The following is a 56436-nucleotide window of genomic DNA, read 5'->3' on the forward strand; positions in this document are numbered from 1 at the left end:
GACATCCTCTGTCGGGTATTTTCGAGGTGTGCGCGCCGACCGATTGGTCTCGCTGGTCCTGCTGCTGCGCAGCCGCGGCCGGATGACGGCGCCCGCGCTCGCCCGCGAGCTGGAGGTCTCCACCCGGACCGTGCTGCGCGATATCGAGGCGCTCTCCACCGCCGGGGTCCCGGTCTATGCCGAGCGCGGGCGGCACGGTGGGTTCGCACTGCTCCCCGGCTTCCGGACCGAGCTCACCGGGCTGAATCACGACGAGACGCTGGCCCTGCTCACCTCCGGAGCGGGAACTTTCGGGTTGGGGCCCGCGCTCGCGTCGGCGCTGCGGAAAGTGGCCGATGCGCTGCCGGAGAGCCATGCGGCCGCTGCGGGCGAGAGAGCCAGGCGACTCCTGCACGAACCGGAGACGGACCTGCTCGAGCGCAGGCGCACTCGCGACGACATCCCGGCTCAGGTCATGGCGGAAATCCGCCGCGCGGTCGTCGCCGGGCACCGGTTGCGCATCCACTACGCCGCGGCCGGCGTTGAGCCGCAGTGGCGCACGGTGGACCCGATCGGCCTGGTCACCGCTCGCGACCAGCGCTACCTGCTCGCCCTCAGGGAGGGCGAGGACCGCACCTACAAGCTGTCCAGGGTGCACGCGGCCGAGGCGCTGGACGAACCGGCGCAGCGCCCGGAAGGTGTCGATCTCGAACAGATCTGGCGCGAGCGCGGCGCCCGGTTCCGCACCGGCGGCGACCAGCTGAGCGTTGCGGTCCGGGTCCGCCCGGCCCGGCGGGCGGAGCTGACCGACACCGCGTTGACGGTCCACGCCGAGCACCTCGACGCGGACGGCCTGCTCGTCCTGGAACTCACCTTCCAGGACCTCCGGCACGCCGAATGGGCACTGTGGCAGCTCGCCGCCGACGCGGAAGTGCTCACGCCACACGCACTGCGTACCGCGCTCGGGAAGCGAGCCGCCGCGATGGCCGCCCGCTACCGCGACTAGACCAGCGCGGGCAGCACTTCCTTCTCGAAGAGCTCGATCCCGCTGGTGTCGTACGCCGACTCCGGGAAGTTGAAGATGGCGTACCCGAGCCCCAGCTTCTGCAGAGCCGTCAGCCGCTCGATGATCTGCTCCGGCGTGCCGACCCCGGCCCCGCCCGCCGACAGGTTCTGGATGTACCCGGCCCCCTTCTCCGCGCCGAGCGCGGGCGTGAGCCGGTCGGCGATCGCCTTCTTGCGCTCCGCGACCTCGGCCTCGTTCGCGCCGACCACGACGTTGAAGTTCGAGCTGCGCACGATGGCCTCGTAGTCGGTGCCGACATCGGTGCAGTGCCCGCGCAGGATCTCGGACTTGTGGGTGAACTCCGCCGGGTCGTTGCCGGCGAAGTTGGTGTACTGCGCGTACTTGGCGGCGATCTTCAGCGTCTTCTTCTCGCCGCCGCCCGCGATCCACAGCGGGATCCCGCCCTCCTGCAGCGGCAGCGGGTACACCCTGGCCCCGTCTACCTGGTAGTACTTGCCGTCCAGGGTGGCGCTGCCCGTGGTCCAGGCCTGCCGGAAGATCTGCACGCCCTCGTCCAGCCTGCCGAGCCGCTCACCGGCGGTGGGGAAGCCGTACCCGTAGGCGCGCCACTCGTGCTCGTACCAGCCGCCGCCGATGCCCATCTCGGTGCGGCCGCCGGAGATGGCGTCCACGGTGGCGGCGACCTTCGCCAGGTAGGCGGGGTTGCGGTAGCTGATCGCGGTACACATCTGACCCAGCCGGATCCGCGAGGTGGTCGCCGCGAAGGCCGACATGAGCGTCCACGCCTCGTGCGTGGCCTCCTCGGTCGGCTCCGGCACCGTGTGGAAGTGGTCGTAGACCCACAGCGACTCCCAGACCGGGTTCGCGTCCGCGCGCGCGGCGAGATCCCGCAGCACCCCCCACTGCGCGGCGGTGTCGATGCCGACCAGATCCAGCCGCCACCCCTGCGGGACGAAGATTCCGAAGCGCACAGCACTCTCCTCGTGTGTCGTCGCGTGTCGGGCGCACACGCGCCCATCTTCCACTCTGTCGAGCCGGCGCCGCGCGGGCAACGATTCGGCGCTCCGCGCGCGCAATTCCGATCACGGCCGAAAGCGGGACCGGATCGGTCCACCGATCCGGGAGTTTGCGGCCGTTTCGCGCGGGCAGTACGCGCGCACACGGGGTGTGCGGGTGCGCCCGAAACGAAGGGACCAGCGGAAATGACGCGAGCGCACACGTCGGGTGAGCCGGGGGAACGGTCCGAGTTGGACGCGCTGCTCGCGGCCGTCGCGCACAACGACCGGTCCGCCTTCACCGGCTTCTACCGCGCCACCAGCGCCAGGGCCTACGGCCTCGCGCTGCGGGTGGTGCGGCGCGAGGCGGCGGCGGAGGAGATCACCCAGGAGGTGTACCTCCAGGTGTGGCTGACCGCGGCGCGGTACGACGCCGGGATGTCGAGCCCGCTCGGCTGGCTCCTGATGCTCACCCACCGGCGCGCGGTCGACCGGGTGCGCCGGGAGGCCGCGGCGTCGGCGCGCGACCTGGTCTTCGGGCACGCGCACCGGCCGGTCGACCACGACGTGGTCACCGAATCGGTCACCCGCAGGCTGGAGGCGAGTTCGGTGGCCGACGGCATGCGGGTGCTCACCCCGATTCAACGCGAGGCCATCACACTCGCCTACTACGGCGGCCGCAGCTACCCCGAGGTCGCCGACCAGCTCGGCATTCCGCTCTCCACGGTCAAGAGCCGGATCCGGGACGGGCTGCGCCGACTGCGCACCGAGGTCGCCGACACCGTGGTCGCCGCCGGTTAGAAAATTCGAAGGCGGACCGCGGGAATTCCGGTCATCCTGAATTCCTGATGAACGACAACATTCCGCGGCTCGGCATTGATTTCGGCCGGGTCGTCATGGGCGCGGCGGCCGAATCCGGCGCCGCCGACACCGTCTTCCTGGACGGCAGCCACGCCGACGCCATGCGCACACCCCCCGAACCGCACGCCTTCGAGGTGCTCGCCCGCCTGGTCGCGCGCTTCGAACAGCGCGCCTGGCTGATCTCGAAATGCGGGCCGCGCATCGAGGCCAGGACCCGGGAGTGGTTGGCGCACAACGATTTCCACGCCCGCACCGGGGTGCCGGACGGCAACCTCCGGTTCTGCCGGGCCCGCCCGGAGAAGGCGGTGCACTGCCGCGAACTCGGCATCACGCACATGATCGACGACCGGCTCGACGTGCACCGCGCGCTGCGCGGCCTGGTTCCGCACCTCTACCTCTACGGGCATCGGCGCGAACCCGCGCCGGATTGGGTGACCCACACCCCTACCTGGCCCGATGTCGAAGCCGCGCTCACGCTATGAGCGCCGTCACCGCGCCCGCGCCACGAGGTGAAATCCGCAGCGCGGCGGTGTACTCTCGCCCACGTTGATTCCCGCGGCGGCACTCGCCCCGCACCCGGAACGAGGAGGTGGACTGTCATGTGCAGTGAACCTCCCAGTCGAAGGCCGCGCGGCGCCGCCCCTTCGCTCTGATCATTCCGATCCCCCCGGCTGTCCGTCCGGGTGCGCGCGTTGGGTAGTGCCTCGCGGTGTGACGCAGTCGTAGAACTCGCTCACCCATTGCCTCGTGCCGAGGGGATCTCCCATGTCGCAAACCGATGTCATCGACGTACGCCCGGCGCTCTCGCTGCCGGACACCGTGCAGGAACTCGTGGAGACGCGCCGCGCCGACGCCGCGCTGGACTGGCTCGGCAACCACTCGCCGCACGCCATCGCCGACCAGCTCGCCCGGATGGACGCCGTCCGCGCGGGCATGGCGTTCCGGCTGCTCGACAAGGATCTCGCGCTCGCCGTTTTCGAGGAGCTCGAGCCGGTCGATCAGCAGCAGATCCTGGAGGGGTTGCGGGACAAGAGCTTCCGTGACCTGATCGAGAACATGGCCCCGGACGACCGGGCCCGCATGCTGCGCGAGGCGCCCGCCACCGTCGCCAAGAAGGTGCTCGCCGGGCTGAGTCCGCGCGAACGCCGGATGACCGCCGGGCTGCTCGGCTACCCGGAGGGGTCGGTCGGGCTCTACATGACCCCCGAGGTGGTGGCGCTCCCGCGCGACCTCACCGTGGCCGCGGCGCTGCAGACCGTGCGCGCCAAGGGCGGCCGTGCCGAAACCGTCTACACCCTGCCGGTGGTGGACACCGGGCGCAGGCTCACCGGCGTGGTCGAGCTGCGCGAACTCGTGCTCAGCGGCCCCGAGGACCTGGTCGCCGACCTGGTGCGCACCGAGCCCGCCTTCGTGCGCGCCACCGACTCCGCCGAGCGCGCCGCTCGCGTGATGCGCGAGACCAACGTCATCGACCTGCCGGTCGTGGACAGCGAGGACCGGCTGGTCGGGCTGCTCACCATCGACGACGCGGTCGAGGTGATCGAGGCCGCGGACAGCGAGGACGTCGCCAAGCAGGCGGGCTCCGCGCCGTGGGCCGGGCACTACATGGCGGCCGGGGTCTTCCAGCTGGCGCGCTACCGCGCGCTCTGGCTGCTGCTCCTGCTGGTCGCCGCCACCCTGACCGTGAGCGTCACCGACTTTTTCGAGGGCACCCTCGAGCAGGCGGCGCAGCTCGCGCTGTTCATCCCGCTGCTCATCGGCGCGGGCGGCAATGCCGGAGCCCAGGCGGCGACGGCGTGCGTGCGCGCGGTCGCGGTCGGCGAGGTGCGCGGCGGTGACCTGCTCAAGGTGATCTGGCGGGAGTGCCGGGTCGGGTTCGTGCTCGGCAGCATGCTCGCCGTCGCCGGTGTGTTGATCGGCGGGGTCTTCGTCGGGCCGAAGGTGGCGATCGTCGTCGGGCTCACGCTGGTGCTGATCTGCGCCTGGGCCGCGACCATCGGCGGGATGATGCCGCTGCTCGCCAAGCGGTTGCGCATCGACCCCGCGGTCGTCTCCGCGCCCATGGTGACCACGCTGGTCGACGCCACCGGGCTGATCCTCTACTTCACCATCGCCAAGCTGGTGCTCGGGATCTGAAGTACGGCGCGGCCACGCACCGATCGCGGTGCGTGGCCGTCGGTCCTCGCTGTGGTGCCGTCTACAGCATGCAGCTGACGCAGCCCTCGACCTCGGTCCCCTCGAGCGCCATCTGCCGCAACCGGATGTAGTAGAGCGTCTTGATCCCCTTGCGCCACGCGTAGATCTGCGCCTTGTTGAGATCGCGCGTGCTGGCGGTGTCCTTGAAGAACAGCGTCAGCGAGAGCCCCTGGTCCACGTGCTGGGTGGCGGCGGCGTAGGTGTCGACGATCTTCTCGTAGCCGATTTCGTAGGCGTCCTCGTAGTACTCGAGGTTGTCGTTGTCCATGTAGGGGGCCGGGTAGTAGACGCGGCCGATCTTGCCTTCCTTGCGGATCTCGATCTTCGACGCCACCGGGTGGATGGAGCTGGTGGAGTGGTTGATGTAGGAGATCGAGCCGGTGGGCGGGACGGCCTGCAGGTTCTGGTTGTAGATGCCGTGCTCCATGACGGAGGACTTCAGCTCCAGCCAGTCCTGCTGGGTGGGGATGTGTACGCCCGCGTCGGCGAAGAGCTGCCGGACGCGGTCGGTCTCCGGCTCCCAGGTGCGCTCGGTGTACTTGTCGAAGTACTCGCCGCTGGCGTACTTGGATTCCGGGAAGCCGCCGAAGTACGAGCCGCGCTCGATGGCGATCCGGTTCGAGGCGCGCAGTGCGTGATACACCACCGTGTAGAAGTAGATGTTGGTGAAGTCGATGCCCTCGGGCGAGCCGTAGTGGATGTGCTCGCGGGCCAGGTAGCCGTGCAGGTTCATCTGGCCGAGGCCGATGGCGTGCGAGGCGTTGTTGCCCTGTTCGATGGAGGGCACCGAAAAGATGTGGGTCTGGTCGGAGACGGCGGTGAGCGCGCGGATCGAGACGTCGATGGTGCGCGCGAAGTCGGGCGAGTCCATCGTCTTGGCGATGTTCAGCGAGCCGAGGTTGCAGGAGATGTCCTTGCCGACGTGGTCGTAGGACAGGTCGTCGTGGTAGGTCGACGGCGTCGAGACCTGCAGGATCTCCGAGCACAGGTTGGAGTGCGTGATCTTGCCCGCGATCGGGTTGGCGCGGTTCACGGTGTCCTCGTACATGATGTACGGGTAGCCGGACTCGAACTGCAGCTCGGCGATGGTCTGGAAGAACTCGCGGGCCCGGATCTTGGACTTGCGGATCCGCTTGTCGTCGACCATCTCGTAGTACTTCTCGGTGATGTTCACGTCGGCGAACGGCTTGCCGTAGATGCGCTCGACGTCGTACGGCGAGAAGAGGTACATGTCCTCGTTGTTCCGCGCCAGCTCGAAGGTGATGTCCGGGATCACCACGCCGAGCGAGAGGGTCTTGATCCGGATCTTCTCGTCCGCGTTCTCCCGCTTGGTGTCGAGGAAGCGATAGATGTCCGGGTGGTGCGCGTGCAGGTACACCGCTCCCGCGCCCTGCCGCGCGCCGAGCTGGTTGGCGTAGGAGAAGGAATCCTCCAGCAGCTTCATGATCGGGATGACGCCGGAGCTCTGGTTCTCGATCTTCTTGATCGGGGCGCCGTGCTCGCGGATATTGCTGAGCAGCAGCGCGACTCCGCCGCCGCGCTTGGAGAGCTGCAGCGCGGAGTTGATCGAGCGCCCGATGGACTCCATGTTGTCCTCGATGCGCAGCAGGAAGCAGCTCACCGGCTCGCCGCGCTGCTTCTTGCCCGAGTTCAGGAAGGTCGGGGTGGCCGGCTGGAAGCGGCCGGTGATGATCTCCTCGACCAGCTCGGCGGCGAGCTTCTCGTCGCCGTCGGCGAGGGTGAGCGCGACCATGCAGACCCGGTCCTCGAAGCGCTCCAGGTACCGCTTCCCGTCGAAGGTCTTGAGCGTGTACGAGGTGTAGTACTTGAACGCGCCGAGGAAGGTCGGGAACCGGAACTTCTTCGCGTAGGCCTGCTCGAACAGCCCCTTCACGAAGGAGCGGCCGTACTTCTCCAGCACCTCGCCCTCGTAGTAGTTCTCCTCCACCAGGTAGTCGAGCTTCTCGTCGAGGTTGTGGAAGAAGACGGTGTTCTGGTTGACGTGCTGCAGGAAGTACTGCCGCGCGGCCTCCCGATCGCGGTCGAACTGGATGCGTCCGTCCGCGCCGTAGAGGTTCAGCATCGCGTTCAGGGCGTGGTAATCGAGGCCCTCTCCGGCGTCTCCGCCGCGGACCGGGGGCTGCTCCAGGCGGGCTGACTTTCCGGCCGGTGCTGTCGTTGCTGTTGCCAAAACAATCCCAATCCTTCGCGGACGCGGTCCACGTCCTCTGCGGTTCCCATCAATTCGAAGCGGTAGAGGTACGGAACCGCGCACTTGCGCGAGATCACCTCGCCCGCAAAGCAAAACGTCTCGCCGAAGTTGGTGTTACCAGCGGCGACGACCCCGCGCAGCAGGGCGCGGTTGTGCGGATCGTTGAGGAACTTGGCCACCTGCCTTGGCACGAATTCCTTGTCGGAGCGGCGGCCGTCGAGGTGCTTGCCGCCGCCGTAGGTGGGGCAGATCAGCACGAACGGCTCGTCCACGCGCAGCGTCTCGGAGAGGTGCAGCGGGATACGCCGGGCGGGCAGCGCCAGTTTGGTCACGAAGCGGTGGGTGTTCTCCGACGCGCTGGAGAAGTAGACGAGTCCGGTCACGACACCCTCCTGGAAATGGGCCGCCTGGCGGCCCTGCGGCTCAGGCCGCGACGGTGGCGAGCGCCTTGATCCGGTCCGGCCGGAAGCCGGACCAGTGCTCCTCGCCCGCCACGACGACGGGCGCCTGCAGGTAGCCGAGCGCCATCACGAAATCACGGGCGTCGTCGTTCTGCGAGATGTCGACGATGCTGTAATCCACCCCGGCCTTGTCGAGCGCCTTGTAGGTGGCATTGCACTGGACGCACGCGGGCTTGGTGTACACGGTGATGGTCATTGATGTCCCTCTCATCCACGGCCGAATGTCCCTGCGCAAACTTTTGGATCCCGGCCCGAACATCCCCTTGACAGTTCCCGCCGGGGGCGGTGGACGGGGTGTGCGATTCGGTACGGCAGACACTACACCTAGTGGCCGACAGAACCGAGCAGCACTAGACCTGGTGAGTCACATCCGTGGAATTAACTCCCAGGACACGCCGAGGACGCTTCCCAAAACATGTGATCCAGATCACAAAACACGCCCTCGGCGGCACCTCAGCAAACTCTCGCCCCTCGCACATCGCCAGTCACAGCGGACACAGCGCGGCGCCCCGCCCACCGGGGTGGACGGGGCGCAGGGACGGAGTGGAATCAGGCGTCGACGCGCTCGCCGGCGGCACTCACCAGCTCGTGCAGGGTGGCGCCGAGCTGGGTCAGCGCCTCGGCGTCCTCGCGCGGGTGCGCGGCGCCGAAGCGCTCGCCGATCCCGCCGAACCGCGCGTGCGCGGCCTCGACCACGGTGCCGCCCGCGACGCCGACCGCCTTGACGGTGTCGCCGTGCGCCCACGCCGCGGCGTTGGGGCTGATCGAGGCGCTCACGATGGCGACCGGCTTGCCCTTGACGGCGCCGGAGCCGTACGGGCGGGAGGCCCAGTCGATGGCGTTCTTGAGCACGGCGGTGATGGTGCCGTTGTACTCGGGGGTGACCAGCAGCAGCGCGTCGGCGGCGGCGACGGCGTCGCGCAGCGACTGCGCGGCGGCGGGCACGGAGCCGGGGACGTCGATGTCCTCGTTGTAGAACGGGACGTCGCCGAGCCCCTCGTACAGCGACACCGATACGCCCTCGGGAGCGGCGTGCACCGCGGCCTCGGCGAGCTGCCGGTTGACCGAGGCGGCGCGCAGGCTGCCGACGAGGACGAGAACGCTGGTCTGGCTCATGACGACTCCTGATGTACTGGGATAGATTCCGTCTGTCCGCAGTAGTAACCGGACCACGGTCCGATTACTTCCCCCGACCCGGAGCCTGGCCTGTGAGCTATGACACACCGAAAGATCGGGCGCCGCTCCCGTTGCTCGGCGCGGTGCCCGAGGTTCCGGTCGAGCGGGCGGATGCCGCGCGCAACCGCAAGCTGCTGCTCGACACCGCGCAGCGGCTGGTGCGCGACGAGGGCGTGCGCAGCCTGACCATGGACGAGCTGGCGCGCCGCGCCGGAGTCGGCAAGGGCACCGTCTTCCGCCGCTTCGGCAACCGCTCCGGGCTGCTCATCGCGCTGCTCGACCACTCCGAGCAGAAGTTCCAGGGCGCTTTCCTCTTCGGGCCGCCGCCGCTCGGCCCCGGCGCGCCGCCGGTGCAGCGGCTGGTCGCGTTCGGCCGGGCCCGGCTGCTCGACATCGAGGTGGAGGGCGAGCTGCACCGCGCCGCCGAGCTGGGCGAGGCCGAGCAGCGGTACCGCAACCCGCCCTACAACGTGAGCCGGGTGCACCTCACCACGCTGCTGCGCGCGGCGGGCGCGCCCGGCGATCCGCGGCTGCTGGCCGACGCGCTGCTCGCCCCGCTGGCCGCGGCGCTGGTCATGCACCAGCTGCACGACCTCGGATACACCCGCGGCGAGATCGCGGACAACTGGGAGACGCTCGCCCGCCGGGCGAGCGGACCGGAATGAGGAGCGATATGGCAGGGCTGCGCGAACGGATCATCGCCGAGCTCGGGGTCCGGCCCCGGATCGACCCGGAGGCGGAGATCCGCAGGCGGGTGGAGTTCCTGAAGGACTACCTGAAGTCGACGCCGGCGAAGGGGTACGTGCTCGGCATCAGCGGCGGGCAGGACAGCACGCTCGCCGGGCGGCTGGCCGCGCTGGCCGCGGCGGAGCTGCGCGACGAGGGGGCCGAGGCGACGTTCGTCGCGGTGCGGCTGCCGTACGGGGTGCAGGCGGACGAGGCGGACGCGAAGATCGCGCTCGACTTCATCCGGCCGGACCGCTCGGTGGTGGTGAACGCGAAGCCGGGGGTCGATGCGCTCGCCACCGAGACCGCGGGCGGGCTCGGCATCGACGGGCTGCGCGACTTCGTGCGCGGGAACGTGAAGGCACGGGAGCGGATGGTGATCCAGTACGCCATCGCCGGGCAGGAGAACCTGCTGGTCGTCGGGACCGACCACGCGGCGGAGGCGGTCACCGGCTTCTTCACCAAGTACGGCGACGGCGGCGCGGACGTCACGCCGCTCACCGGGCTCACCAAGCGGCAGGGCGCGGCGCTGCTGCGCGCGCTCGGGGCGCCGGAGAGCACCTGGGCCAAGGTGCCGACCGCCGATCTCGAGGACGATCGGCCCGCGCTGCCCGACGAGGAGGCGCTGGGGGTTCGGTACAGCGAGATCGACGACTACCTGGAGGGGGTGGAGGTGAGCGATGCGGTCGCCGAGCGGCTGGAATCGCTCTTCACCGCCACCAGGCACAAGCGGAACCTGCCCGTGGCGCCGCTGGACACCTGGTGGCGGTGAACCGCTCCACCTCGGCGAGGCGGCTGCGGAGGAAGGCACGGACCGGTTCGGCGGGCGCGGTAGATCGCGTCGAACCGGCCGGCCCGCCCGGTCATCCGAAGGTCAGGACCGGGCGCAGCTCGGTGGCCCCGGTCGGTCCGAGCGGGATCCTCTCCCCCAGCTCGACGGCGGCGGCGCGGTCGGGCGCGGTGAAGAGGTAGAGCTTGTCGAGCACCTCCGCCGCCTCGGCGAACGGCCCGTCGGTGCGCAGTAGCTCGCCCGCGGGGGCGCGCAGCGTGGTAGCGGTACCCGGCGGGTGCAGCGCGACCCCGCCGGTCAGCGCCGCGCCCGCGGCCTCGGCGAAGGCGCCGTGCTCGGTGGCAGCGCGGTCCCACTCCCGGGTGTCCGGCGCGATCACCGCCTCCGGCCGCTCCCAGAGCAGTGCGGCCCACCACTGCGCGCCGGGCTCGGGGTGCGGGAAGTACTGCGCGACGGGCCGCAGCTCGACGGCCCCGGCCGTCACGGCGGGCAACTTTCCGGCCACGTCGATCGCCGCGTCCAGATCGGCCACGTCGAGGACGTAGAAACCGCCGACCACCCCCGCGGACTCCGCGAACGGGCCGTCGGTGGCGAGAACCCGCTCACCCTGCCTGGTCAGCCGCACCGCCTCGGTGGTATCGGCCAGCGCCGCGCCCCCGGCGACCGCCCGACCGGCCGCAGCGTCGAAGGCCGCGTACCGCTCCACCTCGGCGTCGAACTCCGGCGTTCCCGGCGTGGCGTCCGGCCCGCCCTCGGCCCCGAGCAACACTGCCAAGTAGTACATATCGGTCATCCTTCCCGGTTTCGGAGGAGCACGGAACCCCTCTTACCAGGACGACGAAGACACTCGCCGAACCTCGGCAATGTGATCCGCGTCACCCACCGGCGAAGGGCGGGAGGACGTCGACGGTGGGGCTGAGCACGGCGGCGCGATCCCGGGTGAGCTCGTCGCCGACCAGGTAGGCGCAGGCGTTGAGCATGGCGTCCAGCTCGGTGCCGTAGGCGGCGGAGAGCGCGCCGCGCAGGTCGGCGACGGTGGCGCCTGCGGGCAGCGCGAGCGTCTCGCTGTGCTTGCCGACCGCATCGGCGATCGCGGCGAAGTAGCGGACCTCAACCACCGATGGCTCCCATCGTGCGTTCCGGGGGGACGAAATCGGCGGCGTCGATGCCGTGCCCGGCCCACTTGTTCCACATGGCCCCGCGCCAGATCTCGGCGAGCCCGGCGTCGTCGACGCCGGTGCGCAGCGCCCGGCGCAGGTCGAACTCCTGGTCGCTGAACAGGCAGGAGCGCAGCATGCCGTCGGCGGTGAGCCGGGTGCGGTCGCAGCTGTCGCAGAACTTGCGGGTCACCGAGGCGATGATGCCGACGGTGGCGGGGCCGCCGTCGACGCTCCAGGTCTCGGCCGGGGCGGCGGGGTCGGTGCGGCCGACCGGGACCAGGTCGAAGCGGGCGCCGAGCACGTCGAGCAGTTCGGCGGCGGTGACCATGTTGGCGCGGGCCCACTCGTGGTCCGCGTCCAGTGGCATCTGCTCGATGAAGCGCAGCTCGCAGCCCTGGTCGAGGCACCAGCGCAGCAGGTCGGGCGCACCGGCCAGGGTGGCGCGCATGAGCACGGCGTTCACCTTGACCGGGGTGAGCCCGGCGGCGTGCGCGGCCCGGATGCCGGCGAAGACCGAATCCAGGCGGTCCCGGCGGGTGAGGCGGTGGAAGTCGCGCGCGTCGACGGTGTCCAGCGAGATGTTCACCCGGTGCAGGCCGGCGGCGGCCAGCCCGGCCGCGCGGTGCGCCAGCCCGACCCCGTTGCTGGTGATCGCCAGCGGCACCTCGGGGACGGCGGCGTGGCACCCGGCCACGATCTGCTCCAGATCGCGGCGCATGAGCGGCTCGCCGCCGGTGAACCGCACCTCGCGGATGCCGAGCTCGCGCACCGCGAGCGTCACCAGCCGCACGATCTCGGCCGGGGTCAGCAGCTCCTCCCGCGGGATGGGCGGCAGCCCCTCCTCGGGCATGCAGTAGGTACACCGCAGCGAACACTTCTCGGTGATGGAGACGCGCAGGTCGCGCGCGGTGCGGCCGTACCTGTCCAGCAGCACCGGGGTATCCGGGCGGCCGGCCAGCGAGGGATGCCCGGACCGCACGGCTGGGATCCCCATCTCGACCAACGTCACCCCTCCATTATGACGACGGCCGCCATCAGGCGACCGACTAGGCTGAAACCCATGAATTCCCGGCCCGCTCTCGCCCCGGCCCGGTCGGTCGACGACTACCGGGCCACCGTCGCGGAGCTGCTGCGGCCGGCCGGGCCGCGGCCGGTGCGGCAGGTCGCGCCCGTCGCGGCGCTGCACGCGCTGCTCGCCGCCGATGTGCACAGCCCGCTCGAGCTGCCGGTGTTCCGCAACTCGGCCATGGACGGGTACGCGCTGCGCGCGGAGTCGGTGCTGGTGACGCCGGTGACGCTGCCGCTCGCCGGGGTGCTCGCGGCGGGCGCCGACGGACTCGCGCCGCTGCCCGCGGGCGCCGCGGTGAAGGTCATGACCGGTGCGCCGGTGCCGCCGGGCGCGGACTGCGTCGTCCCGGTCGAGGACACCGGCTCGGACGGCGAGACGGTCACCGTCTCGCGCGGGCGGAGCGCGGGCGAGTTCGTCCGCGAGGCAGGCACCGACGTGCGGCGCGGGGATCTGCTCGTGCCCGCCGGGACCAGGCTGGCGCCGCGGCACGTCGCCGCGCTGGCCGCGGTCGGGCTGGCGACCGTTCCCGTCGTCGCGCCGGTGCGGGCGGCGGTGCTGACCACCGGCGACGAGCTGCTGCCCGCCGGGGTGCCGCTGCGGCCGGGCACGATCTACAACTCCAACGGCGCCGCGCTGGCCGCCGCGCTCGCCGACAACGGCGCCGAGGTGGTGTCGGTGGCGCACAGCACCGACGACCACGGCGAGTTCCGCGCGCTGCTCGGCGCCGCCGTGGCCGCGGCGGATGTGGTGTTCACCAGCGGCGGGGTCTCGCAGGGCGACTTCGAGGTGGTCAAGGAGGTGCTCGGGCCGCTCGGCGGGGTGTTCGGCGCGGTCGCGGTGCAGCCGGGCGGGCCGCAGGGGTACACCGTGCTGGACGGGGTGCCGGTGCTCAGCTTCCCGGGCAACCCGGTGAGCACCGCGGTCTCCTTCGAGGTGTTCGCGCGGCCGGTGCTGCGCGAGCTGGCCGGGCTGCCGCCGGTGCCCGAGCAGTGGCTGGCGCTGCGCGATCCGATCCGCTCGCCCGCCGGGAAACGGCAGTACCTGCGCGGTGCGCTGGATGGCGCCGGGGTGCGGGTGGTGGCCGGGCCGGGCTCGCATCTGGTGGCCGGGATGGCAAGGGCCGATGCGCTGGTGGAGATTCCGGAGGCGGTCACCGAGCTGCCCGCCGGTGCGGTTGTGCGAGTCTGGTCACTGTGAGCGATCTGTCGCACATCGATCGAGAGGGCCGCGCGCACATGGTCGATGTGAGCGCCAAGGCCGAGACCACGCGTACCGCCACCGCGGCGGGAGTACTGCGCACCACGCCGGAGGTGGTGGCGCTGGTGCGCGCCGACGACCTGCCGAAAGCGGATGTGCTTGCCACCGCGCGGGTGGCGGGCATCGCCGGGGCCAAGAAGACCTCCGAGCTGATTCCGCTCTGCCATCCGATCGCGCTGACCTCGGTGAAGGTGGCGTTCGAGTTCCTGGCGGACGGGATCGGGATCGAGGCCACGGCCAAGACCACCGGGGTGACCGGGGTCGAGATGGAGGCGTTGACCGCGGTCGCGGTGGCGGGGTTGACGTTGCACGACATGGTGAAGGCGGTGGATCCCGCGGCCGTTCTGGACGGGGTCCGGCTGCTCACCAAGAGCGGTGGGAAGCGCGGGAACTGGACCCGCGATGCGGTGTCCGGCGCGGGTTCGGCCGCGGACAGCTCCGGCGCGTCACCCGCCGCGGCTGGTACGAACGCCTCGGGCGACTCGCCGGCAGGCGTGGCGACGGCCGCGGGTGCGGCCGATACAGCCGCGGCGGATGTATCGGCTGCACCCGCGGCTGATACAGCCGCAGCGGATGTCTCCTATGCCCTGGCGGACGACGTTGCCGCGACCGTGCACGCCGACTCCCCCGCGGGAATCGCGGAACCGCCCGGCGCGCCCGCGCGGAACGCGGTTGTTCTCGTGGCCTCGACCGGCGTCGCGGCGGGGACGCGCGAGGACCGGACCGGACCGGTGCTCGCCGACTGGCTCACCCGGCTCGGCTTCGCGGTGCGCGGCCCGCTGGTCTACGCCGACTCCGAGATCGCGCTCGGCCTCGCCGACGCCCTCCGCTTCGAGCCGGAGCTGGTGCTCAGCACCGGCGGCACCGGCGCCTCCCCGACCGACGCCACCCCCGAGGCCACGCTGGCCCTGCTGAACCGGGAGCTGCCCGGGATCGGCGAGGCCATCCGGCGGCACGGCGCCGCCAAGTTCCCGCTGGCCTCGCTCAGCCGGGGCGTCGCCGGGCTGGTCGGCCGCTCGGTGGTGGTGAACCTGCCCGGCTCCCCCGGCGGCGTCCGGGACGGCATCACCGTGCTGGAACCCCTGCTCGACCACCTGCTCGCCCAGGTGGCGGGCGGCGGCGCACACGAGGAGTAACCCGATGTCGACGACCGAGCCACAGCACTCCGGCGATGTCCGGCTGGCCCGGATCAGCGAGCAGCCGCTCGACCCGGCCGCGGTCGAGGCCGCCGTGCTCGGCCCCGAGCACGGCGCCGTCGTGGTCTTCACCGGCGCGGTGCGCAACCACGACCACGGTCAGGCGGTCTCCGCGCTGGAGTACTCGGCGCATCCGAAGGCGGAGAGCTTTCTCGCCAGGTGCTGCGCGGAGGTCGCGGCGGCGTCCGGGCTGCCGGTGGCGGCGGAGCACCGGGTCGGCGCGCTGACGATCGGGGATCGCGCGATCGTGGTGGCGGTGGCGGCGCCGCACCGCGCGGAGGCCTTCGCCACCTGCGCGGAGCTGGTGGACCGGATCAAGCTCGAGGTGCCGATCTGGAAGCGGCAGATGTTCGCCGACGGGCTCTCCGAGTGGGTCAACGCCTGCGGGTGAACGTGGCCCGACGGCTCGGCTCGACGGTGGGCCGATGTCTCCGGTCGAGCGGGCGGATTCCGCCACTCGGGGCGGATCAGGTCGCCGCTCGGCAACGAAAAGGGGTATCCCCGGCGTTCTACGGGCGGGATCGGACAGGATGGGGCTGACCGGGTGTCCACCCGGCCGGTGTCGGCGACGAGGAGCAGGGGTGAGCACGGATCAGGTTCTGCTGCACAGGTTCGTCATCGAGCAGCTCGCGGCGGCAGGCGTCGACCCGCGCAGGCTGGCCCGCGAGGCCGGGCTCCCCGAGTGGGCGCTGACCGGCGACTCCGGCCACCTGCCGAGCCCCACCTTCTCCCGGCTGTGGGAGGTGGCCGCGCACGCGCTCGGCGACCCGGACGTCGCGCTGCGGGTCGGCGGCAACTTCCAGCTCAGCAGCCTCGGGCTGTACGACTACCTGTTCTCCACGGCGCCCACGCTCGGCGCCGGGCTCGCCACCTCGGACCCGTACGTCACCGCGGTCACCACCAACCACCGGTTCCACCTGCTCGCCGACAACGAGCGCGAGGTCACGCTCTACCTGGACATGCTCGACGGCGAGGGCCCCGGCCGGGACCTGACCCAGCTGTGGGGGCTGATCGCCTCGCTCACCAGGGCGCGGCGCGCGGTGCGCGGGCCGATCGTGCCGCTCAAGGTTGGGCTGCGGCAGCAGGCGCCGAGCAGGCAGGGCGTGTACCGGGAGGCGTTCGGCACCGGCGCGGTGGAGTTCGGCGCCGCCTACGACGGCATCACCTTCCGCGCGACGGACATGGACCTTCCGCTGGTCACCGCCGATCCGGCGCTGGCCGCGGTCCTGCGCCCGCTGGCCGACGCGCTACCGCCGCCACCGCCGCTGCGCGCGGTCTGGCCGCGCCGGGTGGCGGCGGCGCTGGAGCGCGCGATGGACGAGGGCGACGTCTCGCTGGAGCGGGTGGCCCGCGCGCTGGCGCTCAGCCCGCGGACGCTGCAGCGCAGGCTGGCCGAGGCGGGCACCACGTGGCGCCGGGAGCTGGACCGGGCCCGCGACGCGCGGCTGCGCCGGGCGGTCGCGGTGGGCCCGATGAACCGGTCGCGGCAGGCGGAGCTGCTCGGCTACTCGGACGCGGCGTCCATGCGCCGGGCGGCGCGGCGCTGGTCGGCGGCGCGCCGGGAGCCGACCTCGCTCACACCCTGAGGTAGCTCGCCGCGATCCGCCAGAAGGTCTGCGGCTCCAGGATCTCGAAATCCCAGCTGTCGATCACGCTCTGCACCGAGGTCACGATGGCCGTCACGTCGAAGTCCTCGCGGGTGGCTGACCCCTTGGCCTCCAGCGCGGCGATCACGTAGGCGGTGGCGCTCTCGCAAGTCTGCACGAAGCTCTCCCATCGGTCGCACGACACGGCGCCCACAGCATTGGACGCCGAATCGACCGCCGCGAAACGAGCCGGAGACGCGCGGGTCCGGCGCGGCGGTCCCAGGGACGAGTCTCGTCGGCGTGTCGCCGGGCCACCAGCACCGAACGCGACAGCCGCCGACCGAACACGCCAAGATCAGGCGGGTTCCGGGGTGTAGCGCCAGAGCCCGAGCAGGGCGTCGGCGCCCAGCGGCTCGGCGGCGGTGTGCTCGGCGGCGGCGAGCCGGGCGCGCAGCGCCGCCTCGTCCAGGCCGGTGCCGATCAGCACGATGTCGGTGGCGCGGCGCTCGCCGCGAGCCCACGCCACCGGCTCGACGGCGACATGCCTGCCGACCAGGTGGAAGGTCCACTTGCGGCGCTCCCCCGCCACCGCGACGGCGGCGACGCCCTTGGCGCGGAAGAGCCCGTCCGGCGGGTCCTCCAGGAAGGCGACGAGGGCGCGCGGGTCCAGCGGGCGCTCGGTGTGGAAGGCGATGCTGCGGTATTCGTCGTGCAGGTGGGTGTGCGGCTCGGCGGCGCAGGGCTCGGCGAGCAGCGCGTCGAAGCTGAGTTGCTCGGGGCCGTCGACGGCGCGGCGCACCGGCTCGTCGAAGAGGAGCCCCGGCGCCACGCGGCCGTGCGTGGTGGCGTGGATCGGCACCTGGCCGACGGTTTCGGCGATCCGGGCGCGCACCGCGTCGGCCTCCCGCGCGCGGTCGATCTTGTTGAGTACCACCAGGTCCGCGAGCCGGAGGTGGGTCAGGAGCTCGGGGTGCCTTGCGCTGGTCTCCGGGAACTGCTCGGCGTCGACCACCTCGACCAGCCCGCCGTAGCGGATGCGCGGGTTGGCGCTGCCGATCACCATGCGCACCAGGTTGCGCGGCTCGGCCAGGCCGCTCGCCTCGACCACGATGACGTCGACGGCGTGCCTGGATTCGGTGAGCCGGGTGAACATCTCGTCCAGCTCGCCCAGGTCGACGGCGCAGCACACGCAGCCGTTGCCGAGCGAGACCATGGCGTCGACCTGGCCCGCGACCAGCATGGCGTCGATGTTCACGGCGCCGAAGTCGTTGACCACCACGCCGATCCTGGTGTCGCCCGCCGCGCGCAGCAGGTGGTTCAGCAGGGTGGTCTTCCCCGATCCGAGGAAGCCGGCCACGATCAGCACGGGAATCCGCTCCGCCATTCCGTCCACCCTAGTGAACGCGGGCGGGCCGTTCAGTTCGCGGGTTTGGTGAGGGCGCCCGCGAGGCGGTAGGCGAGATCGACGAGCCCCGTGGTGAGGTCGCGCTCGTCCAGGCCGAGCGCCTTCGCCAGCGGGCGGAGCAGCTCGAGGATCTGGGTGATCGGGCCCTCCGCCGGGCCGGGGGGTGCGGAGTCCCACGGGTCGACGCCGCGGGCGCGCGGGAGGGACGGGGTTCTGGCCGTTCCGGTCGGGGGCACCGTCGTGGTCGGGGTGGAGGTCCCGCCGGGTGCCGCCTTCGGCGCGGTGCCGTCCGGCGCGAGATTCGGCGCCGCGCTGTCCGGCGCGAGACTCGGCGCCGCGCCGTCGGGCGCGGGACTCGGCGCCGCGCCGTCCGGCGCGAGATTCGGCGCGGTGCCGTCCGGCGCGAGACTCGGCGCCGCGGTGTCGGGCGCTGCGGCGTCCGGGGTCGTCCCGGCGCGGGCGGGGTCGGTGGGCTGACCGTTGCCCGGCGAGAGCCCGAGCAGGTAGCCGGCGATGCCGGTGGTGATGGCGATGGCGTGCTGCAGCTGCCCCTCCGGACTCTCCAGCACGGCGGCGTCCTCGGGATTCGCCCCGTTGCCCATCTCGACGAAGACCGCGGGGACGTGGGTGAGCGCGGGGCCCGCGATATCGGCCCTGGTCTGGATGCCCGCCATGGCGCCGCCGTAGGTGGCGGGCGAGAAGCCCGCGCGCACGTAGGCATCGCGCATGGTGGTGCTGGCGGCGCGCCCGGCACCGGACTGGGCCCGGTCGGCGGCCGGATCCGGGATCGGCAACTGCGGCACGATCAGGTGGAAGCCGCGCTGGTCGGCGGGGGCGCCGTCGGCGTGAATGCTCACCGCGATGGCGGCGCCGGAGCGGTTGGCCGCCGCGGCCCGCTCGTCGACGCAGGCGCCCCAGCCGGTGTCGTCGGCGCGGCTCAGCACCACCCGCGCCCCGAGGCTTTCCAGCGAGGACTTGACCAGCTGGGTGACCTCCCAGTTGACGGTATGCTCGGGCACGCCGTTGATCGTGGTCATCCCGGTGGTCTGGCAGGGCTTGGTGCCGCCGCGCCCGTTGTCGACCTGCCGGGAGAGGTCCTCGGCGTGCTCGGAGCCCTGGTGGCCGGGGTCGAGGAAGACGGTGCGCCCGGCGAGTTCGTTGTTCGCGGGCTGCGCCTGGACGGCGGCGGGGGCCAGCGCGAACGCCGACGCGGTGAGGATCGGCGCCAGGACGACGCGGGTCGTGCTTCGCAGAATGCTCGGCTTCATGTGCGGTCGGCGCTCCTGGGACGGAACGCCCCTCCCTTCCCATACGTCACACCACACCCACAGGTCACTGTCGCAACATCCGCCCCAGCCGAACAAGGCGAGTTATCGAACCGTGACCATCCTACGTAACCCCAACGAGTGTGGCCTGAATCTCGAAAACGGCAATTCATGCCAGAGCGCTCTGGTACATCTGACGGGTATGCGCACCACAGCGGCGCTCGTCGCCGGAGCCCTCCTGTCCGTCGCGAGCCTGGTCGGCGCGGGTACCGCCGCCGCCCAGCCGAGCACCGTGGTCCCGGTCGACGGCCTCTACCTCGTCGGCGCGGAGATCGTGCCCGGCTGGTACGAGGCGCCGGGCACGCCCGACCAGCGCTACGGCTGCGACTGGCGCAGGCTCTGGACCACCGAGGGCGACCTCTTCGACATGAACCACGTGATCGGCAACGACTTCACCAGGAAGACGCCGGTGCGCGCGGAGATCAAGGCGACCGACGTCGCCTTCCTGACGGTGAACTGCGGTCCGTGGCGGCTGATCCCGGCGCCGCCACGGACCGGCTCGGCGGGTTAGGCCTTCGCCGCCACCAGGTTCGCGTCGGTGGCGGCATCCGGCACCTCGGTGCCGCGCAGCGAGGTGCCCGCCGTCTCGCGCAGGAAGAACCAGGCGATCAGCCCGATCACGCTGGCGCCCATCATGTAGGCGGCCGGGAAGAGCGACCAGCCGGTGCCCTCGATCGCGGCCTCGTTCACCAGCGGCGCGGTGCCGCCGAAGAGCGCGGTCGAGACGTTGTAGCCGAAGGCGAAGCCGGCGTAGCGCACGTGCGTCGGGAAGATCGCCGGGAAGGTCGAGCTGATGGTGGCCAGCTGCGGCAGGTAGAGCAGCCCGAGGACGACGAAGCCGACGACCGCCCAGGCGATCCCCTGCCCCATCAGCCAGTACATGGGCAGCGCGAAGACGATCAGCCCGAGCAGCGAGACCAGCCACATGGGGCGCCGCCCGACCCGGTCGGAGAGCGCGCCGAAGAACGGGATGGCCAGCATCATGATCAGCTGGCCGATCAGCATCATGGCGGTGGTGGTCGACTCCGCGACGCCGACGGTGTTCTGCAGGTAGGTCGGCTGGTAGGTGAGCAGCGTGTAGTTGACCACGTTCAGCGCGACGACCAGCCCCATCAGCGTGAGGGTTTCGCGCCGGTAGGTGACGACCACCTCGCGCAGCCCGGTCGGCGGGCGCTTCGCCTTCGACGCGGCGACCTCCTCGAAGATCGGCGACTCGGCGAGCCGCGAGCGCAGGTACCAGCCGATGGCGCCGAGCGGGAGCGCGATCAGGAACGGGAGCCGCCAGCCCCAGTCGTGCATGGCGTCGGTGCCGAGCGCGAGCTGGCAGGCCAGCACCACCGCGGAGCCGCCGACGAAGCCGCCCAGCGTGCCGAACTCGAGGAAGCTGCCGTAGAAGCCGCGTTTGCGGTCGCCCGCGCACTCGGCCATGTAGGTGGCGGCGCCGCCGTACTCGCCGCCGGTGGAGAAGCCCTGCACCACGCGCAGCGTGATGAGCAGGATCGGCGCGAGCACGCCGACTTGGCCGTGCGTCGGCAGGATGCCGATCGCGCCGGTCGCGGCGGCCATCAGCAGGATGGTGGTGGCGAGCACCGCCTTGCGGCCGATCCGGTCGCCGAGCGGGCCCCAGACCATGCCGCCGAGCGGGCGTAGCACGAAGGAGACGGCGAAGCCGAGCATGACGCCGAGCGTCCCGAGGTCACCGGGGAAGAACGCGTCGGCCAGGTAGGTCGCGGTCGCGGCGTAGACGCCGTAGTCGAACCACTCGGTGGCGTTGCCCATGGCCGAGGCCGCGACGGAGCGCCTGAGCGTCACCGGATCCGCCGTCCCCGTTGCCGGTGGCTTGCTGTCGGTCACAATCGTGTCCTTCCCAGCCCGCGGCTCGGGCTTCGCTCCGACTTCGAGTACCCGCAATCGCGCCCGACACTCCGTGATCATTTCCGGACCATCGAAGTCGCGGTCGACAGCAATTACTCAGCTACCATCGGGTACGTGGTGTTTCGACACCGTGGACCGAGCTGGAGGGTCGTCGCGATGGCGGAACCGAACACCTGGCAAGCCCTGCTGGAAGCCTTCACCGAACAGGCGCGGCGCCGCGCCGAGATCGACGGCGCGCCCGCGCCCGGCCCGCCCCCGCGGCCCGGCGCCACCCCGGCCGAGCTGGCCGCCGCCGAACAGCGGCTCGGCAGGTCGCTCGACCCGCGGCACCGCGCGCTGCTCGCCACCGCGGACGGCTGGGACGGCTACGCCGACGGCGCCGCGCTGCTCGGCACCGCGGACCTCGGGGGCCGGCGGCACGGGTCGGCCGTCGCGGTGCTCGCCGACTTCTTCGCCGAGAGCGAGGGCCGCTTCCCGGCCGCGCTCGGTATCGACCCGGACCCCGCCGCACACACCCCGGTCGGCGACAGCGCCGAGGACGGCTACAACCGGAACCTCTACCTCACCCCCGACGGCGCCGCCTTCGAACTGCGCACCCGCCGCCCGGTGCTGCACCCCGGCCTGGACGCGCTGCTCCGGCACCGGCTGCGCGAGTACACCGACCGGGTCGATCGGCTCATGTGGGGGCCGGAGCACGGGCCGTGGGGCCGCGACGTGCACCTGGACCCGCCGCCGGTGGACCGGATCATCGCCGTCATGACCGCGCTCGGCCGGATCGCCGACCCGGAGGCGCCGGTGCAGGCCGGGCCGCCCGCCACCCCGGAGCGGCTGAACCGGCTGGAGCGCGCGCTCGGGGTGTCGCTGCGGCCGGAGCACCGGGCCGTGCTGCTCGCCGCGGACGGGTTGCGCTACCCCGGCGGGCAGGTGCTCTCGGTACCCGAGATCAGGGAGAGCGCGCTGGTCGCGCAGCACACCGCCGCGGGCGACGGGCGCAAGCGGGCCGCGCGGGCGCGGATCAGCCGGGTGCCGACGGTGCCCTTCGCGCTGGCCGGGATCGCGCTGCTCGGCGTCGACGTCCGGGACGGGCGGGTGCACGACCTGCTCGCCGGAGAGCCGGTCGCCGGACCGGAGGGAGAACGGGACGGGACGGTGCTCGGGCACCTGCTCACCGAGTGCGAGGCGCTGTGGCGGGCGGCGGGGCGGCCGCCGCTGCACACGCTCTGCGTGGTGCTCTGACGCGCCGGATGGCTAGGGGCGGGTGAGCGTGAGCACGGTGATGTCGGAGGGGGCGGCGGTGCGGACCGGCGGGCCCCAGGCGCCCGCGCCGCGGGTGACGTAGAGCTGGGTGTCGTCGTAGCGCTCGAGGCCGAACAGGGTGGGGTTTGCCAGCCGGGCCAGCAGGTTGCCCGGGAAGACCTGGCCGCCGTGCGTGTGGCCGGAGATCTGCAGGTCGACGCCGTGCGCCTTGGCCTCGTCGACGAAAGCGGGCTGGTGCGCGAGGAGCACGACCGGGCGCGCGGGGTCGCGGCCGGCCAGGGCCTTCTCCAGGTCGGGGCCGTTGCCCTCGTCCTCGCCCGCGAGGTCGTTCACGCCGGCCAGGTCGAAGCCGGGCAGCGCGACCCGCTCGTTGAGCAGCACCCGCATGCCGAGCTGCGGCAGGTAGTCGACCCACTGCCGGGCCCCGGAGATGTACTCGTGGTTGCCGGTGACGAAGAAGACGCCGTGCGGGGCGCGCAGGTCGGCGAAGGGGGCGACGTCCGGGCGCAGGTCGTCGACGTCGCCGTCGACCAGGTCGCCGACTATGACGATGGCATCCGGGTTCGTGGCGTTCACCGTGTCCACCACGGTCCGGGTGAAGCCCGCGGCCAGCACCGGGCCGATGTGGGTGTCGCTGACCACCGCGAGCCGGAACCCGGCGGCCTCGGGCGGGAGCTTGACCAGCGCGACGTCGACCTCCAGCACGCGCGGGCCGCGCAGCACGCCGTAGGTGCCGATGCCGACCGTCGCCACCGCGGCGACGGCCCCCGCCCCCGCCAGGGCCCGCGCGATCACCCTGCGACGGGTCAGCTCGGTCGCGGTGGGCTCGGCGACGCCGACGATCGGCCCGCTCCCGGTCGCGGCAGGACGACCCTCACCACCCTCCGCCGGAGCGGTGTCGTCGTTACCGCGCCGGGCGGCGATGCGGAGCAGCAGCGGGCGCAGGACCTCGCCGACCAGGACCGCGAGCAGCAGGTAGAGGAAGACGACGGCCCAGAGGTAGCCGGGCCAGGCGATGACGCGGACCAGGCCGATCGGCAGCCCGGCGCGGGCGCCGACGAAGGTCGCGAGGGTGAGCAGCGGCGCCACCACGAAGAGCACCGTGCCGAGGCGGCGCGGCACCGAAGCGGCGTCGGTCGTGTCCCGCACCAGGCGGACCCAGAGATATCGGTGCAGGGCGGCGAGCAGCGCGAGCACCAGCAGCCCGACGACGACGAACACGATGGCCACCGGGCCGACCCTCTTTCCGTTCCGGCCCGTGACCTGCGCACGGACGCCGCCCACCACAGTAGCGACCGCAACGCGGGACGCACCCGCGGCGGTATCATGCGATCCGTGTCGAATCTGCGGATCAGTGAGGCGGCCGAGCTGCTCGGCGTGAGCGACGACACCGTGCGCCGCTGGATCGAGCAGGGCAGGCTGACCGCGGTCCAGCTGCCGAACGGCCGCAAGGGGGTGCAGGGCAGGGAGCTGGCCGAGTTCCTGCGCGCCACCGCCGAGGCGCCGGAGCCGGGCGTCACCGTCGCCGCCTCGGCCCGCAACCGGTTCCGCGGCATCGTCACGCGGATCGTCAAGGACACGGTGATGGCGCAGGTCGAGCTGCAGGCCGGGCCGTTCCGGGTGGTCTCGCTGCTGAGCGCGGAGTCGGTGGACGATCTCGGCCTGGAGGTGGGCAAGGTGGCGGTGGCCTCGGTGAAATCCACGCACGTCGTCGTGGAGGTGCCGGAGCGGTGAGCCGCCGGGTCCCCGCCCGGCGGCCGCTGCTGCTGCTGATCCCGGGCCTCGGCGGGCTGGTCTTCCTGCTCGTCCCGGTGGCCGGGCTGCTGGTGCGGGCGCCGTGGCGGGAGCTGCCCGCCCGGCTGGCGAGCCAGGAGGTGGCGACCGCGCTGCGGCTCTCGCTGGTCAGCGCGACGCTCGCCACCGGGATCTGCCTGGTGCTCGGGGTGCCGCTGGCCTGGCTGCTCGCCCGCGGCGAGCTGCCCGGCCGCGGGCTGCTGCGCGCGCTGGTGACGGTGCCGCTGGTGCTGCCGCCGGTGGTCGGCGGCGTCGCGCTGCTGCTGGTGCTCGGCAGGCGCGGGCTGATCGGGCGGTACCTGGACGAGTGGTTCGGCGTGAGCCTGCCCTTCACCACCGCCGCCGTCGTGCTCGCCGAGGCCTTCGTGGCGCTGCCGTTCCTGGTGATCGCGGTGGAGGGGGCGCTGCGCTCGGCCGACCCGAGGTACGAGGAGGCGGCGGCGACGCTCGGCGCCTCGCGGTGGTACACCTTCCGCCGGGTGACGCTGCCCGCTGTCCTGCCCGGCGTGGTGGCGGGGGCGGTGCTCTGCTGGGCGCGCGCGCTCGGCGAGTTCGGCGCGACGATCACCTTCGCGGGCAACTTCCCCGGGACCACCACGACCATGCCGCTCGCGGTCTACCTGGCGCTGGAGACCGATCCGGCGGCCGCCATCGTGCTCAGCCTGGTACTGCTCGCCGTCTCGGTGACGGTCCTGGTCGCGCTGCGCGAACGCTGGCTCAGGGGGGCGCTGTGACGCTGCGCGCCCGGCTCGGGGTGAGCCGCGGGCGGTTCGCGCTCGACATCGAGTTCGAGGTCGCGCCGGGCGAGGTGGTGGCGCTGCTCGGGCCGAACGGCGCGGGCAAGACGACGGCGCTGCGCGCGCTGGCCGGGCTCACCCCGCTCGACTCCGGCGCGGTCCGGCTCAGGGCGCGGGAGTGGGACGTGCCGCCGAAGGTCTTCGTGCCGCCGGAGCGGCGCGCGGTCGGCGTCGTCTTCCAGGACTACCTGCTCTTCGCGCACCTCAGCGCGCTGGAGAACGTGGCCTTCGGGCCGCGGGCGCGCGGGGTGCGGCGGTCCGAGGCGCGGGCGCGGGCCGCCGCCGGGCTGGCCGCGGTCGGGCTGGCCGAGCTGGCCGGGAGCCGGGTGCGGGCGCTCTCCGGCGGGCAGGCGCAGCGGGTGGCGCTGGCCAGGGCGCTGGCCACCGACCCCGAGGTGCTGCTCCTGGACGAGCCGCTCGCCGCACTCGACGCGGGGACCCGGGTCCGGGTGCGCGCCGACCTGGCCGGGCACCTCGGCGCGTACCGGGGGCACACCGTGCTGGTCACGCACGACCCGCTGGACGCCATGATGCTGGCCGACCGGCTGGTCATCCTGGAGCACGGGCGGGTGGTGCAGGAGGGGCCGCCCGCCGAGGTCGCCCGCCGTCCGCGCTCCGACTACGTCGCCGAACTCGTCGGGCTGAATCTCTACCGCGGGGTCGCCACCGGAACCGAGGTGCTCCTCACCGGCAGCGGCGACCAGTCCTCGACCGGCCCTACCCCGGCTGCCGGATCGCGAGGCGGCACGTCCGCACCAGCGCAAACGCCGGGCAAGAACGCCGTACCAGCGCAAACGCCGGGTGGCAGCGCCGCGGCCGCGAGCGACGGACCGGCCTCCCGCCTTGCCGCGAACGACAGTCCCGCGCCGGGCCGGTTCACCCTCGCCGAACCGGCGCAGGGCACGGTCTTCGTCTCCTTCGCGCCGAGCGCGGTCGCGCTGCACCCGGAGCGCCCGGCGGGCAGCGCGCGCAATACCTGGCCGGTGACGGTCGCGGCCGTCGAGCAGCACGCGCACAGCACGCGGGTGCGGCTGGACGGCGCACCCCCGGTGCTCGCCGACGTCACCGCGGCGGCCGTCGCCGAGCTGCGCATCCGGCCGGGTACCCGGCTCTGGGCGGCGGTCAAGGCGACGGAGATGCAGTGCTACCCGGCCTGACTCAGCTCAGCACCGGCCCGTCCTCGGCCGCCCGGAACAGCGGCAGTGCCGCCGAGTTGCTGCGGAAGACGAAATCCCGCGCGCGGCTGTCCACCTCGCCGTCGGTGGCGAGCGAGACCGGCGGCCCGCTCACCCGCACCGCGATCCGCTGCACCTCGCGCCGCACGTAGGTCGGCGAGTGCTCCAGCGTCCCGGTCAGCGTCGACCACACCAGCCGGGTCCGCGAGAAGGGCACATCCGCGCGGAGATAGCGCACGTCGAGCGTGCCGCGGTACATCTCCGGCCTCGACATCGGCACCTGGTGTGCCGGGTAGTAGCGGCCGTTGCCGACGAAGAGCATCCACAGCGCGTTCGACTCGCCGTCGACCTCGGCGTGCACCGGCCGCGCGCGCAGCAGCACCCGGATCATGGCGAGCGCCGCGGCGGGCCACTTGCCGAGCCCGCGCTCCCACTGCTCGCGGATGCGGACGAAGTCCGGGTACCCGCCCAGGCTGGCGGTATTGACGAAATCGCGGTGCTCGCCGCCGTCCAGGTCGACCCGCGCGGTGTCGGCGAGCACCACCTCACCCGCGTTCAGCGCGGCGACCGTGCGCACGGGGTCCTCCACCCCGGCGTCCCTGGCGAAGTGGTTCAGCGTGCCGCCGGGAAAGACCGCGAGCGGAAGGCCGTGCCGCACCGCCACTCCGGCGACGTAGGAGACGGTCCCGTCGCCGCCGCTCACGCCGAGCGCGGTGACCCCGCCCGCCGCGATCCCGCGCTCCAGATCGGCGACCAGGTCGCGCTCGGGGTCGACCTCGAGCACCGTCGCCTCTGGCACCAGCGCGACCAGCTCGTCCGCGAACTGCGCGCCCGCGCCGCTGCCGGAGTGCGGGTTGACCACGAGCAGCAGCCCGCGCCCGGCGGGCACCGGATCGACGTACTCGGCCGGGCCGAGCATGGCAGGCTCGTCGTCGCGCACCGCCCACCAGCGGTGCGTGGCCCAGGCCAGCCCGACGCCGAGCGCGGCGCCCGCCACCACGTCCGACGGCCAGTGCACCCCGATGTGGACCCGGGAGTAGGCCACCGCCACCGCCACCGGCGCCACCACCGCCGCCGCGGGCGGGCACTCCAGCGCGACCCCCGCGGTGAAGGCCGCCGCCGAGGCCGAGTGCCCGGACGGGAACGACGAGGAGACCGGCGGCTTGACCAGCCTGCGCACGAACGGCACCGACTCGTCCGGCGGCCTGCGCCGCGGGAACAGCGGCTTCGCCACCCCGTTGGCGGTGCCGCTGGCCAGTGCGACGGCGAGCAGCCCGCGGGCGCCCGCCCTGCGCACCGGCCGGTTGCCCGCGAGCAGCATGAGCGTGCCCGCCACCAGCCAGAGCCGGTTGTGGTTCGCGCTGGTCGAGAGGAGCCGCAGCGCGCGGTCGGCCCGGCTCGGCCGCACCTCGGCGCTGCGCTCGACCAGCCACTCGTCCAGACTGCTCGCCATGCCCATCGGCCGCGCGAGACGGCGGGCCCGGTGTAACCCCATGCCGCAGAGCCTAGCGACGAACCGGCGCGGGCGACCGGGCTCGGAAACCTCGCGGCAACACCGTGGACTTCATCCCGATGCACGTGCATTGGAACTTACTGGTGCACAAATGCTTTGGATAAGCGATAAAAGGGCCCTTGCGCAACGTGATCTTTACCCGATTGCCATGCCAACCACCCGAAAAGCGAATATTATTGCATCACTGCCAGTTTCGATTCGTGCGTGCGCCACTGTCTGGGCGCCTTTCGTGAGCTCTGCCCGGCACCGGCGCACCGGCGAGACTCCGGAGGAAAGCTGCCATGATCCGCCCCGGCCCCGCGCCGTTACCCGAGCACCAGCAGACACCCGACGGCGAGGAACCCGCGACCGCGGTCGTCTGGCCGGACCCGAGCCCGCTCACCTCCTGGTGGGCCGATGTGATGGCGCGGGAACCGGTGAACGAGAGCTGACCCCGGTCAGCCGACGGTCGAGCTGGGCTGCGGCAGCAGCCCCGCCTCGCGGAATCGGAGCAGGCACCGGTCGATCACCGCGGCGTCCACCGCCGGGCAGGTGATGCCGGTGCCCGCCAGCGCGCGCCGGGTGGCGGTGTCGTCGAGCACCAGGTCGCCGACCCCGGAGTTCAGGTCGGCGTAGTTGCCGACCAGCAGCGCCGCCCGCGCCAGATCGTCACCGGGCGCGCCGCCCGCGGCCAGCCGCGCCGCGAGCACCTGCTGCGCCTCGTCCGGCGTGACGGTGCGCAGCGCGTACCCGAGCCGCTCCAGGCCGTGCAGGATCTCCTGGACCGGAGTGGGCGCGGTGTTCACCAGGTGGTACCGCTCCCCCGCCGGGATACCGCCGGTGACCAGCGCGGCGAGTGCGCGCGCCACGTAGTCCACCGGCGCCAGCGACACAGCGGCCTCCGGCGGCACCGCGGGTGCGATGCCGAGCAGCGCGGCGGCCCTGACCATGGTCCAGAGCGAGTCGTCGGCCGCGATCAGCCCGGTGCGGGCGGAGGCGCCGACCAGCCCGGGCCGGTATACCGCGACCGGGAGGCCGCGCTCCCCCGCGCGCCGGACCAGCTGCTCGGCCACCCACTTGCTCGCCACGTACCCGTGCCGGTTCACCTCGTCCGCGGCCAGCACGCTCCGCTCGGTGACCACTCCGCTGCGGTCCGCGCCGAGCACCGCGTCAAGGGTGCTCACCAGATGCACCGGCACCATCCGCGCGGTGCTCGCCAGCCGCAGCAGCTCGCGGGTGCCGCCGACGTTCGCGGTGCGCAGTTGCTCGTAGGTCGCCAGGTGGTTGACGAGCGCACCGTTGTGCACGATCGCGGAGAGCCGCGCGGCCAGGTCCGCGAAGACCGGCTCGTCCAGCCCGAGCCGCGGCCGGGCCAGGTCGCCGGGAAGCGCGGTGACCCGGGCCTCCAGGTCGGCGGTGGCCAGCTCGTAGTGCTCGAGCGCCCGGCGCAGCCTGCGCAGCCCGTCCGCCGGGTCGGCGGCCCGGACCAGGCAGTAGATCGGGCGGTCGGTGTGGTCGAGCAGCTCGCGCAGCAGGTGGCTGCCGAGGAAGCCGGTGCCGCCGGTGAGCAGCAGCGGCCCGGCGGGATCCGCCGGTTCCAGCCCGCCGACCTCGATGTCGTCGGCGAGCGCCGCGTCCTCGGCGAGCCGGGCGGCGAAGGCGGCCGGGTCGTCGGCCTCGCTCGCCGCGGCCAGCGCCCGCACGGTGGCCCTGGCGAAGAGCGCGCGCGGCTCCACCCGCAGCCCGAGCCGGTCGGCCAGCGCGGTGCGCAGCGTGAAGACCAGCAGCGAGGTGCCGCCGAGCTCGAAGAAGTCGTCCTCGGGGCCGACATCCTCCAGGTCGAGCACCTCGGCGAAGACCGCGGCGATGGCCTGCTCGCGCGCGGTCATCGGGGCGATCTCGCGGGCCGCGCGGGCGGCGTGCGCGGCGTGCGCGGCCGCCGGGTCGGCGACCGCCTCGCCGCCCGCCGCGGCCAGCACGCCGACCGGGGCGGCCGGGTCGACGAGGGCGGCGGCCAGCACCGCGCGGTACCCCTCGGCGAACCCCTCCACGCTGTCCCGGTCGAAGACCGCGGTGTCGAACCGGAAGACCGCGCGCGGCGGGTTCTCCCTGACGGTGAGGGTGAGGTCGAACTGCGCCGTCGGCTGCGGCACCTCCAGCACCTCGACCCGCAGCCCGGCCAGGGTGAGCGGCGGCGGGGCGGGCAGGTTCTCGTAGGAGAAGACGGTGCGCAGCAGCGGGTGCCCGCCGTCCAGCCGAGGTGCCCGCACGGCCTGCACGATCCGGTCGAAGGGCACGTCGGCCTGCTCGAAGGCGTCCAGCGCGGTGCCGCGGACGGCGGTGACCAGCTCGCCGAAGGTGGCCTCCGGGTCGATCCTGGTGCGCAGCGGGACGGTGTTGACGAACATCCCGACCAGGGCGTCCAGCGCCGGGTGGCCGCGGCCCGCCACCGGCGTGCCGATCACCAGGTCGTCCTTGCCGGAGAGCCGGTGCAGCAGCACCGCGTAGGCGGCGAAGGCGATCATGAACGGGGTGCCGTCGGCGATGCCGCCCGCGGGGACGTCGAGCGGGATCTCCACCGAGTCGCCGTCGCCCGCGCGCTCCTCGGCCACCCGGGTCGGCAGCGGCAGGCTGTCCGGGACGTCGGTCAGCACCGTGCGCCAGTAGTCGAGCTGCTTCGCCGCGCGGGAGTCCGGGTCGGCCTGGTCGCCGAGCCGCGCCAGCTGCCAGAGCGTGTAGTCGGCGTACTGCAGCGGCAGCGCGGGCAGCTCGGCCGCGCCACTGGCGTGCGCCGCGGCGTAGGCGGCGGTCAGGTCGGCGACCAGCGGGCCGAGCGACCAGCCGTCGGCCGCGATGTGGTGCGCGACGAGCGCGAGCACGTGTTGCTCGTGGCCGAGCCGGAACAGCCGCAGCCGGACCGGCGGGTCCACCGCGACATCGAACGGCTCCGACGCCAGCGCGTGCAGCTCGTCCCCGAGCTCGCCTGCCGGTGGCCGGGGTTCGAGGTCGAGCCCGGCCAGCACGGCGGAGACCGGCAGCACCTGCTGCCTGGCCCCCGAGCCGGACTCGGGGTAGACCGTGCGCAGCACCTCGTGCCTGTCCAGCACCGCGCGCACCGCCGCGTGCAGCGCGGGCGGCGCCAGCGGGCCGTCCAGCCGGACCGCGACCGGGAGGTGGTAGGCCGCCGAGTCCGGGAGCAGCTGGTTCAGCAGCCAGAGCCGGAGCTGGGCCGGGGCGGGCGGGATCACGTCGGGGCGCTCGCCCGCCACCGGCTCCGGACCGCCGGAGTCGGTGCCGAGCAGCGGAGCGAGCCCGGCCACGGTCGGGGTGTCGAAGACCGCGCGGACCGGCACCCGCAGCCGGGCGGCGACGCGGGTGGCGGAGAGCGAGGTGCCGCCGAGCGCGAAGAAGTCGTCGTCCGCGCCGATCCGGCCCTCGGTCTCGAATACCTCGGCGAAGACCTCGGCCACCCGCTGCTCGGCCGGGCCGGCGGGCGCGCGGAACTCGGTGCGGCCGAAGGTCGGGGCGGGCAGCCGCCTGGTGTCGAGCTTGCCGTTGGCGGTGAGCGGCAGGGTGTCCAGGATCTCGTAGGCGGCCGGGCGCAGGTAGGCGGGGAGCGCGCGGCCCAGCTCGGCGCGCACCGCGGCGAGCTCGATCCGCTCGCCGTCGGCGGGGACGAGGTAGGCGACCAGGTGGGTGCCGGTGCGCGGGTCGGTGTGCGCGGTGACGGCGGCGCGGGCGATGCCGGGCAGTGCGGTGAGCGCGGTCTCCACCTCGCCCGGCTCGATCCGGTGCCCGCGCACCTTGATCTGGAAGTCGCTGCGGCCGCGGTAGTCGAGCGCGGGCTCGCCGTCGATATCGGTGACGGTGACCAGGTCGCCGGTGCGGTAGAGCCTGCCGCCGGGCGGGCCGTACGGGTCGGCGACGAAGCGGCCCGCGGTGAGCGCGGGGCGGCCGTGGTAGCCGCGGGCCAGCGCCGGGCCGCCGATGTACAGCTCGCCGAGCACGCCGGGCGGCACCGGGCGCAGCGCGGCGTCGAGGACGAGGGCGTGGAAGCCGCGCAGCGGGGCGCCGATCGTCACCGGGCGGCCGGCGACCAGCTCGCCGATGGTGGCGATGTCGGTCGCCTCGGTGGGGCCGTAGCCGTTGCGCATGGCGCGGCCCGGCGCCCAGGCGTTCACCAGGTCGGCGCGGATGGCCTCGCCGCCGACGCCGAGCACCTTCAGCTCCGGCAGCTCGGCGGGGTCGAGGGTGGCCAGCACGGCCGGGGTGATGATCGCGTTGCTGACCCGCTCGCGGCGCAGCAGCGCGGCCAGATCCGGGCCTGCCACGGTGAAGCGGGAGGCGATGACCAGGGTGGCGCCGCCTGCCAGGGCGCAGAGCTGCTCGCCGACGGCCATGTCGAAGCCGGGCGAGGCGTGGTGCAGGGTGATCGCGCCGGGGCGCAGCGCGTAGCGGTCGTGCCGCTCCGCGGCCAGGTTGGCCAGGCCGCCGTGCGTGACCACGACGCCCTTGGGGCGGCCGGTCGAGCCGGACGTGTAGATGAGGTAGGCCGGGTGCTCCGGGCGGAGCGGGACGATGCGCTCGGCATCGGTGATCGGCCGCCGTCCGATCGAACCGGAACCGGCGAGCGCGTCATCCAGCAGGAGGCGCGGCATCTCGGCGGGCAACCGGTCCGCGTACTCCGCGGTCGTGAGCGCGAGCGCGGCGGCGCTGTCCGCCAGGACGTAGGCGATCCGCTCCTCCGGGTACCCCGGATCCACCGGGACGAAGGCGCCACCCGCCTTGGTGACCGCCCACACCGCCGCCACCGACTCCGCCGAGCGCTCGAGCAGCGTCACCACCCTGGTCTCCGGCCCGACCCCGGCCGCGATCAGCTCGCGGGCCAGCCGATCGGTCCGCGCGTCGAACTCCAGGTAGCTCCAGCGCCGCTCCTCGTGCACGACGGCGGTGTGCTCCGGCGCCCGCCGCACCGCCGCCGCGATGATCTCGGCGAGCGGCCGCGCCAGCACCGGCTCCGGCCCGCGCCACGGCACCAGCGCGCGCCGCTCGGCCGGGTCGAGCGGGTCGAAGGCACCGAGCGTCGCGGCCGGGTCGTCGGTGAGGTGCGCGAGCAGCCGCAGGAAGCGGGCGTGGTGCGCGGCGAGCTCCGGCTCGGTGTAGCGGTTCGGGTTGCCTTCGAACTCCACCCGCAGCCCGGCCGCCGAGCCGGGGTAGATGTTCAGCGTGAGATCCGGCACCGGCCCGGTGGTGAGCAGGTGCAGCGTCCCGCGGGCGGGGCCGAGCTCCACGGTGGAGTGGAAGTTCATGATGTTGACCGCGGGCCCGAAGCCGGCGCCGACACCGCCGCGATCCCGCTCGATGTCCTCACCGCGGTACCGCTGATGCCGCAGCGCCCCGCCGACCTCGGCGCGGGTCGCCGCCACCAGATCGGCGACGGCCGCCGCGTCCGGCACCGCGATGCGCAGCGGCACCACATTGCTGACCAGCCCGGCCGCCCGGCGCAGCACCGCGTTGGTGCGCCCGGTCACCGGCAGGCTCAGCGAGACCTCCGGCGTGCCGCTGCTCCGGCCCAGGTACCCGGCGAAGGCGCCGATCAGCACCGCCGCCGAACCCGCGTCACCACCCGCCGACTCCAGCGCCGCGACCCGCGCCGGATCCAGGTCGGCGCCGACGATCACCGACCAGGGCGCGAGCTCGCCGGGCCGATTCGACAAACTGACCGGATCGGGCAAACCCCTGGCGTGTTCGGTCCAATATTCCCGGTCCGTACGGAACCGCGAGGACTCACGGTACGTCCGGTCGGCATCGAGCAATGCCCGCGGCGAGCCGGGCTCGGGCTCGGGCAGCGTCTCCCCCGCGACCAGCCGCCCGTAGAGCTCGGCGTGCCTGCGCGCGACGGTCATCGCGCCGAAGCCGTCCAGCACCAGGTGGTGCACCCGGGTGTAGACCAGGTGCCGCTCCGGGCCGAGCCGCAGGATGGACGACCAGGAGGCCTCGTCGGCCGTGATGTCGATCGGGCGGCGCTGGTCGGCGCGCATCCAGGCGAGCGCGGCGGCGAACGGGTCGGCGGCGGCGCCGAAGTCGTGGAAGTCGACCTCGTCGTACTGGTCGTAGTCGAGCCGCTGCCAGGGCGTGCCGTCGGCATCGCGGCCGAAGCGCAGGTAGGAGCCGTATTCACGGGCCGTGTGCCGGGCCGCGAGCGCGTACGCCGCGCGGTCGAGCCGGCCGTGCACATCCACGTACTGGGTGATCGTGAGGGGGACGTCGCCGAGCAGCTGCTGGGCGAACCACACCTCGCGCTGCGCCGATGTCAGCGGCAACGTCGCTTGCGGGTGGGTACTCATGCTTTCCTCGATCTGTCGAACAACGCGGGAAAGGGTAGCCTTTCCTGACCCGGCGTGGGAAACCCGATTCTCACCCCCGGCGCTCGTCGTCTTCTAGATTCGGTCGGGTGACCACCGACGCTCGCACCCCCGCCACCGCCCGCATCCACGCCTTCACCGACGACGCGCTCGGCGACCACGACGCCCTCGCGCTCGCCGAGCTGGTGCGCCGCGGCGAGCGATCGCCGGGCGAACTGGCCGCGGCGGCCGCGCGCCGGGCGGAGGCGGTCGCGGAGCTGGCGGCGGTGGCCTACGGGAGCTTCGCCGATCCGGTGTTCCCGGTGCGGGCGGACGGCGTCTTCGCCGGAGTCCCCACCTTCGTGAAGGACAATTCCGACATTACAGGCATGCCGAGCAACCACGGGACAGCGGCCGTCACCGCCGCGCCCGCGCGCGGCACCGACGCCTACGTCCGCGAGTTCCTGAGCACCGGTGCCGTGGTGCTCGGCAAGAGCGCGCTCCCCGAGTTCGGCTTCAATGCCAGCACCGAGCCGGCGTACGGCAGGCCGACCCGCAATCCGTGGAACCCCGACCGCTCCGCCGGCGGCTCCTCCGGCGGCGCCGCCGCGCTGGTGGCGGCGGGCGTGGTCCCCTTCGCGCACGGCAACGACGGCGGCGGCTCGATCCGGATCCCGGCGGCGAGCACCGGGCTGGTCGGGCTCAAGCCGAGCCGGGGCAGGCACGCCGACTCCCGGCTGGCCCGGCTGCTTCCGCTGAACATCGTGAGCGAGGGAGTCCTCACCAGGACCGTGCGGGACACCGCCGCCTTCACCGCCGCCATCGAGCGGCGGCACCCGACCCGTGGACTGCCGCCGATCGGCTCGGTCGATGGCCCGCCGGACCGGCCGCTGCGGGTCGGGGTGCTGCTGGAATCGGCGGCCGGGCCGGTCGCCGACCCGGCCGTGCGGGAGTCGGTGCGCCGGGTCGCCGAGCTGCTGGGCGCGAACGGCCACCACGTCGAGGAGATCGCGCTGCCCTTCGTCAAGGCCATCGAGACGGCGTTCCTGCACTACTGGGCGATGCTCGCGGCGGTGGTCTCGGATACCGGGAAGCTGGCCGACCGGCACTTCGACCGGTCCAAGTTGGACGGGCTGACCCTGGGGCTGCGGCGCAAGTTCTACCGCGAGGTGTGGCGCACCCCCGGCGCATTGCGCGCCCTCTCCCGCGCCTACCGCACCTACGAGGCCGAGATGGGCGGCTACGACGCGGTGCTGGTGCCGACGCTCGGGCATACCACCCCGCCGCTCGGGCACCTCGCCCCCGCCGTCCCCTTCGACGAGCTGCTCGACCGGCTGCGGGTCTACGTCGGTTTCACCCCGCTGAACAACATCACCGGCACCCCGGCGATCTCGGTTCCGGCCGGATTGGCGCCCGCGGGTGTCCCGCTCGGCGTGCAGTTCGCCGGGGTGCGCGGCGCCGAGCGGGTGCTGCTGCAGCTGGCCTACCTGGTCGAGGCCGAACTACCGTTCCCGAGGATCACCGCACCTGGCATCTGACGGCGGATGACCGCACTCGACCGGCGCCGACCTGGGTAACCGGTGTGAGACACACAAAACACGAACGACCGTGTTTGTGAACCTTCCCGCCATCGTTTCCGCGAGTGGAAGATCATTCTCGAAGTTCGATACTGTGCGCCCGTTCACCGTGCTTCATCCGCAGATCGAAGGAAGACCGTGCCCAGAGTTCGAACCAGAATTCTGATCGTCCTGCTGAGCCTGTTCTCGGTTGGTTCGATCGCGGCGCCCCTACAGGCGCAGCCGCTGCTCCCGACCCCGGATCCCGATCCGTTCTTCACCGCGCCCGCGAACCTGGCCGACTACGCCCCCGGCGATGTGGTGCGCACCAGGAAGGTCGACTCCGGCATGTACGTCGGGACCGACATCCACCAGGTCGCGTTCCGCTCCAGCAACTCGTCGGAGGAGCCGATCCTCGGCATGACGACGGTGCTGCTCCCGATCGGTGTGAAGAACCCGCCGCTCGTCTCCTACCAGGCGCTGATCAACTCCCTCGGCACCCAGTGCAACCCATCCCGCTCGCTCTTCAACGGTGAACTGCAGGATGCCCCCGGCGCCATGCTGCCGATCGGCAAGGGCTGGGCGATCAGCATGCCGGACTACCTCGGCCCGCACGTCGCCTACGGCGCCGCGCAGCTCGGCGGCCGGATGACGCTGGACAGCGTGCGCGCCGCCAAGCAGGCCACCGAGCTGGGGCTCGGCGACTCCAAGGTCGCGCTGGCCGGGTACTCCGGCGGCGGCATGGCCACCGCGTGGGCCGCCGCCATGCAGCCCACCTACGCCCCCGACCTGGAGCTGACCGCGGTCGCCGCGGGCGGTGTCCCCGCCGACCTGGAGCAGATGGCGCTCTCGCTCGGCTTCGAGCCGCACATCGGCTTCGGCCTCGCCTTCGCCGCCGCCATGGGGCTGGAGCGCGAGTACCCGAACCGGTTGCCGATCAGCGACCAGCTGAACCCGAACGGCCTGTGGTTCCGCGAGTTCACGCACGACGCCTGCCGCCGCTTCCTGCTCTTCCACGGCGCCTACCGGAGCGCGGACCAGATGGCCGCCAGCAAGGCGCTGATGGACTCGCCGGAGGCGCGCGCGGTGCTGCACGAGAACAGCCTGGTCGACTACCCGGGCACCCCGACCGCGCCGATCATGCTCTGGCAGGGCCGGTACGACCAGCTCACCGCCTTCGAGCCGCTGGAGCGGACGGCGAACCGCTGGTGTGCCGCGGGCACCCCGCTCAAGTTCGCGCCGTACGACATCGCCGAGCACATGACCACCGCGGTGGCGGGCTTCGGCGAGGCGTGGAGCTACGTCGAATCGCGCTTCAACGGTGAGGCCGCGCCGGTCACCTGCTGATCGACGGGAACACGAGGAACGGCAGCGGGCCGGGTTCGAAACGACCCCGGCCCGCTCCTTTGTCGCTCAGGCCGCCCGTGTCGGCATGAGCGCGCGCAGGATGTCGGTCAGCGTGATCACGCCGAGCAGCCGCTCGTCCCGGTAGACCAGGGCGAGGTGGTTGCGCGAGTCCTGCAGCGTCTGCAGCACCTGATAGGCCGGGGTCTGCGCGGTGAGCACCGGCACCGGCCGCATCAGGTCGCGGGCGCGGGCGCCCTCCGGGGCACAGAGCGTGTCCCTGGCGTGCACGACGCCGATGATCGCGCCGTTCTCGGTCACCAGCAGCCGCAGGTGCCCGGCGGCGCGGGCCCGGTCCCGCATCCGCGCCGGATCGGCGTCCGCGGGCACCGAGCTCGGCTCGGCCGCGTCGTCGACCATCTCGCCGACGGTCCGGTCCTCCAGCTCCAGCGCGGCGGCCAGCCTGCGGTGGTCGTGCTGGTCGAGCGCGCCGACCGTCGCCGAGTGCTCGACCAGGTGCCGCAGCGTCTCCGGATCCTGCCGCGCCGCGACCTCGTCCACCGGCTGCACCCCGACCAGCCGCAGGCAGCGGTTGGCCAGCCGGTTCAGCGCCACGATCAGCGGCCGGGTGAACCACATGAAGCCGCGCATCGGAATCGCCAGCAGGATCGCCGACCGCTCCGGGTGCGCGATGGCCCAGGACTTCGGCGCCATCTCGCCGATCACCAGGTGCAGGAAGGTGACGACGAACAGCGCCAGCACGAACCCGCCCGCGTCGGCGAGCCCGGACGGCGCGCCGATCGACTCCAGCCCCGGCGTGATCCAGTGGTGCACCGCCGGCTTGGTGATGGCGCCGAGCGCGAGCGTGCAGACCGTGATGCCGAGCTGCGAGCCCGCCAGCAGCACCGACAGCTCGGTGGCGCTGCGCAGCGCGGCACGAGCTGCCCTGCTGGTGGCCGCGGCGTCCTCCAGCCGGTTGCGCCGCGCGGCGATCAGCGCGAACTCCACCGCGACGAAGAAGGCGCTCGACGCGATCAGCACCGTCGTGACCAGTGCGACGATCAGCGGGTCAGCCATCGGAAGCCACCACCTTCACGAACAGCGCCGACGGCACGTGCTTGCCGATGGCGATCACCTCGGCCCGGAGCAGCGCCCGCTCGGGGTCGGGGTGCAGCGGGTCGTGCTCGGCGGGCAGCGGCACCTCGACGGTCTCGCCGACCTCGGGCAGCCCGCCGTGCGCGGTGATCACCAGCCCGGCCAGCGTCTCGTAGTCGCCCGCGGGCAGCGGCCGCTCCAGCACCCGCTCGGCCTCGTCCAGGTGGATGTCGCCGGGCAGCTGCCAGCCGCCGTCCACCCGGCGCACGGTGGCCGGGTCGATCGCGGGGTCGTGCTCGTCGGACAGCTCGCCGACCAGCTCCTCGGCCATGTCCTCGACGGTGACGAGCCCGGCGAAGCCGCCGTACTCGTCCACCACCAGCGCCATCTGCTCGCCCGCGTCGACCAGCCGGTCCAGCACCTCGGTGAGCGGCAGCGTCTCCGGGACAACGACGGCGGGCCGCGCGGCCTCCCCCGCGGTGCCCGCGACGGTGTCGGCCAGCAGGTCCGGCAGGTGCACGATGCCGATCAGGTCGTCACTGGTCTGCCCGATCACCGGGTACCTGGTGTGCCCGCGGCCCATCAGCGCGCGCACCTCGAGCACCGGGTCGTCGGCGTTCACCGTGTCCACCCGTGGCCTCGGCACCATGGCGTGCTCGGCGGTGCGGGTCGGGAAGTCGAGCATCCGGTCAAGCAGCACCGAGAGCCGCTTCGGCAGCTCGCCCGCATCCCGCGATTCGGCGACGATGTGCGCCAGGTCGCGGGTGGTGGCCGAGTGCTCGACATCGTGCACCGGCTCGATCCGGAGCAGCCGGAGCAGCAGGTTGGAGGCGGCGTCGAAGAGCGTGATGAGCCAGCCGAAGAGCCGCAGGTACCAGGTGGTGGAGAGCGCGAGCGCGCGGGCCACCGGCTCCGGCTTCGCGATGGCCAGGTTCTTCGGGAAGAGCTCGCCGAACACCATCTGCACGACGGTGGAGAAGGCCACCGCGGCGACCGCGCCGACGCCGACCGCGATCGCGGCCCCGCCGAACAGATCGCCGATGCCGCGGCCGATCAGGGGCTCCGCGACATAGCCGACCAGCAGGCCGGTGACGGTGATGCCGAGCTGGGCGCCGGAGAGCATGAAGGAGGTGCGGCGGGTGACGGTGAGCGCGCGCTCCGCGCTCGCGTCCCCGCCTGCCGCCCGCGCCGTCAGCCGGGAGCGATCCACGGCCATGTAGGCGAATTCCTGGGCGACGAAGTAGCCGGTCAGTGCGGTGATGGCCAGCACGACCACGATGCCGAGCGCGATGGTCGCGACGGTCAGCATCGGAGTGCTCCGGGTTCAGGCCCGGATCGGGGCGGTTCGGGTTTTCGACGGCGCGTACGGCGCTTCATGACCTGCTTTCGCTGGAGGATTCGCTGGGGGTGTCGCCCTGCGGCAACAGCACCAGAATAGGGCATATCGCCCAGTCACTCCGGTGCCCGACGCCGTTCGGGGTGTTCCGGGGCATGCCCGCAGCACCCCCGTGGCAAACCCGGAGTCCGATCGGGGCGGATCGATCGTCCCGGTATTCGGTACGGTGGCCTCGTGCTTTCGATCCCCGAAACCGTTCTGGCCTCCGATGTGACGAACCTGGCGCTGCTGCCCGGCTTCCTCGACCCGGTGAACCTGCTCAACTCGTTCGGCACCTGGATGCTGATCGGGCTGCTGGTCGTGGTCTTCATCGAGTCCGGCCTGCTGTTCCCTCTGCTGCCGGGCGACTCGCTGCTCTTCACCGCGGGGCTGATCGTCGCGGGCAAGTCCGCCGACATCGAGCCGTTCGCGCCGCTCTGGCTGCTGCTGATCCTGATCCCGGTGGCCGCCGTCCTCGGCGACCAGGTCGGCTACTCGATCGGCCGCGGCGGCGGCATGAAGCTCTTCAAGAGCGACGACGCCAAGATCTTCAAGAAGAAGTACATCGTCGAGGCGACGCTGTTCTTCGAGAAGCACGGCCCGATCACCATCGTGCTCGCCCGCTTCGTCCCCATCGTGCGCACCTTCGCGCCGCTGGTGGCGGGCGCCGCGAAGATGAACTACCCGATCTTCCTGACCTACAACGTGGTCGGCGGCGTGCTCTGGGGCTCCGGGGTGACGATGCTCGGCTACCTGCTCGGGCAGATCGAGGTCATCCGCGACAACGTCGACCTGATCTTCCTGCTGATCGTGTTCCTCTCGGTGCTGCCGATCCTCTGGGAGATGGTCAAGCGCTTCCGCGGCCGCGGCGAGGACGAGGAGCCCGCGGGCGTCGACCCGGAGGCGACGGCGGTGCTGCCGATCGAGACCGGGCAGCAGCGCCCCTGAGCGCAGCGTCCCTGAGCGCTCAGGTTCAGCGGGTGCGGGCCGGTTCGCCGCCCGCCCCCGTCCGGTAGCTCCGCGCCACCAGCGCCGACCGCAGATACCAGAGGCCCTTCACCTGTCCCGGATCGAAGCCGGTGAGCTGGCCGATGCGTTTGAAGCGGTGGTCGATGGTGTTGGCGTGCACGTAGAGCACTCGCGCGGTGCGCTGCCGGTTCAGGTTGTTGCTGATGTGCACGCGCAGCGTCTCCAGCAGCTCGGGGCTGTCGTCCAGCGGGTCGAGCACGGCGCCGAGGCTGGCCCGCGCCGGGCCGGGGCGGGTGAGCTGGTACTCCAGCGCCAGGTCCTCGAAGCGGTAGAGCCCGCCGACCAGGTCGAGGCGCTGCACGATGTCGAGCAGCTCGTGCGCCCGGTCGGCGGAGGCCGGGATGTCGTCGGTGTCGCTGTGCACCAGCGTGGCCCGGATCGGCACCTGGGCCGCGGCCGAGAGCCGCTCGACGAACTCGTCGGCGCGCTCCGGGTCGAAGTGCTCCTCGGGGATGAGCACGGTGCCGCCGTCCACGCTGAGCAGCGCCAGCGCGTGGTCGCCGCAGCTGCGGGCCAGCTCGGCCTGCACCCGGCGGAGCTTGCGGCGGGCCACGACGGCGCGGTCCAGCGCCGGGTCCGACTCGTCCCGGTGCGGCGGGACGGCGAGCGCGAGCACGTGGTACGAGTCCGCCACCGCGATCCCGCACTCGCGCGCCATGGTCGAGGAGCTGTGCCCGCCGAGCAGCGCGGAGGTGAGGGTGTGCACCGCCGTGTGGTGCTCGTTCACCACGCCGCGCAGCTCCCGCACGTAGGCCAGCGCCACGGTGGAGGTGATGCTGTCCACGATCTCCAGGAAGCGGCGCGCGATGTCCACCATGGACTGGTAGTCGCGGACGGTGGCATTGGCGCTGATCCGGTCGAAGGCCATCTTGAGCCCCTCGTGCACCGCGTGGTGGATGGTGTCGATCGGGATGCCCTCGCGCGCCCACTCGGCGGCGGCGGTGCGCAGCCGCTCGGACTTCTCCGGCGAGGCGTCACCGTCCAGCATCCGCGCGGCGAGTTCCAGGCACACCCTGGTCACGGCGGTGACGTCGCCGCTGATCGCCTCGCCCGGCAGCGTGCCGCAGGTCGCGACGGTGCTGACGAAGTGCCTGACCACCTGCCGCGACATGGTGCGGACATCGCCGAGGTGGGTGGAGGCGAGGCGGCCCGAGACCACCAGATCGCGCTCCGCCACAGGCTGTTCGATGGTCATACCGTCCTCTCCGGCGGGGATCACGCGCGCCCGCGAAGACCCTTCATGCTTCCGTGACCGGCCCCGGCGGCCAAGATCGATTCCGCACCGGATCGGGCGCTCGATGGTGCACAATGCACCGGTGGGATCGGCGGTCGGCTCGGGTGTACGGCAACCTTCGGCACGCGCGCGGGAGTTGATCCGACAGGGAGCCGAAGTCGCGCTCACCGTTCAGCCGGACTGGCTCGAGGAGCTGCACTCCGCCACCCTCGCCGCCGACGGCATCCGCCCCTACGCCGAGAACCCCCTGCTCATGGCCGCGGTGCGCCGGGTGAACCGGGCCAACATGCTGCACTGGACCACCGCGAACATCCGCGATCCCGGCGCCCCCGTCCCCGTGGCGCTGGACCGGGAGCAGCTCGACCTCGCCCGCGGCGCCGCCCGGCTCGGGCTCAACGAGTCGGCGCTGGAGGCGTACCGGGCGGGCCAGGCCGTCGCCTGGCAGCGCTGGATGGCCATCGTCTTCGAGATCACCTCGGACCCACAGGAACTCCAGGAGGTGCTGGAGGTGACCGCGGCCTCCATCGCCCGCTACATCGACGGCATCATCGAGGCGCTGATGACGGTGGTGTCGGTCGAGCGCGCCGCGCTGGACGAGGGCACCGACCCGGCGCGCCGCGAACTCGTCACCCGGCTCCTGAACGGCGACCAGGCCGACGTCGCCGACGCGGGAAGCAGCCTCGGCTACCCGCTGGACCGGCACCACACCGCGGCCATCGCCTGGACCGACGGCGCCGACCTGCCGGACGCCGAGGTCGCCGAGGCCTTCGCCCGCTCGGTCGGCGCGCCGGAGGTGCTCGCGGTGCCGCACTCCGCCGCCACGCTGTGGCTGTGGGCGCCGGGGCCGTCGGTGCCGGACCCGGCCATCCTCAGCGCCGCACTGGACCAGCTGCCCGGGGTGCGGATCGCCGTCGGCTCACGGGCTTTCGGGCTGGACGGGTTCCGGCGCGGGCACCGGGACGCGCTCACCACCCAGCGGGTGCTGGCCAGGCTCCCCGACCGCAGGCTCGCGGATTTCGCCGCGGTGCAGCTGACCGCGTTGCTCGCGGAGAACACCGAGCAGGCGGCGCGGTTCGTGCAGCAGACGCTGGGTAGCTTCGCCGACGCGAGCCGCGAGCTGCGCGACTCGGTGCTCACCTTCGTCCAGGAGCAGTGCAATGCCTCGCGGGCGGCGACCCGGCTCTACACGCACCGGAACACGCTGCTGCGCAGGCTCGCCCGCGCCGACGAGCTGCTCCCCCGGCCGCTCGCCTCGAACTCGGTGCACGTAGCCGTGGCGCTCGAGCTGCTGCTCTGGCACGGGGTCGGCCGCCCGCCGGGCTGAGCCCGCCTGCCCGGCTGAGCTGCCAGCCAAGCTGAGCCCAAAGGCTGAGCCGTACGCCGGGCTGAGCCGTCCGCCTAGCTGAGCCGTACGCCGGGCTGAGCCGTCCGCCTAGCTGAGCCGTCCGCCGGGCCGAGCTTGCCCGCCCGGCTCGGCGTCGTCGCTCGACTGCCCGCCGCCGCGCAGCAGTTACGCGCGGCCCACCGGCTCCTGCGGGGCGGCGCTGCGCGCGAGCGCGTTCGGCCACCAGATGCGCGGCCCGATGATCGCGAAGAGCGCCGGGATCACCACCGTGCGCACCAGGAAGGTGTCGAGCAGAATGCCGATGCCGACCACGATCCCGAGCTGGGTCAGGGTGATCAGCGGCAGCACCCCGAGCACGCAGAACACCGCGGCGAGCACCACACCCGCGCTGGTGATCACCGCACCGGTGGCGGAGACCGCGCGCACCATCCCGTCGGTGGTCCCGTGCTCCGGCGTCTCCTCCTGCGCCCGCGTCACCAGGAAAATGGTGTAGTCCACGCCCAGCGCCACCAGGAAGAGCAGCGCGAACAGCGGCGTGTTGGTGTCGAAGGCCGGGAACCCGAACACGTGAATGCTGAGCAGACTGCCGACCCCGAGCGCGGCCAGCGCACTGAGCACCGTCACCGCCACCAGCAGCACCGCGGCGGGCACCGCGCGCAGCAGCGCGAGCAGCACCAGGAAGACCACCGCCAGGATCAGCGGAATGACCACCTTCTGATCGCGCTGCGCGGCATCCCTGACATCCAGCGCCTCGGCGTCACTGCCGCCGACCAGCGGCTCCGCGCCGGGGATCTCGGCGACCGCGGCCCGCAAACGCTCGACCGTCGCGAACGCCTCGTCCGAGGCGGGCGCGGCCTCCAGCACCACGCTCCAGCGCCGGAGTCCGGTGTCGGAATCCCCCGCAGCGGTCACCCGGTCGACGCCGTCGACACCTTCCAGCGCGCCCTGCACCGCGTCACCGGCCGAGGCCCGCGCGACCACCGTGGTCGGATCGGCCGCGCCGGAGGGGAAGTGCTCGGCGAGCGCGTCGAACCCGTCCACCGACTCCGCACTGACCCGGAACTGCTCGGTCTGCGAGAGCCCGACCTGCGCACCGAGCAGCGCCAGCGCGCAGAGCACGAGCGCGGTGAGCGAGGTCGCGGCGACCAGCACCGGCTTGCGCACCACCCCGGCGGCCACCCGGTGCCAAAGCCCCTCGGTCGCACTGTCCCGCTCGTCCACCTGCGGCACGAAGGGCCAGAACACCTTGCGCCCGCAGAGCGCGAGCGCGGGCGGAAGCGCACCGAGCACGAAGACCGCCGCCACGACCAGCCCGGCGGCGGCGAGCGCGCCGAGGCTGCGGGTGTTCGGCAGCACCGCGAGCAACAGCACGAGCAGCGCGAGCACCACGGTGGCATTGCTGGCCAGGATGGCCGGTCCCGCGCGACGCACCGCGAGGCGCAGCGCCTCCCGGTGATCGGCGTGCCGGTGCAGTTCGTCTCGATAGCGGGAGACCAGCAGCAGCGCGTAGTTGGTGCCCGCACCGAAGACCAGCACGCTGGTGATGCCGGAGGTCGACCCGTCGAAGCTGAGCCCGGTGAGCTCGGCCAGCCCGGTGCCGACCGAGGTAGCCACCCGATCGGCCAGCCCGACCACGAGCAGCGGAACCAGCCAGAGCACCGGCGACCGGTAGGTGGCGATCAGCAGGATCGCGACCACCAGCGCGGTCACCCCGAGCAGCGTCACATTGGCGCCGGAGAAGGAGTCGGCGATATCGGCGCCGAAGGCGGGGCCGCCGGTGACCTGCACGGTCAGGTCTCGGGGCAGGCCGTCCTTGGCGGCCGTGCGCAGCTCGGCGACGGCGTCGGTGAGCGCGAAGCCGTTGAGCGCGGCGTCCACCGACACCTGGCCGAGCGCCGCCGCACCGTCCGGGGCGGGGATGATCGGCGCCGCCGGGCCGTCCGCCCGCACCACGCTCGTGCCGCGCATGCGATCGAGCGCCGCATTCGCCGCCGCCAGGTCGGCGTCGGTCAGTCTGCCGTCGTCCGTCCTGGTCACGACGGCGATGGCGGCGGCGACGTCGGCCCCGGGGAACTCGTCGAGCGCGGCCGCCGCCCGCGCCGACTCGGCACTGTCCGGCAGCGAGTTCGGCGCCTGCCCCGCCGAGTCGTTCGAGCCGATCAGCCCGATCGCGGCGATGCCGGCCAGCAGCAGCGCCACCAGCAGCAACCATGACTTCTTCGCGGAAACCACGGCCGCGTACCGGTCCCAGAAACGCACGTCGCCACTCTTTCAGAAAATTAACTGTTAAGCAACGTAACGACCTCGGTCACCAGGTGAGCACCGGCTTGACCACCGCGCCCGCGCGCTGCGCCGCCAACGCGGCCTCGATCTCGGCGTACGGGAACGTGGTAACCAGCCGCTCCAGCGGCAAACGTCCTTCGCGCTGCCAGCGCAGCAGCCGCGGAATGAAGACCTGCGGAATCGAGTCGCCCTCCAGGCAGCCGCGGATCGACTTGCCGTTCAGCACCAGGTCGCCCAGGTCGACCGGCGGCACGCCCTGCCCGAGCCCGACCGCGACCACCGTCGCGCCGGTCGCCAGCGCCGCCACCGCGCCGCCGAGCACCGCCGGGACGCCGGTGGTCTCCAGCGCGTGCGTGGCGCCGCCACCGGTCAGCTCGCGGATCGCCGGCGGGATATCGGCCTCGGCGGGGTCGAGCGCCGCCACCGCGCCGAGCTCCAGCGCCAGCGCGCGCCGAGCGGCGGAGGTCTCCACCACGGTCACCGCGACGTCGTCCAGCGCACGGGCCGCCAGCAGCGCGGCCATCCCGACCGCACCCGCGCCGTAGATCACCAGCTGCGCGCCCGGGGCGGGGGTGAGCACGTTCAGCACCGCGCCCGCGCCGGTCTGGAAGCCGCACCCGAGCGGGGCGGCCAGCGCGAGGTCGGTGTCCGGCGCGACAACGACGGTGTTGTCCTCGGTGGCCAGCGCGTACCCGGCCAGGCTCGACTGCCCGAAGAAGCCGTCCAGCACCGGTGCGCCGTCCAGCGTCACCCGCGGCCCGCCGTCGGCGCGGCGGCCGAAGTTGTTCAGCGCGGTCGCCTTGCGGCAGTAGGCCGGGCGGTCGGCGAGGCAGTTCCGGCAGCGGCCGCAGTGCCGGAAGGTGAGCACGACGCTGTCTCCGGGGCGCACATCGGTCACCGCGGCCCCGACCGCCTCGACAATGCCCGCCCCCTCGTGGCCGAGCAGCACCGGCCGGTCGGCCGCACCCGCCGCACGCGAGATCAGATCGGTGTGGCACACCCCCGACGCGACGATCCGCACCAGAATCTCGGTCCCCACCGGCGCATCGACCTGCACCTGCGCCAGCTCGAACGGCGCGCGCGGGTCGCGCGAGAGCAGCGCGCTGGTCTTCACACCCGCTCCAGCAGGAAGTAGAAGAACTGCCCGTCGGCAAGCACCAGCTCCGGCCGACCGTTCATGATCCCCATGAGGGTGCGGTCGTCCAGCCACTTGAAGTGATCGAACACCGCGCGACCGTCGTAAACCATGGTCGCCGTGGTCTCCCCGCGGAACTCGATGTTCCACAGCGTCGCCTCGCCCCCGCCCAGCTCCACATCGGAGAAGAGCGACCCGTCCTCGGCCCGGCAGATCAGCGGCTTCGCATCGTCCAGCGCATCGAACGTCTTCCCGTACCAGCGGCTCTTCGGCAGCGCCCGGCACAGCGGGTGCCCGGTCTGAAAAGCATCGCCCTTCCACGCGCCGAGAATGTCTTCCGCGCGTGCGGGCTTCAGCCGCCCCCAGAGCTCGTCCAGCTCGGCCGGCGCAACCCCACCGCTCTCCGCCCGCAACTGATGCCACCGTGCTTCGCTCATCAGCCCATCCTCCATTTCCAGAACCGATTGGTTCGGAAACCAGCGTAGAGCCGAACCGGACGGTTCGGCAAGATAGGATCTCGGGATGCGCGCAGCAGGCCACGCCACCCGGGAACGCATCCTCACCGCCGCACGCGCGGAATTCGCGCGACACGGCGTAGCGGGGGCGAGAATCAACCGGATCGCCGCCGACGCGCACGCCAGCAAGGACCGGCTCTACGCGTATTTCCCGGGGAAGACCGAGCTGTACGCGGCCGTCACCGAGCAGTGGGCGACCGAGACCACGACCAGCACCGCTTTGCGTGCTGAAGACCTGCCCGGGTACGCAGGTCGGCTCTTCGATCACTTCGTCGCGCATCCCGACGACGCGCGGTTGCAGGCATGGGCCGATCTGGAGGCGCTGGATCCGCGGGTCGAGGCGGTGCTGCGGCGGGCGACCATGTCCAAGCTGGAGGAGGTGCGGCGGGGTCAGCGCGACGGGCTCGTCACCGCCGACTTCACCCCCGTCGCGCTGCTGCGCATGCTCACGGATCTCACCCGTACCGCCGCGACGCACGCGGTTCAGGCGCGGAAGGCGGACGATGCCGTCGAGCGTCAGCGGTCGGCTGTCATCCTCGCCGTGCGCCGCCTGGTCGCACCGTAGCCGACCTCGAGCCGCAGCCGCGGGTGCTTGACCCCCACACCGCCAGGCACCTACCATCCCCCCGACGGCTGGTCCCGCTCCGTTCACGGCAATTCACCTCTCGCACCCCGACTGCGTTACGTAGTTGCAGGTTTAGTGGACAGCGACCATGGCTAGCTTGTACGGGGCTTCCTGGTTCACCCGATCGAAACTGCTCGACCTCTCGCTGATGCACTCCTGATCGATTACTCGTTCCGGACGGCATCGCGCGCAAGTCAGATCGTTCGTCGAAAGGACTGAGGGACTGTGCATTACATGGATTCGAGCTCGGCCGCCCTTTCACCCGGCGGCAGGTGGTGACCGGCGCGATGGAAATCCTCGAACTGACCGACGACTTCTACCAGGATCCACATGCGACCTACCGGGAGCTGCGTAAGCGCGGTCCCCTGCATCGAATTCGATTGAACGGTGTACTCGGCTGGTTGATCGTCGATCACGAGGTAGCCAAACAGGCCTTCGCGGAGCCGACCATCAGTAAACGCATCGGGTCGCCCGAGGGACAGGCCGTGCTGGCCAAAAACGGTGCGGCCGAGTTGTTCAACACCGCCATCAGCGACAACATGCTGTTCGCCGATCCACCACAGCACACCCGGCTGCGCCGTCTCGTGGTCAAGGCATTCTCGGGTCACGCCATCCGCGATCTCCAGCCGCGAATCACCGAGATCGCCGACACCCTGCTCGATGACATCAGCGCGCGAACGACCGTCGACCTCATCGACAGCTACGCATTCCAGTTGCCGACCGCGGTGATCTGTGAACTGCTCGGAGTCCCCGACGCCGACAAGGAAGAGTTCCGTGAGTGGACCGCCGTCGTCGTCAGCGACTCGGCCACGCTCGAGGAGCGCACCGCCGCCGGGATCAGCTACCTGACATACCTGACGAACTTGATCGCCGAACGCACCGAAGACCCCCGCGACGACCTGCTCTCCCAACTGATCATCGCGAAAGACCACGAAGACAGCCTGGACGAGCACGAACTCATCGCCATGCTGCTCCTGCTGTTGATAGCCGGGCACGAGACCACCGTCAATCTCATCGGCAACTCGGTACTGGAGCTACTCCGCGATCCGGCGACGGCCGAGCGGTTGCGCACCCACCCCGAAGAAATACCCGCTTATCTCGAGGAGATCCTGCGCTGTCACGGGTCGTTGCACATTGCGACGGCTCGCTACACCACCGCCCCGATCACACTGGGCGGTACCGATATCGACGCGGGCGAATTCATCCTGATCTCGCTCGCCGCCGCCAATCGCGACCCGGCGCGGTTCGCCGACCCGGACCGGATCGACCTCGACAGACCCGAAAGCCGGCACATCGCCTTCGGACACGGCATCCATCACTGTCTCGGCGCCACCCTGGCCCGCGTGGAGGCCACAACCGCGATCTCGCGACTGCTGGCCAGGTTCCCGGAGATATCGCTCGACGGGGATTTCAGCGATCTGACGTGGCGAGAGAGCGCCCTGATCCATGGCTTGACCAGCCTGCCGGTCCGACCGGCCGCACCCACTGAATCTCATCCCGCATCGAGCGCCGACGCGGACCGCCGCCCTTTGCTGGTCTGACCCCGCTCGTCTCTCAGGAGTACTGGCGGGCAGCCCCTTCCGCTGCCCGCCAGACCCTCAGAAATCGAGAATGTGCGGCAACCCGGCCCGATACCGATCCCGATCCAACGCCTTGGCCCCCTCGAACGCGGGCAGCGCCACCAGCGGAAAGACCTCGGCCCGCGGCTGCGGATCATCGGCCGCGTCCATGACGGCATTCGCCACCATCCGCCCGGACTCGTTCGCCCCCTCCATGGTCGCCAGGTCGATATGGCTGCGCACGTGGTCACCACCGAAGAATAGGTTCGGAATCGCGCAATACGCATTCGGCCGGTTGTCGTAGGAGCCGACGGTGTTCACCAGCAGCGGCGTCTCGTTGTAGGCCACACCGCCGGACCAGCTCACACCTGGATCGAGGTGCCAGGAGTGAATGTCCTCGTCCCGCAACCATCCGGTATTGGTGTTCAGCCACTCCTTCAATTGCGCCCACACCTCGATCGAGATCTCCTCGGCGGAGCACTGTTTCGCGGTGCGACCGAAGACGATGCCGGGCGAATCCCAATCCGAGATGTCCACCGAGAGGCATTCGACGGCGGACCCGTCGCCGTAGCGGGTGGGGAAGTCGCCGACCCACATAGGCGCCTGGCGCAGCGCGGTGAGCGCCCAGGGCGAGCCGAGCGCGGCGATGTGCCCCTCCGGCATGCCGGTGGTGCGGCGCAGGAAGTACTGGATGCCGACCATCCAGTCGGTGAGCAGCTGACTCATGCCGCCGAGCCGCGGGTCGGCGTCCAGGATGTCGCCGGTGAGCAGCGGGACGATGCGGTCCACCGGGATCGCGCAGACGTAGTAGTCGGCCTCGACGGTCCGGCCGCCGACCGTCGCCGAGCTGATGACCCCGTTGTTCAGTTTCAAACGGGTCAGCTTCTGCCCGAGCACGAACTGCACCCCGCGCGACATGAGGTAGGCGACCCACGGGTCGATCCAGGCTTCGTTGGTGGGCCGGTTCAGGATCCGGTCCACCCCGCCGGAGAACTGCGGGACGGTACCGGTGGCGGCCAGGACCAGCGCTTCGCCGATGGTGCCGATGGTGCGCGCCGAACTCAGGTGCGGCTTGGCCGCGACAGTGATCCGGGTCAGCGCGCTCACCAGGTACTCCCGGTAGGCGTGCGACTTCCCGTCGGCGCGCATGATCTGCTGCCAGGTGACGTACTCCCACTGCCCGAACCGGCGCTCCTCGCAGGAGCTGAACCACATCGTCATCTGCTTGCCGAAGAAGGCCAGCTCGTGCGGCGGCAGCTCGGGCAGGAAGCTGAACGCGCCGATCATGGTGTTGGCGAGCAGTTCGGGGGTGAGCTGGTCCAGCGAGCCGAGCTCGATCGGGGCGAAGAGCGGCGGTCTGCCGCGGAAACCGGCGACGGTGCCCTCGACCCGGATCAGGTTGTCCCGCACGCCGTTCGGATTGCCGGGGAACGGGATGCGCGCCATGGTGTCCGGGACGTTCTGGTAGCAGCCGGGGAAGAAGCGGAACCCGTGCTCGCCGGGCAGATCCATCCGGCCGCCATGCCCGGTACCGGGCACACCCATGCTGCGCGCCTTGCCGCCCAGGTAGGCGGGTTCGTACACGGTGACCTGGTAGCCGCGCTCGACCAGTTCGTGCGCGGCCGAGAGCCCAGCCATGCCGCCGCCGAAGACCGCGACGGAGCGGCCGCCGGTGTGTAGCGCCGGGCTGCGTAGCGCGGGGCTCGCCTGGGCGGGACCGGCCAGGGCCGAGCCCGCGGCGACGACGGCGCCCGCGGCTAGCGCGCCGCGCAGCACGTCGCGGCGGGGGACGGTGGTGGAGGGGCGGGGCTCCGGCGACGGCACTGTCGCGGGCATGTCAGGCATGGTCGTCTCCTGGCGAGGACGGGGTGAGCGCGGGTTCGGTGGGTCGGGACGGGGATGGCGATCGGCGGTGTGCCCGGCGAAGGATGTCGCGGGCCTCGGCGAGCTCGGCGACGGTGTCGCGCGCGGTGCGCGCGATGTCGGCGAGGACCGGGAGTGGGTCGGCGCGTGCATTCCAGAGCGCCCGCAGCGCAAGCTTTCCCGCACGCTGCGGGGTGTAGAAGGAGCTGGGGTCGACGGTGCGGGAGAAGATCGCGATGACGGTCTCGGAGATCGCCGGGTCGGTGTCGGCGGCCCGGTAGAGCGCGTGCTCCAGCGGGCTGATGGTCTCGCCGCGGGCGAGCTTGTTGGTCCACTGGTAGATGTCGACGCAGTCGCGCACCCGGGTCTGCTCCCAGTCGCGCAGCGCGCGGTCCAGCCGCTGCGGGTGGTCGAGCACCGGGGCGGCGGCCTCGCCGAGCAGCCTGCCGTAGCGCAGCGCGTCCCGGATGCCCTGTGCCGTCACGGGATCCTTGAAGTGCCCCGCGTCGCCGGGGAGCGCCCAGCCCGGGCCGCTGGAGTGGCGGAAGTAGGAGGCGATGTCGGTCGCCGAGCGCACCCGGCCCACCTTCGTGCAGCCGTGCAGCCGCTCCACCAGCTCCGGGATGTTCTCGATGGCCGCGGCGTAGCGGGCCTCCGCCGCGCCGACCCCCGCGCGCTCGCCGGTGGCGGCGGGCTGCACCAGGCAGAGCAGCAGGCCGTCGTCGCAGGGGAAGGCGGTGCCGAGGTCGCTGCCGGTGCGCCACTGCGCGGCGATGTGCCGCCAGTCGTCCCTGGTGTCCTTCCAGTAGGCGTAGTAGCAGTCGCGGCCGCTCGGCCGCCGCGCGAACGGCTCCTCGACGCCGGCCAGCCGGGCGACCGTGCTGCGTCGGCCGTCCGCCCCGATCACCAGCGTCGCGCGCAGTTCGGTTTCGGCGCCGTCGGCGTCGATGTACCGGACGCCTGCGCAGCGCTCGCCGTCCCAGAGCAGGTCGGTGACCCGGCAGCGCTCGCGCAGCTCCACCCCCGCGACGACGGCGGTGCGCAGCAGCGCGTCGTCCAGCCCGGTCCGGCGCACACACATGGCGTAGTCGATCTCGCCGACCGCGGGGAAGCGCGACGCCACCTTGTAGCCGGCGATCGCCGCCATGGCGTGCGTGAGCTTCGGCGCGCCGATCGCGGCGACGGCGTCGAGCGCGCCGAGGCGCTCGATCTCGGCCAGCCCGGAGGGCCAGAGCAGGTGCGTGGAGAGCGTGTCCGACGGGAAGCGGGCGGCATCGATGGCGACGACCCGGCGGCCTGCCTTCGCCAGCGTCAGCGCGGCCGCGCTGCCCGCGCAGCGGGCGCCGACGACCACGACGTCCGCGCGGTCGATGGTCGTCACGGATGGAGCAGGCATGGGACCGCCTCGACGCTGAGATCACCCGGTCAGCGGCCCTTTTCGGGGTCGGTCACCAAGTCTCGGACACTATGTCCGATAAGGGTGAGGGTCAGGCGGGAAAAAGTCAACGACGGCGCGCGGAGGGGCAGAATGGAGCCCATGCGCGAATCGAACCGACGGATGACGAGCCCGGCGTGCCCTCGCTGACCCGCGTACCCCGCACCGCTCGGAAGGGTACCGACGACCGGCGCGCGGAGTTCGAACAGCGTGTCCTCGCCGCGGTGGAGGAGTTGCTGGCCGACGGCACGCCGTTCACCGAGATCGCGGTGCAGCGGATCGCCACCGCCTCCGGCTCGGCCCGCTCCACCTTCTACCGCTACTTCCCGGACAAGAGCAGCCTGCTGATCCGCATGGCGGAGCTGGCCACCGCCGACCTCTTCGCCGCCGCCGAGCAGTGGTGGAGTTCCGCGCACACCGACAAGCAGGACGGCGTCATCCGTGCCATGCGGGCGATGATTACCGGTTTTCGCCAACATCGTTATCTGCTGCTCGCGCTGAACGAACTCGCTGCTTACGACCGGGATGTCCGCGAGTACTGGCACACCAGGCTCGCGCTCTTCATGGAGATGGTGCGGACCCGGCTCGACGCCGATCGTGCCGCCGGCCGGATCAGCGCGGCGATCGATCCGGCGGCCACCGCGATCGTGCTGACCTCGATGGTCGAGCGTTCGATCACCGTCACCTTCGGCGCGCCGACCGGGGTGGGCGACGAGGCGCTGGCCGAGGCGCTCGGCCGCGGTATCTGGTTCACCGTCTACGGAGACGCGCCGGGGCGCTGATCCGCCCGGTAGCTTCGGGCCATGGACCGCGGACCGGCTTGGGCTTGGTCTCTCGCGTGCAGCGAGTTGGAGATACCGCTACCTCGGCGGTGGGCGCACACCCGAGGGGTGGCGGCTGCCGCGACAGCCCTCGCCGACAGGCTCGACTGCGACGGTGACCTACTGGTCGCGTCCGCCGTTCTGCACGACATCGGATACGCGCCGCGGATCGCGGTGACCGGCTTCCACCCGCTCGACGGTGCTCGCTTCCTGCGCGATGAGCATCGTGCCGGCGACAGCATGGTGCGCTTGGTCGCCAACCACTCGTGCGCGCTCCTCGAAGCCGAGGAACGCGGGCTGAGCAACGAACTGGCGTCCGAGTTCCCCGCGCCCGACGACGAGCTTCTCGCCGACGCGCTGATCTACTGCGACATGACCACCACACCCGACGGCACGACGACAACTCCGGCCGAACGGATAGGCGAGATCGTGGGACGGTACGGCCTCGATTCAATCGTGGGTCGCTTCATCCGGCGCGCCGAGCCGACGATTCTCGCGGCGGCCGCTCGAATCGACAGCGCGCTGTCGGCTCAGCCCAGAAACGGGTAGTTGCCGGACAGGTAGTCACCGATCTGCTTGCGCATGCTCTGATGGATGTCGTACCCCTCCAGGTCGCGAGGAGCCACGAATGTCACGCCGTCGGCTTCGTCGTTGATCGTCGGTTCTCCCGACAGTCGTCGCCCGATGTAGGTGTTCTCGTACTGCTGGCGCACTTCGCCGTCGGTATAGGCGACGATGTGGCTCGGGTCGCTGTATACGCCGAGAAAGCCAGTGATCTCGGCGGTGATTCCGGTTTCCTCCCGGCATTCGCGGATCGCGCACTCGGCGGCGGTCTCGCCGAAATCCATCGCGCCGCCCGGCAGCGCCCACTGCCCGGTGTCCCGTCGGCGCTGCAGCAGAATGGCTCCCGCTCCATCGATCACCAGGAGGTTGCACGCCACCACGAGCGAATTCGGCTCGGGTGCCTGCGGGTCATAGTAGTACTCGATTCTGCCCATAGTGGCCCTCTCGTCACGGTGTCCAGGGCCGTGCTTCACCCCAGATGGCATCGAAGCTCTCGATGTAGTTGTCGAACCACCCGGCATCGTCGACACGCCTCAGTTGGAATGCCGGATTGGCGCTGGCGGGCTGCCCCCAGATGTGCGGATTGACGATCACGTTGTCGTCGTAGCGGAACAGCGAGTTGTACAGGGTGGTGTCGTGCAGGCGGATCTCACAATGGTCCCCGCCCAGCAGCGGGCGGTAGTAGGTCAGCGAGGCTCGGACCTTCGCGGACAACGTATCGCCGATGCCTTCCTCCCTGCCGCGAAGGGCGACGGCCTCGCCCACGGGGTCTCCGAAGCACAGCCGGACCTTGGTTCCCTGTCCGGCTCGTTCGGCGAGCATCTTCACCACCTGCGGGTTCGACTGCACCACGAAGGTTCCCGAGAACACAAGCACGTCGATCCGCTCGGTCGCTTCGCGGAGCAGCGACAGCCACACATCACGCGGTACCTCGGCCCGGTTCGCGTATGTGGCGACCAATTCGAGGTTCTTCGGAACCGGCGGAGTCTCCGGAACCGGTGGCCACAGGAACTCCGCTTCGACCCGGAGATGGCCCGCGACGAGGTGCCGATGCCGCGGATGCGGTACGCGGCCACCGAGCCACCGCGCGACCGTCTTCGGATCCACCTGACACACCTCAGCCAGCAATTCGGGCCGAATTCCCCTCTGGTGCAGCACGGTCTGAAGGCGGACGTTCACGGTCTCCATGGAAGCCGACGTACCGGTGATCGGCAAGGCAATCGCGGGTAGGACGCGGGGAACGTCCCGGGGACGTCCTTTCGGCACGGCCCGAACGCGGTTACGGGGTCCGGTGCCGCCTCGGCACCATGAACCCTCGACCGAGAAACACCGAGGGGGCGACGTGATCGAAGAAGTCACCGGCATTCGCAGGATTCGAATGCTCTACTTGCAACTGCTCTACCGCTGCAATTTCGAATGCGGCCACTGCTTCCACGGCGAGCGCCTGCGGTACCAGGACGCCTTTACCTCCGTGCAAGCGTCCAACCTCATGCGGCTCATGCGGCATGAGCACGGGATCGAGGCTGTGACGCTGCTCGGTGGTGAGCCTTTCGTCTACAGGGACCTGGCGCGGGTCGTCCGGTATGCGAAGCACGACCTCGGCCTGGCGGTCGAGATCTGCACCAACGGCTATCGCATCGCACCGCGCCTGCGGGAAATCGCGTCGTGCGTCGACCTGCTGCGCGTCTCGCTGGAGGGAATCGGCGACACCAATGACCATGTCCGCCAGGCCGGGAGCTATACCGCCGCACTGGAAAGTCTCGCTCTCGCGCGTGACCTGGGCGTGCCGACCGGGGTCACGATGACGGTAAATCGGTACAACATCGGGGAGGTGATCGAGCTGGCTCGCATTCTGGAATCGCTGGGGGTCGCCCAGCTCAAACTGCATCGGCTGCGCCCGATCGGCAATGCGGCCGCACGCCCCGAGATGGTGGTGCGTGATTCGACGGAATACTCCGTGATGCGCGAGAAGCTGCGGCGAGCGGTGCTGAATATCGAGGTCGTCCTGGATGACGACCTTGCCGAAGGAAGCAGTTCGAGCTGCGCGGCCCCGGCTCCGCGCCGCGAAATCGACCGGATCGAGGTGGATCCGCGAGGTGCGCTCACAATGTCGTGCAAAGCAGTCGGCACCGATGCTCAAGCCTTCTGGTACGAGAAGGACGGTGATCGGATCGTCCACCGGCCGGGACCCGACGACGAGGTGCTGGTCGGCATTCCCGATGTGGTGTACCGCCATGCATAGACTCCTGCCGTTCGAGAGCATCGAAGGGCTGCCCGGCACCGGGAAATCAACGATCGCGCCGTTGCTTGCGCACGCCCGCGGAGCCGTCCTCGTTCCGACCGTCCCGCACTTCTATCAACCGTTGCGTAGAGAGCTGGATGCCGGGGCCAACGTGAACGCGAGGATGTGCTTCTTCCTCTCCGCGCTGTTCACCGCTGCCGACCAGATTCGTCGCTACCTCGACGCCGGGGTACCCGTGGTGGTCGAGAGCTATTTCGCCCG

At 71.9% G+C, this 56436-nt stretch carries 51 protein-coding genes (1 of these 51 cut by a window edge); 26 read left to right on the forward strand and 25 right to left on the reverse strand.

What is annotated here, in order from left to right; all coding sequences use genetic code 11:
- The first annotated feature begins 28 nt into the window (after nucleotides 1-28).
- Complete coding sequence (locus ACFUJ1_RS07440) at nucleotides 29-985, forward strand: helix-turn-helix transcriptional regulator (RefSeq protein ID WP_378643621.1); 957 nt, start codon at nucleotides 29-31, stop codon at nucleotides 983-985.
- Here ACFUJ1_RS07440 and ACFUJ1_RS07445 read toward each other — a convergent pair.
- Complete coding sequence (locus ACFUJ1_RS07445) at nucleotides 982-1977, reverse strand: LLM class F420-dependent oxidoreductase (RefSeq protein WP_378643624.1); 996 nt, start codon at nucleotides 1975-1977, stop codon at nucleotides 982-984. The genes ACFUJ1_RS07440 and ACFUJ1_RS07445 overlap by 4 nt on opposite strands.
- A gap of 231 nt (nucleotides 1978-2208) precedes the next feature.
- On the opposite strand from ACFUJ1_RS07445, the gene sigK reads away from it, so the two are divergent.
- From sigK to mgtE, 3 genes are all read left to right on the forward strand, one after another.
- Entirely contained in the window at nucleotides 2209-2802 is a 594-nt protein-coding gene (sigK, locus tag ACFUJ1_RS07450; protein WP_378643626.1) for an ECF RNA polymerase sigma factor SigK, read from the forward strand.
- 47 nt (nucleotides 2803-2849) lie between these two features.
- Nucleotides 2850-3344 carry a hypothetical protein gene (locus ACFUJ1_RS07455; RefSeq protein WP_378643629.1) on the forward strand — a complete coding sequence of 165 codons (495 nt, stop codon included), beginning with the start codon at nucleotides 2850-2852 and terminating at the stop codon, nucleotides 3342-3344.
- Nucleotides 3345-3627: 283 nt separating this feature from the next.
- On the forward strand, nucleotides 3628-4998 hold the full coding sequence (mgtE, locus tag ACFUJ1_RS07460; protein WP_378643631.1) for a magnesium transporter: 1371 nt from the start codon (nucleotides 3628-3630) through the stop codon (nucleotides 4996-4998).
- A 61-nt stretch (nucleotides 4999-5059) separates the two neighbouring features.
- Here mgtE and nrdE read toward each other — a convergent pair whose 3' ends face one another.
- The 4 genes from nrdE to ACFUJ1_RS07480 form a co-directional block, all read right to left on the reverse strand.
- A complete protein-coding gene (gene nrdE, locus ACFUJ1_RS07465; protein WP_378643633.1) occupies nucleotides 5060-7141 on the reverse strand; it encodes a class 1b ribonucleoside-diphosphate reductase subunit alpha in 2082 nt (693 codons plus the stop codon).
- A 5-nt stretch (nucleotides 7142-7146) separates the two neighbouring features.
- Complete coding sequence (gene nrdI / locus ACFUJ1_RS07470) at nucleotides 7147-7653, reverse strand: class Ib ribonucleoside-diphosphate reductase assembly flavoprotein NrdI (RefSeq protein ID WP_378643634.1); 507 nt, start codon at nucleotides 7651-7653, stop codon at nucleotides 7147-7149.
- Between the two features lie 40 nt (nucleotides 7654-7693).
- Nucleotides 7694-7927 carry a glutaredoxin-like protein NrdH gene (gene nrdH / locus ACFUJ1_RS07475; protein WP_378611064.1) on the reverse strand — a complete coding sequence of 78 codons (234 nt, stop codon included), beginning with the start codon at nucleotides 7925-7927 and terminating at the stop codon, nucleotides 7694-7696.
- Nucleotides 7928-8280: 353 nt separating this feature from the next.
- Complete coding sequence (locus ACFUJ1_RS07480; RefSeq protein ID WP_378643636.1) at nucleotides 8281-8847, reverse strand: NAD(P)H-dependent oxidoreductase; 567 nt, start codon at nucleotides 8845-8847, stop codon at nucleotides 8281-8283.
- A 92-nt stretch (nucleotides 8848-8939) separates the two neighbouring features.
- On the opposite strand from ACFUJ1_RS07480, the gene ACFUJ1_RS07485 reads away from it, so the two are divergent.
- Both ACFUJ1_RS07485 and nadE read left to right on the forward strand, forming a co-directional pair.
- The gene (locus ACFUJ1_RS07485) at nucleotides 8940-9572 is read left to right on the forward strand and encodes a TetR/AcrR family transcriptional regulator (RefSeq protein WP_378643637.1); all 633 of its coding nucleotides are present in this window, start codon (nucleotides 8940-8942) and stop codon (nucleotides 9570-9572) included.
- An 8-nt stretch (nucleotides 9573-9580) separates the two neighbouring features.
- Nucleotides 9581-10405 (forward strand): ammonia-dependent NAD(+) synthetase, encoded by an 825-nt coding sequence (nadE, locus tag ACFUJ1_RS07490; RefSeq protein WP_378643639.1) that lies wholly within the window; start codon nucleotides 9581-9583, stop codon nucleotides 10403-10405.
- Between the two features lie 91 nt (nucleotides 10406-10496).
- Here the strand turns inward: nadE and ACFUJ1_RS07495 are convergent, their stop codons facing one another.
- The 3 genes from ACFUJ1_RS07495 to moaA all read right to left on the reverse strand — a co-directional run bounded on the left by ACFUJ1_RS07495 (nucleotide 10497) and on the right by moaA (nucleotide 12592).
- Nucleotides 10497-11207, reverse strand: a complete 711-nt coding sequence (locus ACFUJ1_RS07495) for a YciI family protein (RefSeq protein ID WP_378643641.1) — start codon at nucleotides 11205-11207, stop codon at nucleotides 10497-10499.
- 91 nt (nucleotides 11208-11298) lie between these two features.
- Nucleotides 11299-11541: a MoaD/ThiS family protein gene (locus tag ACFUJ1_RS07500; protein ID WP_378643642.1), complete on the reverse strand. Its 243-nt coding sequence runs from the start codon at nucleotides 11539-11541 to the stop codon at nucleotides 11299-11301.
- Entirely contained in the window at nucleotides 11534-12592 is a 1059-nt protein-coding gene (gene moaA / locus ACFUJ1_RS07505) for a GTP 3',8-cyclase MoaA (RefSeq protein WP_378643644.1), read from the reverse strand. The genes ACFUJ1_RS07500 and moaA overlap by 8 nt, the downstream gene beginning before the upstream one ends.
- Nucleotides 12593-12643: 51 nt before the next feature.
- Here moaA and glp point away from each other — a divergent pair, with 51 nt between their 5' ends.
- From glp to ACFUJ1_RS07525, 4 genes are all read left to right on the forward strand, one after another.
- Nucleotides 12644-13849, forward strand: coding sequence for a gephyrin-like molybdotransferase Glp (gene glp, locus ACFUJ1_RS07510; protein ID WP_378643646.1), 1206 nt, complete (start codon nucleotides 12644-12646; stop codon nucleotides 13847-13849).
- On the forward strand, nucleotides 13846-15045 hold the full coding sequence (gene moaCB / locus ACFUJ1_RS07515; RefSeq protein WP_378643648.1) for a bifunctional molybdenum cofactor biosynthesis protein MoaC/MoaB: 1200 nt from the start codon (nucleotides 13846-13848) through the stop codon (nucleotides 15043-15045). Before glp ends, moaCB begins: the two co-directional genes overlap by 4 nt.
- Before the next feature lie 4 nt (nucleotides 15046-15049).
- Complete coding sequence (locus tag ACFUJ1_RS07520; RefSeq protein ID WP_378643650.1) at nucleotides 15050-15496, forward strand: molybdenum cofactor biosynthesis protein MoaE; 447 nt, start codon at nucleotides 15050-15052, stop codon at nucleotides 15494-15496.
- A gap of 190 nt (nucleotides 15497-15686) precedes the next feature.
- The gene (locus ACFUJ1_RS07525) at nucleotides 15687-16691 is read left to right on the forward strand and encodes an AraC family transcriptional regulator (protein WP_378643652.1); all 1005 of its coding nucleotides are present in this window, start codon (nucleotides 15687-15689) and stop codon (nucleotides 16689-16691) included.
- Here the strand turns inward: ACFUJ1_RS07525 and ACFUJ1_RS07530 are convergent.
- From ACFUJ1_RS07530 to ACFUJ1_RS07540, 3 genes are all read right to left on the reverse strand, one after another.
- Nucleotides 16681-16869: a hypothetical protein gene (locus ACFUJ1_RS07530; RefSeq protein WP_233019921.1), complete on the reverse strand. Its 189-nt coding sequence runs from the start codon at nucleotides 16867-16869 to the stop codon at nucleotides 16681-16683. The two genes, ACFUJ1_RS07525 and ACFUJ1_RS07530, sit on opposite strands and share 11 nt — an antisense overlap.
- A gap of 177 nt (nucleotides 16870-17046) precedes the next feature.
- On the reverse strand, nucleotides 17047-18075 hold the full coding sequence (locus ACFUJ1_RS07535) for a CobW family GTP-binding protein (protein ID WP_378643654.1): 1029 nt from the start codon (nucleotides 18073-18075) through the stop codon (nucleotides 17047-17049).
- Nucleotides 18076-18107: 32 nt separating this feature from the next.
- Entirely contained in the window at nucleotides 18108-19364 is a 1257-nt protein-coding gene (locus tag ACFUJ1_RS07540) for an N-acetylmuramoyl-L-alanine amidase (RefSeq protein WP_378643657.1), read from the reverse strand.
- A 199-nt stretch (nucleotides 19365-19563) separates the two neighbouring features.
- Between ACFUJ1_RS07540 and ACFUJ1_RS07545 the strand changes: the two genes are divergently transcribed.
- Entirely contained in the window at nucleotides 19564-19932 is a 369-nt protein-coding gene (locus ACFUJ1_RS07545) for a hypothetical protein (protein ID WP_378643659.1), read from the forward strand.
- Here ACFUJ1_RS07545 and ACFUJ1_RS07550 read toward each other — a convergent pair.
- Nucleotides 19929-21200, reverse strand: coding sequence for an MFS transporter (locus ACFUJ1_RS07550; RefSeq protein WP_378643785.1), 1272 nt, complete (start codon nucleotides 21198-21200; stop codon nucleotides 19929-19931). The two genes, ACFUJ1_RS07545 and ACFUJ1_RS07550, sit on opposite strands and share 4 nt — an antisense overlap.
- A gap of 252 nt (nucleotides 21201-21452) precedes the next feature.
- On the opposite strand from ACFUJ1_RS07550, the gene ACFUJ1_RS07555 reads away from it, so the two are divergent.
- Complete coding sequence (locus ACFUJ1_RS07555; protein WP_378643661.1) at nucleotides 21453-22532, forward strand: hypothetical protein; 1080 nt, start codon at nucleotides 21453-21455, stop codon at nucleotides 22530-22532.
- 12 nt (nucleotides 22533-22544) lie between these two features.
- Here the strand turns inward: ACFUJ1_RS07555 and ACFUJ1_RS07560 are convergent, their stop codons facing one another.
- Complete coding sequence (locus ACFUJ1_RS07560) at nucleotides 22545-23783, reverse strand: metallophosphoesterase (protein ID WP_378643663.1); 1239 nt, start codon at nucleotides 23781-23783, stop codon at nucleotides 22545-22547.
- A 105-nt stretch (nucleotides 23784-23888) separates the two neighbouring features.
- Between ACFUJ1_RS07560 and ACFUJ1_RS07565 the strand changes: the two genes are divergently transcribed.
- From ACFUJ1_RS07565 to ACFUJ1_RS07575, 3 genes are read left to right on the forward strand one after another with little or no spacing between them, the layout of a single operon-like run.
- The gene (locus tag ACFUJ1_RS07565; RefSeq protein ID WP_378643665.1) at nucleotides 23889-24287 is read left to right on the forward strand and encodes a molybdopterin-binding protein; all 399 of its coding nucleotides are present in this window, start codon (nucleotides 23889-23891) and stop codon (nucleotides 24285-24287) included.
- Nucleotides 24284-25081, forward strand: coding sequence for a molybdate ABC transporter permease subunit (modB, locus tag ACFUJ1_RS07570; RefSeq protein ID WP_378643667.1), 798 nt, complete (start codon nucleotides 24284-24286; stop codon nucleotides 25079-25081). The genes ACFUJ1_RS07565 and modB overlap by 4 nt, the downstream gene beginning before the upstream one ends.
- The gene (locus ACFUJ1_RS07575) at nucleotides 25078-26301 is read left to right on the forward strand and encodes an ABC transporter ATP-binding protein (protein ID WP_378643669.1); all 1224 of its coding nucleotides are present in this window, start codon (nucleotides 25078-25080) and stop codon (nucleotides 26299-26301) included. Before modB ends, ACFUJ1_RS07575 begins: the two co-directional genes overlap by 4 nt.
- A gap of 1 nt (nucleotide 26302) precedes the next feature.
- On the opposite strand, the gene ACFUJ1_RS07580 is transcribed toward ACFUJ1_RS07575, so the two are convergent.
- Nucleotides 26303-27814 (reverse strand): bifunctional phosphatase PAP2/diacylglycerol kinase family protein, encoded by a 1512-nt coding sequence (locus ACFUJ1_RS07580; protein WP_378643671.1) that lies wholly within the window; start codon nucleotides 27812-27814, stop codon nucleotides 26303-26305.
- Nucleotides 27815-28113: 299 nt separating this feature from the next.
- Between ACFUJ1_RS07580 and ACFUJ1_RS07585 the strand changes: the two genes are divergently transcribed.
- On the forward strand, nucleotides 28114-28263 hold the full coding sequence (locus ACFUJ1_RS07585) for a hypothetical protein (RefSeq protein ID WP_378643673.1): 150 nt from the start codon (nucleotides 28114-28116) through the stop codon (nucleotides 28261-28263).
- A 6-nt stretch (nucleotides 28264-28269) separates the two neighbouring features.
- Here ACFUJ1_RS07585 and ACFUJ1_RS07590 read toward each other — a convergent pair whose 3' ends face one another.
- Nucleotides 28270-34158: an amino acid adenylation domain-containing protein gene (locus ACFUJ1_RS07590; RefSeq protein ID WP_378643675.1), complete on the reverse strand. Its 5889-nt coding sequence runs from the start codon at nucleotides 34156-34158 to the stop codon at nucleotides 28270-28272.
- A gap of 107 nt (nucleotides 34159-34265) precedes the next feature.
- Between ACFUJ1_RS07590 and ACFUJ1_RS07595 the strand changes: the two genes are divergently transcribed.
- Nucleotides 34266-35693, forward strand: a complete 1428-nt coding sequence (locus ACFUJ1_RS07595) for an amidase (protein WP_378643676.1) — start codon at nucleotides 34266-34268, stop codon at nucleotides 35691-35693.
- Nucleotides 35694-35870: 177 nt separating this feature from the next.
- On the forward strand, nucleotides 35871-37058 hold the full coding sequence (locus ACFUJ1_RS07600; protein ID WP_378643678.1) for a lipase family protein: 1188 nt from the start codon (nucleotides 35871-35873) through the stop codon (nucleotides 37056-37058).
- Nucleotides 37059-37124: 66 nt separating this feature from the next.
- Here the strand turns inward: ACFUJ1_RS07600 and ACFUJ1_RS07605 are convergent, their stop codons facing one another.
- Together ACFUJ1_RS07605 and ACFUJ1_RS07610 are read right to left on the reverse strand one after the other, a co-directional pair.
- Nucleotides 37125-38132: a hemolysin family protein gene (locus tag ACFUJ1_RS07605; protein WP_378643680.1), complete on the reverse strand. Its 1008-nt coding sequence runs from the start codon at nucleotides 38130-38132 to the stop codon at nucleotides 37125-37127.
- Nucleotides 38125-39459 (reverse strand): hemolysin family protein, encoded by a 1335-nt coding sequence (locus tag ACFUJ1_RS07610; protein WP_378643682.1) that lies wholly within the window; start codon nucleotides 39457-39459, stop codon nucleotides 38125-38127. The genes ACFUJ1_RS07605 and ACFUJ1_RS07610 overlap by 8 nt, the downstream gene beginning before the upstream one ends.
- Before the next feature lie 270 nt (nucleotides 39460-39729).
- Here ACFUJ1_RS07610 and ACFUJ1_RS07615 point away from each other — a divergent pair, with 270 nt between their 5' ends.
- A complete protein-coding gene (locus tag ACFUJ1_RS07615) occupies nucleotides 39730-40473 on the forward strand; it encodes a VTT domain-containing protein (RefSeq protein ID WP_378643787.1) in 744 nt (247 codons plus the stop codon).
- 25 nt (nucleotides 40474-40498) lie between these two features.
- Here ACFUJ1_RS07615 and ACFUJ1_RS07620 read toward each other — a convergent pair whose 3' ends face one another.
- Nucleotides 40499-41749 (reverse strand): PucR family transcriptional regulator, encoded by a 1251-nt coding sequence (locus ACFUJ1_RS07620; protein ID WP_378643683.1) that lies wholly within the window; start codon nucleotides 41747-41749, stop codon nucleotides 40499-40501.
- A 175-nt stretch (nucleotides 41750-41924) separates the two neighbouring features.
- Here ACFUJ1_RS07620 and ACFUJ1_RS07625 point away from each other — a divergent pair, with 175 nt between their 5' ends.
- Nucleotides 41925-43112: a PucR family transcriptional regulator gene (locus tag ACFUJ1_RS07625; protein ID WP_378643685.1), complete on the forward strand. Its 1188-nt coding sequence runs from the start codon at nucleotides 41925-41927 to the stop codon at nucleotides 43110-43112.
- Nucleotides 43113-43298: 186 nt separating this feature from the next.
- Here the strand turns inward: ACFUJ1_RS07625 and ACFUJ1_RS07630 are convergent, their stop codons facing one another.
- From ACFUJ1_RS07630 to ACFUJ1_RS07640, 3 genes are read right to left on the reverse strand one after another with little or no spacing between them, the layout of a single operon-like run.
- Nucleotides 43299-45392 (reverse strand): MMPL family transporter, encoded by a 2094-nt coding sequence (locus ACFUJ1_RS07630; RefSeq protein WP_378643687.1) that lies wholly within the window; start codon nucleotides 45390-45392, stop codon nucleotides 43299-43301.
- Nucleotides 45393-45441: 49 nt separating this feature from the next.
- Nucleotides 45442-46530 carry an NAD(P)-dependent alcohol dehydrogenase gene (locus ACFUJ1_RS07635; protein WP_378643689.1) on the reverse strand — a complete coding sequence of 363 codons (1089 nt, stop codon included), beginning with the start codon at nucleotides 46528-46530 and terminating at the stop codon, nucleotides 45442-45444.
- Nucleotides 46527-46988 carry a DUF4334 domain-containing protein gene (locus tag ACFUJ1_RS07640; RefSeq protein ID WP_378643690.1) on the reverse strand — a complete coding sequence of 154 codons (462 nt, stop codon included), beginning with the start codon at nucleotides 46986-46988 and terminating at the stop codon, nucleotides 46527-46529. Before ACFUJ1_RS07640 ends, ACFUJ1_RS07635 begins: the two co-directional genes overlap by 4 nt.
- A gap of 85 nt (nucleotides 46989-47073) precedes the next feature.
- On the opposite strand from ACFUJ1_RS07640, the gene ACFUJ1_RS07645 reads away from it, so the two are divergent.
- Together ACFUJ1_RS07645 and ACFUJ1_RS07650 are read left to right on the forward strand one after the other, a co-directional pair.
- Nucleotides 47074-47631: a TetR family transcriptional regulator gene (locus ACFUJ1_RS07645; protein WP_378643692.1), complete on the forward strand. Its 558-nt coding sequence runs from the start codon at nucleotides 47074-47076 to the stop codon at nucleotides 47629-47631.
- A 335-nt stretch (nucleotides 47632-47966) separates the two neighbouring features.
- On the forward strand, nucleotides 47967-49232 hold the full coding sequence (locus ACFUJ1_RS07650) for a cytochrome P450 (protein ID WP_378643693.1): 1266 nt from the start codon (nucleotides 47967-47969) through the stop codon (nucleotides 49230-49232).
- A 57-nt stretch (nucleotides 49233-49289) separates the two neighbouring features.
- Here the strand turns inward: ACFUJ1_RS07650 and ACFUJ1_RS07655 are convergent, their stop codons facing one another.
- Both ACFUJ1_RS07655 and ACFUJ1_RS07660 read right to left on the reverse strand, forming a co-directional pair.
- Complete coding sequence (locus ACFUJ1_RS07655; protein ID WP_378643695.1) at nucleotides 49290-51086, reverse strand: FAD-dependent oxidoreductase; 1797 nt, start codon at nucleotides 51084-51086, stop codon at nucleotides 49290-49292.
- Between the two features lies 1 nt (nucleotide 51087).
- On the reverse strand, nucleotides 51088-52509 hold the full coding sequence (locus tag ACFUJ1_RS07660; RefSeq protein ID WP_378643697.1) for an NAD(P)/FAD-dependent oxidoreductase: 1422 nt from the start codon (nucleotides 52507-52509) through the stop codon (nucleotides 51088-51090).
- Between the two features lie 176 nt (nucleotides 52510-52685).
- Here ACFUJ1_RS07660 and ACFUJ1_RS07665 point away from each other — a divergent pair, with 176 nt between their 5' ends.
- Together ACFUJ1_RS07665 and ACFUJ1_RS07670 are read left to right on the forward strand one after the other, a co-directional pair.
- Nucleotides 52686-53330, forward strand: a complete 645-nt coding sequence (locus ACFUJ1_RS07665) for a TetR/AcrR family transcriptional regulator (RefSeq protein WP_378643698.1) — start codon at nucleotides 52686-52688, stop codon at nucleotides 53328-53330.
- 21 nt (nucleotides 53331-53351) lie between these two features.
- Nucleotides 53352-53918 carry an HD domain-containing protein gene (locus ACFUJ1_RS07670; RefSeq protein WP_378643700.1) on the forward strand — a complete coding sequence of 189 codons (567 nt, stop codon included), beginning with the start codon at nucleotides 53352-53354 and terminating at the stop codon, nucleotides 53916-53918.
- Here ACFUJ1_RS07670 and ACFUJ1_RS07675 read toward each other — a convergent pair.
- Together ACFUJ1_RS07675 and ACFUJ1_RS07680 are read right to left on the reverse strand one after the other, a co-directional pair.
- Complete coding sequence (locus ACFUJ1_RS07675; protein WP_378643701.1) at nucleotides 53900-54367, reverse strand: NUDIX hydrolase; 468 nt, start codon at nucleotides 54365-54367, stop codon at nucleotides 53900-53902. The two genes, ACFUJ1_RS07670 and ACFUJ1_RS07675, sit on opposite strands and share 19 nt — an antisense overlap.
- Nucleotides 54368-54380: 13 nt before the next feature.
- The gene (locus ACFUJ1_RS07680; protein WP_378643703.1) at nucleotides 54381-55121 is read right to left on the reverse strand and encodes an XRE family transcriptional regulator; all 741 of its coding nucleotides are present in this window, start codon (nucleotides 55119-55121) and stop codon (nucleotides 54381-54383) included.
- 154 nt (nucleotides 55122-55275) lie between these two features.
- On the opposite strand from ACFUJ1_RS07680, the gene ACFUJ1_RS07685 reads away from it, so the two are divergent.
- Both ACFUJ1_RS07685 and ACFUJ1_RS07690 read left to right on the forward strand, forming a co-directional pair.
- Nucleotides 55276-56175, forward strand: coding sequence for a radical SAM protein (locus ACFUJ1_RS07685; RefSeq protein ID WP_378643704.1), 900 nt, complete (start codon nucleotides 55276-55278; stop codon nucleotides 56173-56175).
- Nucleotides 56168-56436, forward strand: partial view of a hypothetical protein gene (locus ACFUJ1_RS07690; protein WP_378643706.1) — the 5' portion only. It continues 301 nt past the right edge of the window; only the first 269 of its 570 coding nucleotides appear in the window; the start codon lies at nucleotides 56168-56170; its stop codon lies off the right edge, out of view. Before ACFUJ1_RS07685 ends, ACFUJ1_RS07690 begins: the two co-directional genes overlap by 8 nt.

The organism is Nocardia sp. NPDC057227, from assembly GCF_042669725.1.
GTDB lineage: Bacteria > Actinomycetota > Actinomycetes > Mycobacteriales > Mycobacteriaceae > Nocardia > Nocardia asteroides_A.

Coding starts and splice junctions, on each gene's coding strand:
- sigK (WP_378643626.1), top strand. CDS start 2,209: ATGACGCGAGCGCACACGTCGGGTGAGCCGGGGGAACGGTCCGAGTTG.
- ACFUJ1_RS07455 (WP_378643629.1), top strand. CDS start 2,850: ATGAACGACAACATTCCGCGGCTCGGCATTGATTTCGGCCGGGTCGTC.
- mgtE (WP_378643631.1), top strand. CDS start 3,628: ATGTCGCAAACCGATGTCATCGACGTACGCCCGGCGCTCTCGCTGCCG.
- nrdE (WP_378643633.1), bottom strand. CDS start 7,141: ATGCTGAACCTCTACGGCGCGGACGGACGCATCCAGTTCGACCGCGAT.
- nrdH (WP_378611064.1), bottom strand. CDS start 7,927: ATGACCATCACCGTGTACACCAAGCCCGCGTGCGTCCAGTGCAATGCC.
- ACFUJ1_RS07480 (WP_378643636.1), bottom strand. CDS start 8,847: ATGAGCCAGACCAGCGTTCTCGTCCTCGTCGGCAGCCTGCGCGCCGCC.
- nadE (WP_378643639.1), top strand. CDS start 9,581: ATGGCAGGGCTGCGCGAACGGATCATCGCCGAGCTCGGGGTCCGGCCC.
- ACFUJ1_RS07495 (WP_378643641.1), bottom strand. CDS start 11,207: ATGTACTACTTGGCAGTGTTGCTCGGGGCCGAGGGCGGGCCGGACGCC.
- glp (WP_378643646.1), top strand. CDS start 12,644: ATGAATTCCCGGCCCGCTCTCGCCCCGGCCCGGTCGGTCGACGACTAC.
- ACFUJ1_RS07520 (WP_378643650.1), top strand. CDS start 15,050: ATGTCGACGACCGAGCCACAGCACTCCGGCGATGTCCGGCTGGCCCGG.
- ACFUJ1_RS07535 (WP_378643654.1), bottom strand. CDS start 18,075: ATGGCGGAGCGGATTCCCGTGCTGATCGTGGCCGGCTTCCTCGGATCG.
- ACFUJ1_RS07540 (WP_378643657.1), bottom strand. CDS start 19,364: ATGAAGCCGAGCATTCTGCGAAGCACGACCCGCGTCGTCCTGGCGCCG.
- ACFUJ1_RS07545 (WP_378643659.1), top strand. CDS start 19,564: ATGCGCACCACAGCGGCGCTCGTCGCCGGAGCCCTCCTGTCCGTCGCG.
- ACFUJ1_RS07550 (WP_378643785.1), bottom strand. CDS start 21,200: ATGGGCAACGCCACCGAGTGGTTCGACTACGGCGTCTACGCCGCGACC.
- ACFUJ1_RS07555 (WP_378643661.1), top strand. CDS start 21,453: ATGGCGGAACCGAACACCTGGCAAGCCCTGCTGGAAGCCTTCACCGAA.
- ACFUJ1_RS07580 (WP_378643671.1), bottom strand. CDS start 27,814: ATGGGGTTACACCGGGCCCGCCGTCTCGCGCGGCCGATGGGCATGGCG.
- ACFUJ1_RS07585 (WP_378643673.1), top strand. CDS start 28,114: ATGATCCGCCCCGGCCCCGCGCCGTTACCCGAGCACCAGCAGACACCC.
- ACFUJ1_RS07590 (WP_378643675.1), bottom strand. CDS start 34,158: ATGAGTACCCACCCGCAAGCGACGTTGCCGCTGACATCGGCGCAGCGC.
- ACFUJ1_RS07605 (WP_378643680.1), bottom strand. CDS start 38,132: ATGGCTGACCCGCTGATCGTCGCACTGGTCACGACGGTGCTGATCGCG.
- ACFUJ1_RS07610 (WP_378643682.1), bottom strand. CDS start 39,459: ATGCTGACCGTCGCGACCATCGCGCTCGGCATCGTGGTCGTGCTGGCC.
- ACFUJ1_RS07620 (WP_378643683.1), bottom strand. CDS start 41,749: ATGACCATCGAACAGCCTGTGGCGGAGCGCGATCTGGTGGTCTCGGGC.
- ACFUJ1_RS07640 (WP_378643690.1), bottom strand. CDS start 46,988: ATGAGCGAAGCACGGTGGCATCAGTTGCGGGCGGAGAGCGGTGGGGTT.
- ACFUJ1_RS07645 (WP_378643692.1), top strand. CDS start 47,074: ATGCGCGCAGCAGGCCACGCCACCCGGGAACGCATCCTCACCGCCGCA.
- ACFUJ1_RS07655 (WP_378643695.1), bottom strand. CDS start 51,086: ATGCCCGCGACAGTGCCGTCGCCGGAGCCCCGCCCCTCCACCACCGTC.
- ACFUJ1_RS07660 (WP_378643697.1), bottom strand. CDS start 52,509: ATGCCTGCTCCATCCGTGACGACCATCGACCGCGCGGACGTCGTGGTC.
- ACFUJ1_RS07670 (WP_378643700.1), top strand. CDS start 53,352: ATGGACCGCGGACCGGCTTGGGCTTGGTCTCTCGCGTGCAGCGAGTTG.
- ACFUJ1_RS07675 (WP_378643701.1), bottom strand. CDS start 54,367: ATGGGCAGAATCGAGTACTACTATGACCCGCAGGCACCCGAGCCGAAT.
- ACFUJ1_RS07680 (WP_378643703.1), bottom strand. CDS start 55,121: ATGGAGACCGTGAACGTCCGCCTTCAGACCGTGCTGCACCAGAGGGGA.